General features: G+C 62.3%; 50 protein-coding genes and 2 pseudogenes (2 of these 52 only partly in view). 18 read left to right on the plus strand and 34 right to left on the minus strand.

Annotation, left to right across the window (positions count from 1 at the left end; genetic code table 11):
• The 14 genes from ACX1DW_RS10650 to ACX1DW_RS10715 form a co-directional block, all read right to left on the minus strand.
• Positions 1–434: the 5' portion of a hypothetical protein gene (locus ACX1DW_RS10650; protein ID WP_013721898.1), read on the minus strand. The gene continues 85 nt to the left of window position 1, outside the view; 434 of the gene's 519 nt are visible here — the first part of the coding sequence; the start codon lies at positions 432–434; the stop codon falls past the left edge of the window.
• A gap of 149 nt (positions 435–583) precedes the next feature.
• On the minus strand, positions 584–3,547 hold the full coding sequence (locus tag ACX1DW_RS10655) for an HsdM family class I SAM-dependent methyltransferase (RefSeq protein WP_003292121.1): 2,964 nt from the start codon (positions 3,545–3,547) through the stop codon (positions 584–586).
• Positions 3,544–4,020 carry a MerR family transcriptional regulator gene (locus ACX1DW_RS10660; protein WP_003292122.1) on the minus strand — a complete coding sequence of 159 codons (477 nt, stop codon included), beginning with the start codon at positions 4,018–4,020 and terminating at the stop codon, positions 3,544–3,546. Before ACX1DW_RS10660 ends, ACX1DW_RS10655 begins: the two co-directional genes overlap by 4 nt.
• A 225-nt stretch (positions 4,021–4,245) precedes the next feature.
• Complete coding sequence (gene radC, locus ACX1DW_RS10665) at positions 4,246–4,740, minus strand: RadC family protein (protein ID WP_003292123.1); 495 nt, start codon at positions 4,738–4,740, stop codon at positions 4,246–4,248.
• Between the two features lie 195 nt (positions 4,741–4,935).
• On the minus strand, positions 4,936–5,679 hold the full coding sequence (locus ACX1DW_RS10670; RefSeq protein ID WP_003292124.1) for a DsbA family protein: 744 nt from the start codon (positions 5,677–5,679) through the stop codon (positions 4,936–4,938).
• Positions 5,680–5,692: 13 nt separating this feature from the next.
• A complete protein-coding gene (locus ACX1DW_RS10675; protein WP_024162453.1) occupies positions 5,693–8,581 on the minus strand; it encodes a conjugative transfer ATPase in 2,889 nt (962 codons plus the stop codon).
• Complete coding sequence (locus tag ACX1DW_RS10680; protein ID WP_003294221.1) at positions 8,581–9,015, minus strand: TIGR03751 family conjugal transfer lipoprotein; 435 nt, start codon at positions 9,013–9,015, stop codon at positions 8,581–8,583. The genes ACX1DW_RS10675 and ACX1DW_RS10680 overlap by 1 nt, the downstream gene beginning before the upstream one ends.
• A complete protein-coding gene (locus ACX1DW_RS10685) occupies positions 8,996–10,429 on the minus strand; it encodes a TIGR03752 family integrating conjugative element protein (RefSeq protein ID WP_003294220.1) in 1,434 nt (477 codons plus the stop codon). Before ACX1DW_RS10685 ends, ACX1DW_RS10680 begins: the two co-directional genes overlap by 20 nt.
• Complete coding sequence (locus ACX1DW_RS10690; RefSeq protein ID WP_003294218.1) at positions 10,419–11,333, minus strand: TIGR03749 family integrating conjugative element protein; 915 nt, start codon at positions 11,331–11,333, stop codon at positions 10,419–10,421. Before ACX1DW_RS10690 ends, ACX1DW_RS10685 begins: the two co-directional genes overlap by 11 nt.
• Positions 11,330–12,022 (minus strand): PFL_4703 family integrating conjugative element protein, encoded by a 693-nt coding sequence (locus tag ACX1DW_RS10695; protein WP_003294217.1) that lies wholly within the window; start codon positions 12,020–12,022, stop codon positions 11,330–11,332. The genes ACX1DW_RS10690 and ACX1DW_RS10695 overlap by 4 nt, the downstream gene beginning before the upstream one ends.
• Positions 12,019–12,429: a TIGR03750 family conjugal transfer protein gene (locus tag ACX1DW_RS10700; protein WP_003294216.1), complete on the minus strand. Its 411-nt coding sequence runs from the start codon at positions 12,427–12,429 to the stop codon at positions 12,019–12,021. Before ACX1DW_RS10700 ends, ACX1DW_RS10695 begins: the two co-directional genes overlap by 4 nt.
• A gap of 12 nt (positions 12,430–12,441) precedes the next feature.
• Positions 12,442–12,810 carry a TIGR03745 family integrating conjugative element membrane protein gene (locus tag ACX1DW_RS10705; RefSeq protein WP_003294215.1) on the minus strand — a complete coding sequence of 123 codons (369 nt, stop codon included), beginning with the start codon at positions 12,808–12,810 and terminating at the stop codon, positions 12,442–12,444.
• A gap of 22 nt (positions 12,811–12,832) precedes the next feature.
• Complete coding sequence (locus ACX1DW_RS10710) at positions 12,833–13,072, minus strand: TIGR03758 family integrating conjugative element protein (protein ID WP_003294214.1); 240 nt, start codon at positions 13,070–13,072, stop codon at positions 12,833–12,835.
• Positions 13,069–13,440 (minus strand): integrative conjugative element protein, RAQPRD family, encoded by a 372-nt coding sequence (locus ACX1DW_RS10715; RefSeq protein ID WP_003294213.1) that lies wholly within the window; start codon positions 13,438–13,440, stop codon positions 13,069–13,071. The genes ACX1DW_RS10710 and ACX1DW_RS10715 overlap by 4 nt, the downstream gene beginning before the upstream one ends.
• Before the next feature lie 394 nt (positions 13,441–13,834).
• Between ACX1DW_RS10715 and ACX1DW_RS10720 the strand changes: the two genes are divergently transcribed.
• From ACX1DW_RS10720 to ACX1DW_RS10780, 13 genes are all read left to right on the plus strand, one after another.
• Positions 13,835–14,038: a helix-turn-helix domain-containing protein gene (locus ACX1DW_RS10720; protein WP_003294212.1), complete on the plus strand. Its 204-nt coding sequence runs from the start codon at positions 13,835–13,837 to the stop codon at positions 14,036–14,038.
• Positions 14,039–14,044: 6 nt separating this feature from the next.
• Positions 14,045–14,659, plus strand: coding sequence for a DUF1819 family protein (locus tag ACX1DW_RS10725; RefSeq protein WP_003294211.1), 615 nt, complete (start codon positions 14,045–14,047; stop codon positions 14,657–14,659).
• A complete protein-coding gene (locus ACX1DW_RS10730) occupies positions 14,656–15,267 on the plus strand; it encodes a DUF1788 domain-containing protein (protein ID WP_238537170.1) in 612 nt (203 codons plus the stop codon). The genes ACX1DW_RS10725 and ACX1DW_RS10730 overlap by 4 nt, the downstream gene beginning before the upstream one ends.
• 29 nt (positions 15,268–15,296) lie before the next feature.
• On the plus strand, positions 15,297–18,863 hold the full coding sequence (gene brxC, locus ACX1DW_RS10735; protein WP_176947249.1) for a BREX system P-loop protein BrxC: 3,567 nt from the start codon (positions 15,297–15,299) through the stop codon (positions 18,861–18,863).
• On the plus strand, positions 18,863–20,671 hold the full coding sequence (gene pglX, locus ACX1DW_RS10740) for a BREX-1 system adenine-specific DNA-methyltransferase PglX (RefSeq protein WP_014819600.1): 1,809 nt from the start codon (positions 18,863–18,865) through the stop codon (positions 20,669–20,671). Before brxC ends, pglX (ACX1DW_RS10740) begins: the two co-directional genes overlap by 1 nt.
• Entirely contained in the window at positions 20,668–21,810 is a 1,143-nt protein-coding gene (locus ACX1DW_RS10745) for an AAA family ATPase (protein ID WP_014819599.1), read from the plus strand. The genes pglX (ACX1DW_RS10740) and ACX1DW_RS10745 overlap by 4 nt, the downstream gene beginning before the upstream one ends.
• On the plus strand, positions 21,807–22,331 hold the full coding sequence (locus tag ACX1DW_RS10750) for a hypothetical protein (RefSeq protein ID WP_020308057.1): 525 nt from the start codon (positions 21,807–21,809) through the stop codon (positions 22,329–22,331). The genes ACX1DW_RS10745 and ACX1DW_RS10750 overlap by 4 nt, the downstream gene beginning before the upstream one ends.
• 17 nt (positions 22,332–22,348) lie before the next feature.
• Complete coding sequence (locus ACX1DW_RS10755) at positions 22,349–23,713, plus strand: SIR2 family protein (RefSeq protein WP_020308056.1); 1,365 nt, start codon at positions 22,349–22,351, stop codon at positions 23,711–23,713.
• The gene (locus ACX1DW_RS10760) at positions 23,710–25,812 is read left to right on the plus strand and encodes an ATP-binding protein (RefSeq protein WP_020308055.1); all 2,103 of its coding nucleotides are present in this window, start codon (positions 23,710–23,712) and stop codon (positions 25,810–25,812) included. Before ACX1DW_RS10755 ends, ACX1DW_RS10760 begins: the two co-directional genes overlap by 4 nt.
• Complete coding sequence (pglX, locus tag ACX1DW_RS10765) at positions 25,805–27,562, plus strand: BREX-1 system adenine-specific DNA-methyltransferase PglX (RefSeq protein WP_202960947.1); 1,758 nt, start codon at positions 25,805–25,807, stop codon at positions 27,560–27,562. Before ACX1DW_RS10760 ends, pglX (ACX1DW_RS10765) begins: the two co-directional genes overlap by 8 nt.
• Positions 27,563–27,574: 12 nt before the next feature.
• Entirely contained in the window at positions 27,575–30,073 is a 2,499-nt protein-coding gene (pglZ, locus tag ACX1DW_RS10770; protein ID WP_020308052.1) for a BREX-1 system phosphatase PglZ type A, read from the plus strand.
• A gap of 14 nt (positions 30,074–30,087) precedes the next feature.
• Positions 30,088–32,157 (plus strand): BREX system Lon protease-like protein BrxL, encoded by a 2,070-nt coding sequence (gene brxL / locus ACX1DW_RS10775; protein ID WP_458993343.1) that lies wholly within the window; start codon positions 30,088–30,090, stop codon positions 32,155–32,157.
• Between the two features lie 284 nt (positions 32,158–32,441).
• Positions 32,442–33,827, plus strand: a complete 1,386-nt coding sequence (locus tag ACX1DW_RS10780) for a hypothetical protein (RefSeq protein WP_024162451.1) — start codon at positions 32,442–32,444, stop codon at positions 33,825–33,827.
• A gap of 1 nt (position 33,828) precedes the next feature.
• Here ACX1DW_RS10780 and ACX1DW_RS10785 read toward each other — a convergent pair whose 3' ends face one another.
• The 7 genes from ACX1DW_RS10785 to pilL2 all read right to left on the minus strand — a co-directional run bounded on the left by ACX1DW_RS10785 (position 33,829) and on the right by pilL2 (position 39,936).
• Positions 33,829–34,578, minus strand: a complete 750-nt coding sequence (locus tag ACX1DW_RS10785; RefSeq protein ID WP_458993344.1) for a TIGR03747 family integrating conjugative element membrane protein — start codon at positions 34,576–34,578, stop codon at positions 33,829–33,831.
• On the minus strand, positions 34,575–36,731 hold the full coding sequence (traD, locus tag ACX1DW_RS10790; RefSeq protein WP_458993345.1) for a type IV conjugative transfer system coupling protein TraD: 2,157 nt from the start codon (positions 36,729–36,731) through the stop codon (positions 34,575–34,577). Before traD ends, ACX1DW_RS10785 begins: the two co-directional genes overlap by 4 nt.
• 8 nt (positions 36,732–36,739) lie before the next feature.
• A complete protein-coding gene (locus ACX1DW_RS10795) occupies positions 36,740–37,273 on the minus strand; it encodes an integrating conjugative element protein (RefSeq protein WP_014819591.1) in 534 nt (177 codons plus the stop codon).
• Positions 37,270–37,890, minus strand: coding sequence for a lysozyme family protein (locus tag ACX1DW_RS10800; protein ID WP_011805428.1), 621 nt, complete (start codon positions 37,888–37,890; stop codon positions 37,270–37,272). Before ACX1DW_RS10800 ends, ACX1DW_RS10795 begins: the two co-directional genes overlap by 4 nt.
• Positions 37,875–38,594 (minus strand): TIGR03759 family integrating conjugative element protein, encoded by a 720-nt coding sequence (locus ACX1DW_RS10805; protein ID WP_014819590.1) that lies wholly within the window; start codon positions 38,592–38,594, stop codon positions 37,875–37,877. The genes ACX1DW_RS10800 and ACX1DW_RS10805 overlap by 16 nt, the downstream gene beginning before the upstream one ends.
• 86 nt (positions 38,595–38,680) lie before the next feature.
• Entirely contained in the window at positions 38,681–39,328 is a 648-nt protein-coding gene (locus ACX1DW_RS10810) for a hypothetical protein (protein ID WP_003294122.1), read from the minus strand.
• Complete coding sequence (gene pilL2, locus ACX1DW_RS10815) at positions 39,325–39,936, minus strand: PFGI-1 class ICE element type IV pilus protein PilL2 (RefSeq protein ID WP_024162450.1); 612 nt, start codon at positions 39,934–39,936, stop codon at positions 39,325–39,327. Before pilL2 ends, ACX1DW_RS10810 begins: the two co-directional genes overlap by 4 nt.
• Before the next feature lie 303 nt (positions 39,937–40,239).
• On the opposite strand from pilL2, the gene ACX1DW_RS10820 reads away from it, so the two are divergent.
• Genes ACX1DW_RS10820 through ACX1DW_RS10840 form a run of 5 tightly spaced genes read left to right on the plus strand, consistent with a single transcriptional unit; the run spans position 40,240 to position 46,076 of the window.
• Entirely contained in the window at positions 40,240–40,605 is a 366-nt protein-coding gene (locus ACX1DW_RS10820) for an XRE family transcriptional regulator (RefSeq protein ID WP_023124346.1), read from the plus strand.
• The gene (locus ACX1DW_RS10825; protein ID WP_011805431.1) at positions 40,598–41,509 is read left to right on the plus strand and encodes an ABC-three component system protein; all 912 of its coding nucleotides are present in this window, start codon (positions 40,598–40,600) and stop codon (positions 41,507–41,509) included. The genes ACX1DW_RS10820 and ACX1DW_RS10825 overlap by 8 nt, the downstream gene beginning before the upstream one ends.
• A complete protein-coding gene (locus tag ACX1DW_RS10830) occupies positions 41,506–41,751 on the plus strand; it encodes an ABC-three component system middle component 6 (RefSeq protein ID WP_003294127.1) in 246 nt (81 codons plus the stop codon). Before ACX1DW_RS10825 ends, ACX1DW_RS10830 begins: the two co-directional genes overlap by 4 nt.
• Entirely contained in the window at positions 41,748–43,511 is a 1,764-nt protein-coding gene (locus ACX1DW_RS10835) for an ABC-three component system protein (protein WP_003294130.1), read from the plus strand. The genes ACX1DW_RS10830 and ACX1DW_RS10835 overlap by 4 nt, the downstream gene beginning before the upstream one ends.
• A gap of 36 nt (positions 43,512–43,547) precedes the next feature.
• Complete coding sequence (locus ACX1DW_RS10840; protein WP_011805432.1) at positions 43,548–46,076, plus strand: toll/interleukin-1 receptor domain-containing protein; 2,529 nt, start codon at positions 43,548–43,550, stop codon at positions 46,074–46,076.
• Between the two features lie 166 nt (positions 46,077–46,242).
• Here ACX1DW_RS10840 and ACX1DW_RS10845 read toward each other — a convergent pair whose 3' ends face one another.
• The 13 genes and pseudogenes from ACX1DW_RS10845 to ACX1DW_RS10905 form a co-directional block, all read right to left on the minus strand.
• Positions 46,243–48,513, minus strand: a complete 2,271-nt coding sequence (locus ACX1DW_RS10845) for a helicase-related protein (RefSeq protein ID WP_019751267.1) — start codon at positions 48,511–48,513, stop codon at positions 46,243–46,245.
• Between the two features lie 111 nt (positions 48,514–48,624).
• Positions 48,625–48,930, minus strand: a complete 306-nt coding sequence (locus ACX1DW_RS10850) for a hypothetical protein (RefSeq protein ID WP_011805435.1) — start codon at positions 48,928–48,930, stop codon at positions 48,625–48,627.
• A 101-nt stretch (positions 48,931–49,031) separates the two neighbouring features.
• Entirely contained in the window at positions 49,032–50,141 is a 1,110-nt protein-coding gene (locus ACX1DW_RS10855; RefSeq protein ID WP_011805436.1) for a DUF6094 domain-containing protein, read from the minus strand.
• Positions 50,142–50,206: 65 nt separating this feature from the next.
• Complete coding sequence (locus ACX1DW_RS10860) at positions 50,207–50,857, minus strand: hypothetical protein (RefSeq protein WP_011805437.1); 651 nt, start codon at positions 50,855–50,857, stop codon at positions 50,207–50,209.
• 85 nt (positions 50,858–50,942) lie between these two features.
• The gene (locus ACX1DW_RS10865; protein ID WP_011805438.1) at positions 50,943–51,308 is read right to left on the minus strand and encodes a hypothetical protein; all 366 of its coding nucleotides are present in this window, start codon (positions 51,306–51,308) and stop codon (positions 50,943–50,945) included.
• 89 nt (positions 51,309–51,397) lie between these two features.
• Positions 51,398–52,009 (minus strand): DUF3275 family protein, encoded by a 612-nt coding sequence (locus tag ACX1DW_RS10870; RefSeq protein WP_011805439.1) that lies wholly within the window; start codon positions 52,007–52,009, stop codon positions 51,398–51,400.
• A gap of 55 nt (positions 52,010–52,064) precedes the next feature.
• Positions 52,065–52,616 carry an STY4534 family ICE replication protein gene (locus ACX1DW_RS10875; RefSeq protein WP_458993346.1) on the minus strand — a complete coding sequence of 184 codons (552 nt, stop codon included), beginning with the start codon at positions 52,614–52,616 and terminating at the stop codon, positions 52,065–52,067.
• A 344-nt stretch (positions 52,617–52,960) separates the two neighbouring features.
• Positions 52,961–53,326 (minus strand): DUF3085 domain-containing protein, encoded by a 366-nt coding sequence (locus tag ACX1DW_RS10880; protein ID WP_019751269.1) that lies wholly within the window; start codon positions 53,324–53,326, stop codon positions 52,961–52,963.
• Between the two features lie 65 nt (positions 53,327–53,391).
• The gene (locus tag ACX1DW_RS10885; protein ID WP_011805442.1) at positions 53,392–54,189 is read right to left on the minus strand and encodes a hypothetical protein; all 798 of its coding nucleotides are present in this window, start codon (positions 54,187–54,189) and stop codon (positions 53,392–53,394) included.
• 290 nt (positions 54,190–54,479) lie between these two features.
• Entirely contained in the window at positions 54,480–55,196 is a 717-nt protein-coding gene (locus ACX1DW_RS10890; RefSeq protein ID WP_458993347.1) for a DUF5983 family protein, read from the minus strand.
• A gap of 250 nt (positions 55,197–55,446) precedes the next feature.
• Positions 55,447–55,647, minus strand: a pseudogene (locus tag ACX1DW_RS10895) (hypothetical protein); the annotation flags it as partial.
• A protein-coding gene (locus ACX1DW_RS10900; RefSeq protein ID WP_197674156.1) for an IS3 family transposase occupies positions 55,644–56,824 on the minus strand; the annotation gives its coding sequence in 2 pieces (ribosomal slippage) (positions 55,644–56,569 and positions 56,569–56,824; 1,182 coding nt in all). The pseudogene ACX1DW_RS10895 and the gene ACX1DW_RS10900, both read right to left, overlap by 4 nt.
• Positions 56,825–56,870: 46 nt before the next feature.
• Positions 56,871–57,067, minus strand: a pseudogene (locus ACX1DW_RS10905) (hypothetical protein); its annotated part runs 28 nt beyond the window's last position; the annotation flags it as partial.

Here is a 57,067-nt window from a genome sequence, read left to right on the forward strand (position 1 = left end):
AGGCTCTGCCAAGTCCCGTCACTGATGTCGCTCGGGGCGAGGCGATCTACCGAGCGCGAAACTCTTCTCAAGTAAGCGTTGACGCCATCCGCGGATTCCGAAGGAACGCCGGCAAGAACGTACCCCACCATGAAGCCGATAGCATGGTTCTCGCCGTACTTCTCCTGGATGAATCGATCCATGCCCTCGACGACGTACTCTCGACACAAGTGAGTGTCCGACCCGGCGATTCGTTTGCATTCGATGATCGCGTGCGGATCATGCTCCTGCGTGCGCAAGAAAATTTCGACGAACGCCAGCGGGATGTCGGTACGTCCGTCTGGTAGCATCACGTTGCTTTTAGATCGCGATTCCGTGCCAGGTAGCACCATGATCTGCTTCCACGGGGAGTTCTTCAGCGCAATGCGCATCCCGTCCCGCAGGCGCTCGGTCATGATTACCTCTCCAGCGTTGGCATTCACGTCCTCGGCTGCGCATGCTCGCTGCCAACCTGCGGCCAGTGTCAGCAGAATGACCGCCACAACCTCGGGCTCAAGTTCAATGAACTCTCTGCCCAGTGCAGGAGGTGTCTCATAGGGGATCCTCAAACTTTGCCCCCTGAAAAGCTCTCCGCGACCACTGCATCGGCATCTTCCAGTGCCGCTATGCCCATCCAGTAGCGCCGCGCTGCTGGCTTGATGATCACGACTTCGTTGCGTCCGTGCACTCGCAATTCCCGCTCTGCACTGAGCGCGGTCGCAATCTTGACTTTCAGGCGCCTGCCGATACGTGCCAGTACTTCACCCAATTCGCCTTGTGGTGCCACGACGCTCACGCTCGCATTACCCGGCCCCTCTTCCAAGACAAAGCGCACGACGCGCAAGGCCGAACTGCTTGGCAAGTCGAGCACTTCGGCGCGCATGTGCCGCTTATTGCGAACGGAAAGCCAATCCTCGATAACGGACAGGAACGTCTTGGCATACGCCGTGACCTCAGTACGACTGTCCGATGGCTCCACGGATGATTCGCGGCCGGTTTCCCATTGCCACCCGGCGCGAAGGAGGCCGTCTCGAATGACAGTTCGGTCGGCATCGTTCAGTTCGTACAGATCGAAGACAGCTTCGTCCAGTTCAGCCCATCCCCTCTCGTCGGTGCCGTTGGCGCGCAGATTCTTCTCAATCTGCAGCAGGCGCTGGCCAGCCTCAGATTTCACTGCGCTCGTGAAATTAGGCACCGGTAGGAAGCTGAGGTCGCGAGCCAGCAGCTTCCTCTTGTAGATTCCAAACTCTGCAGCGGTCAGATAGAAGAACCATGTCGCAAAAGCAGAACTCAACACGGTGGCAAGCAAATGTGCCGTCCGCGTGTGCCCTCTCGGAAGAGACACTGCGAAGTATGAGTTCGTGAAGACGAGATCCCGCTCGGAGACGGCCGCCAAGACGCGTGGACTCCCCAGAAGCATTTCCTTCACGATGAGAAGCGGGGCTTGATATATCTCCCGCGATCGTGGCCATTGTGCCTTCGATTGGCTGAAAGTCGGCAAATCATCGGGAATGTTGAAGTGCTGCATGTCTTTGACTTGCAGTACATCCAATCCCTTTAGCGGGCGAGCATCGCGCGTCTGATTCTCTGGGGCCCCGCGAATCAATCCAACCTGGAAGGTAGTGTCGAGTAATGAGAGTTGCTCGCCCAGATTTCTGTGGGCCGAAGTCAAGTCATCCAGCAATAGGAGGTCACGGCGCCGGCCAACGGCTGCTGCCTTGAGCTTCAACGGCTGTTCTTGGATCTCGTCGAGTGTCAAAGTGATGACGTCACTCGGCGCCACCTCGAACGAATGAGTCCTTGCACCGCTGGGCGTCCACGGGATCTGAACGACCGTGACCTGATCCGTTCGCTGCTTCGGTCGATGACGGGCAAAGAGAACCACTGCGGGCATAGCCGCTGTCGCGAAGAGCCAACTGCACAAATTGGACAGATTTACCAAGGTGATCGGAGCCACGGCTCGCATCACATGCTGAGCTGCTGCCATGCCGGTGCCGCTGCGGCTGAAGAACGGCATCGCGCTAAGAATGATGCCGAAACGGGTCTTCTCATGTGAGAACTCCGCCGCTCGCAACACGAAATCCAAGCCTTCACCGCGCGGTTGCGCAGGTACGCCCGCAACCCTGGTCTTGCGCCGCGCTTCGGTTCCTGTCTGCCCCCTAAAGCTCCAAGGGGGATTGCCCACGATAAGGTCGAACTGCTTCAGCCCTGTCGGCGTCGCCAGCACGGCCTTGCCATCTCCATCACGTTCGACAGTACGAGCGTCACCGACGAGCAATGTCCTGCCGATCAATGGCTGGAACTTCAGGGACTGCGGTGGTTGCGGGTCAGGGTCCAGCTCAAGCGCAGCCAGGTACAGGCTGAACGCAGCGACGCGAATCGCGGCTTCGCTAATGTCTACGCCATACACCTGCCCGTAGAGCGTCGAGCGGATCAGCTCCCTCGTGGGCGGCTGACCTTGCGAGCGAAGATGAACCAAGCGCCGCAGCGCTTCGACCAGGAAGACACCGGAGCCGCACGTCAAATCCAGCACCGACTCCCGTCCAGATAGACCATCCATGACCTCATCGAGGACCAGCGAGACGACGGACAGTCGCGTGTAGTGCACGCCGTTTCGCAACGCTTCTGTGCGCTTTCCTCCAGTCTGCGGCTCAGCATGTGCAAACTGCTCGTAGATCGAGCTGATGAGCTCGACCGGAATCACGTCGAACTGGTAGGGGAAGAAGCTGAGTTGCCCGCTTTCAGGATCGACAGCCTCCAGGAACTCCGCAACCCGCGTCAAATGGTGAGCGGCTGGTGTCGTTTTCACCGACGAGGGCGGAAACATATCGCCGTTGAAGGTCTGGGCCAGCCATGCGAACAGCTTGCTGGTCGCTGGCCGGTCGCGCAGGATCGCCGGCAACGCCGTGCGGCCGCATACCCGCTTCAACCGCGCCGCACTGACGATCTCGCGGTCAATCAGGTACTGGGTGAAGATCACGCGCCCAATCAAGGCCTGCGCCGCATCGCGCGCGAGATTGCCTGCGACCAAATCGCGTTCGAGACATCCAAGGTCAGACAGGAGCTTCTGATCGACGCTGGTCTTGCGATCGATGGCCGGCACCTGGGCCCAGAATTGGCCCGTCTCGATCGCCAGTCGGCCGGCCAACTCGTCCAGTTCATGAAGCGAAGCTTCGATGTTCTCGAAACGCCGAATCAAATGTCTCTGGGCATCGCCTTCTTTCGCGGGTGTGCCGAAACCGTTGTACAGGTCGATACGCTGCGGCGAGATCACCCACAGCAACGGCGCGAACCCCTCGTTCCAGACCTCTCGTCGCCACTGGCTGACCAGATCGTCTGCAGGCGCGCTTTGCTCAAACTTGAAGTAGACGGTCAACGACGACGCGCTGCGCCACAATGCGTCCGGAACAAAAACGCGGCCGTGGCGCGAGGACTGCGCCTCAGCCCCCAACCGAAGGCCGGGCGCGGGTCGCCCGTCCGGCAGGTAGCCGGTTGCGGCGAGCACCTGTTCCAGCGTGGCAGTGTTCACGCCCTACTCCGGATAGCTTCGGGTGGAAACGGCAACGCTGCCTGGCTCGGCGTCGGGACGATCGGCAGCATGTGCTGCTGAAGCCGCATGATCAACGGATCGAGCGGGATCACGAGAGTCGGTTGGGCCGGCGCCGGCCCAACCCCCTCGGGGCCGATATCGCACAGGTTCGCCAAAGTGGGCGTCACGAACGCCACAGACCCGTTCAGCGCCAACGCGCCACTGGTGCTCAGCAACCGAAAAAGCGCGTCCACGCCGACGCTGACGGTGGCGATGTGCACGCCCAATGAGCTGACCAGCTCATTGGTAACGGCCAAGCCAAGGAGATCGGCGAAGGTGAATCGGGCAGCCTTCCCGGTCTTGGACGCCAAGTAGGGCACGGTCTTGCGCCAATGCCGCACCGTTTCGGCGGACACGCCAGTTAGCGTGCGCATCTGATCCTGAGTGTACTGGATGGCGGTGACGGCAGACATTCGCGTTGCTGGCAACTAGAAAATACGCACATTCTGCCATGTAAAGGTGTGCCTCTCAACAAATAAAGGCCGGTTCAGCCGCGTATCCCGCAAGCTTGCAAGCTTGCAAGCTTCCGAAATCGTGACCATCAGAACGCATCGCCAAGGTGGCAACCGGAACCGTTCATGGCAGTTCTTGTGGAGAGGGGCAAGAGGAACAGGCGCCCCCGGAGGGACGCCTGCGGACTACAGTAAGCCGGCTTCGGCGAACGAGTACGGGCTGCCCTTGCCGACGATGAAGTGGTCCAGCACCCGGACATCGACGGTGGCCAGGGCACTCTTCAGCCGCTCGGTGATCGCACGATCAGCGGCCGAGGGCTCGGTGTTCCCCGAGGGGTGCTGATGCGCCAGGATCAGCGCCGAAGCGTTGAGCGCCAGCGCACGCTGGACCACCACCCTCGGATACACCGAAGTCTGGTCGACCGTGCCCTTGAACAGCGGCTCGAAGGCGAGCACCTGGTGCTGGTTGTCGAGAAACACGACGGCGAAGATTTCGTTCGGCTCCGCGACCAGTTTCAGGCGCAGGTAGTCGCGCACGGCGGCGGGACTGCCCAGCGCCGGACCGGCCTTGAACACGCGGTTCTCCAGCAGGGTGATGGCCTGCCGGATGATCCAGTCTTCGTGCTGGGCGGCGATCAGGGTGAGCGACTCCGGGCGGGAGTCGGCGATGACGAGAGACATGGCGAACCTCCAATGGATGAGATCGGAGGGCGCCTGCCCCTGGAGGGCAAACCCTCCTGGGGACGATGGGGATGGAACAGGTGACGAGCGGGCATCCACCACCGCGGGTGCGGTGGCTGTTCGCGTCAAGGGATGCGATGCGAACGGGTTTCGATCAACGCGGACGAGCCGCGCCGCAGCCTTGAAGATCGATGGCTACCTGGGCATGTCACCGGCAACGCCGGCGGGCATGTCTGGGGAATGGGTGGGTTCGGCTGCGGTCGTGCTGCCGGCGGCGAGCAGATCGATGGCCGACAGCAAGGCATCGTCTTCGACGGGACCATGCAGCAGGAGGGTCTTGCCGGACTCGCGGTCGCGCAGTTGCAAGGCCGGCGTCGCCGCGATGCCCTGCTGTGCCGCTTCCGCCGCCTGGGCACGGATGACCGCATCGGGGCGATCGCTGTCGAGACAACCCTGCATGGTTGGTGTGAGGTCGGGATAGCGCAGGCCCTCCGGCAGGCCCTGGCCGTCGCCACGGGTATTCGAGTAGAGCCACGCCACGGCCTGCCAGAACGTGGCATGTCCGCCCGTCTCGCCCGCGCACTCGGCCAGGCGTGCCCCGGCGGTCGCGGCCGGCTCGTGCATGGACAGCGGCAGGTGGTGCCACTGCCAGTTCACCTCGGGATGGGCGTCGATCCAGCGCTTGAGCGCGGGGAAGTAGGTCCGGCAGTACGGACACTCCAGGTCGGCGTACCCGACCACCGTGAAGCGCGCATCGGCACGGCCATACAGCCAGGGCGGGCCGGCCGGTTTCGACGCTTCGGACCCGGCGGCGGCCAGGGACATGGGCTCGGTTGCCGGATGCGGCGCGCGCAGCAGCATCCACGAGGCAACCCCAGTCGTCGCCACGATCAGCAGACCGATCCAGGGATGACGGCGGGCGAATGAGGGCATGCGCATCGTGTTGCTCCCGTCAGGCCAACGTGTCCAGCGTCAGAGGTTCGATGCCCCGCGCACGGTCGATCTTCTCGGCCACGCGGAAGGCGGCATCCAGCTCGCTGATGCCGTGCTGCTGCATCAACTGGAAGCGTTCGGCCTTCTCCTCGGGCTCGGTCATCGCCATCGCCAGGTAGAGGCTGGGCGGCACAGCGCGGAACAGCACTTCCATCGACTTGGACAGGATGACGCCCTCGCTGAACTTGCCGGCCTCCTTGCGTGCCGAGAGCATCAGCGCCTTCTGCGAAGCGTTGAGTTCGCGGAAGCGCGCGATCTTCTCGACTTCATCGGGTGGCATCGACAGGCAGATCCACCACTCGATCATGTTGAGCATGGGCTCGGCCGCTTTCGGCAGGTCGTCCAGGTTCTGCGTGGCGAGCCAGAACCAGGCGCCGAGCTTGCGCCACATCTTGGTGATCTTGACCACGTAGGGCGCGAGCAGCGGGTTCTTCGTGATGATGTGGCCTTCGTCCGTCACGTTGATGATCGGGCGGCCCAGGAACTGGTCGCGCTCGGCGATGTTGTTGACGGTGTTGATGAGCGAGATGTAGGCAATCGAGAGTTGGGCGTTGTAGCCCTCGCGCGCGAAGGTGGCCAGGTCCACGATGGTGATGTCCGCCTCGGGCCACGGCGTGCCGGACCGGTCGAACATCTCGCCGTCCACGCCCTGGCAGAACATGTCCATGGCGTCGGCCATCTCCAGCAACCGGGCGCGCCGCATCTCAGGCAGCGTGGCGTCGCGGGCGCGCTCGCGCAGCGCGTCGCGCACATCGCGGGTCAGCACCGTGCGCTTCTCCGCTACGCATTGCTGTGCCGCATCGAGAATGCACTGGCGGATCAGGCTGCGGTCGGCGCGGGTCATGCGCGCTTCTTCCTTGTCCTCGCCACCGGTGATCATCAGTCGCGCAGTGATCTCCAGCTCCCCGAGCACGTCGCGCTGCTCGTCACCTTCCACGGCCATGCCGGCATCGGTCTGGTCTTCGTCGAGCGCATCGGCGTCCAGCGTCTGTACCTGGCTCGGCGTATCGACCAGGCGCCAGGCGTCGGCGAACGGAGCCAGACTGACGCCCGCGCCGGGTGCAAGTTTCACCCGATGCACGGTGAGACCCAGCCGTGCCGCGAAGTCGCCAAACAGGCCGAAGCTGTTGCCCGCCTCGACGATGAACAGGCGCGGCCGATAGATCGCCGTCACCTGATTCAGGATGTTGTTGAGCGTCGCGCTCTTGCCCGAGCCCGTGGGGCCGAACAGGAACAGATGCGCGTTCATCTGCCGGTCGAGGCGGTTCAACGGATCGAAGGTGATCGGACCGCCGCCGCGGTTGAAGAACGTGATGCCCGGATGCCCCGTGCCCTGGCTGCGGCCCCAGACCGGCGCCAGGTTCGCCGCGTGTTGCGCGAACATGAGCTGGGTGTACCACTGGCGCTTGTCGGCAGCCGGATCGAACACGCACGGCAGCCAGCGCAGATAGCTGTTCAGCGGCGCCACCTCGTCCTCTTCGCGTACCGGTTGCAGGCCGGCGTTGAGCATCACGTTGACGAGCTGCAGGCCGCGCGCATCGAGCTGGGCCAGGTCGCGGCCGCGCAGGTAGAAAGCCAGCGCGCCGCGGTAGAGCTTGTGCGCGCTGCCGATCAGGCCGCGCGCCTGCTGGACGTCCTGCCGGGTCTGCTCCGAGGCCAGGGTCTCGCCGACGGCCTTCCTGGCGAGGTGGTTGAGGTGCGCCTCCAGTACGTCCTGGGGCGTGGCGACCAGCGTCAGGCACATCACCGTGTCCTCGGGCATCTGGTCGAACAGCGCGTTCATGGCATCGCCGCCTTTGCGCGTCTCGCCCGTCAGATGGCCCGTCACGGGTGGCGTGCGCAGGCGATCCATCACGATCACCCGATGCGGCATGCCGTCGAAGAACCACAGGCCGTTGGGCACGTCCGAGCGGGGCTGGCCGAAGAACAGGCGCTGCGCGAAGTCGGTGCCGCCGGCGAGTTCGATCTCGCCCTCCTCCCGCTCTTCCGGGTAGCGGGTCAGCGCGTAGAAGCGTTCCCGATCTTCGGCAGTGGCGCCGAGTAGGGTCGGATTCGGGTTGAACCAGCGCATCAGCCAGGCGTGGATGTCCGCCGCGCCGAGACGTCGGGCTTTCACGCCGGCATTCGCCAGCCCGCCGACGAGGCGGTCGCAGATCGTGGTCAGCGCCTGCTCGGGCGACTGGCCGCGCCGCGAGGCCGGGGCCGCGGACGTGCGGCGGTAGACCACCATGCGCACGCGCCGGACCTGGCCGCGCCACGGCAGGCGCGTCACCGTGGTGTCCTCGAACAGGCCACCCGGCTTGGCGATGGCCCGCAGGTGATGGGCGAAGAAGCGTAGGTAGAAGTCGCTGAACGCGCTGCCCTGCGCACGCGGCTGCAGATAGTTCGCCAGGGAGCGCAGATAGTTGTCCCAGTCGGCCTCGTCCTGAGCGTAGAGCTGCACCACCCAGGGGTTGTCGTCCAACTCGTCGAAGGAGTCCTGCAGGGCGTTCTCCAGCGCATCGCGCGCCTGCCACAGCCAGGCCATCTCGCGGCCCTCGGTGCCGACCGGCGCCAGCTCGAAGAAGGCCGCCACCGACTGGCCATCTTCCAGCAGCATGCACTTGGTGTCGGGCAGATACTCGACCCAGGGCAGCAAGTCCGCGAACGACGGCGCGACCCCATAGAGCGCATCGTGGTCGGCCTGGGTGGCCGGCCTGCGCCGGCCCCGGCCGAGCGCGCTGCCCGGCTCGGCGACACCCTGTGCCGCCAAGGCCGTTACGTGCCGTGCCCAGGCATCATCGGCCGCATCTACGGCGTCAGCAGGCGATGCGTCGGGCTTGCGTGACCACGGCAGCGACCAGGCCATCAGTAGTCCTCCACGCGCTCGCCCGGCATCGCGTACTGCACGCGCTGGTAGAGCGGGAACACCGTGCTGTAGCCGGGCACCGGCACCGGGTCGGTGCCCGCCAGGTGCGGGAACACGTACATCACCAGGTCGGGATTCGGCAGGCGGTGGAACTGGCGGTGAATCTCGTTCTGCGCGGTACGGGTGTAGCGCGCCTGCATGCCTGGCGCCGCCTGCACATCGGCCTCGGTCAGCGGCCGGCGCAGGCCCTGGCGCGCATCGAGCAGTTGCCGGGCGGCCTGGCCGCCGCCCGCGCTTCCGCCGGTCTCCTGATGCCAGATGTCGAGCATGGTGCTGTCGCCGTGCGGCAGCAGCTTCTCCTTGCTGGTAGCGCAGCCGCCGAGCAGGGTGGCCGCCAGCAGCACGGCGGCCGCGTCAATCCAGATCCGATGCATGGGCTTCTCCGGTGCGGTGGTGGACCCGACGCCCCTTGGCGTCGTAGTCGATGTCGAGCGGCTGCTCCAGATGCACGGCCACTTTGGCGCCCGGCTGCACGTAGACCGCCGCGAAGGCCTGGCCGTAGAGCTTGTTGACCCAATCGGCCATGTCGCGCACGCCGCCCGCGAGGATGCGGCCCATCGCTTCGTTGCCGCTGATGCCGACGGTGCCCAGCGAACCGTTGCTGTTGGCGACCACGGCCACGCTACCGTTGTCGGACTTGATGAGCGAGGCCGCGCCGGCGCCGGCCGCGGTGATGAGCGCCTGGCTGCCCAGGTACTGCTGGGCGTTGCTGCGCCGCTCGCCGCTGACGCAGGGAATGCCGTAGGGGTCGCTGATCCAGCCCAGGCCGCCTTGGATGCTGGCGCCGTTGTGACCCGCGTTGCCGCCGCTGCTGCCGCCCTTGCTGCTGTCCTCCGGCACCGTGCGGATGGTGCCGTCCTGGAACACGAACGTGACCGAGCGGATTTGCCCGCGCACGCACGAGAGCGTCCAGTCGCCCGAGGCCGTGCCGCTGACCACGGCGCCGGCCACGTCGGGGATGTCGATGCCGTTGGCCGTGAGGTTGTCCGGGCCGATCAGAACCTTGAACGGATAGGGATCGTTGACGGTTCCGTCGATCGGCACGCGCCCGATCAGCGCCGTCATGGCAATCGACCCCATGAGCGTCGAGTTCGACGGCACGGTGTAGACCGCCTTCGTGGATGCGCCCACCGCGCGGCTGCCGACGTCGGCGACCGATTCCACTGCGGCCGACAGGCTTTTCTGGCCCGGCCCGAAGCTCAGGGGAAAGCTCGGCTCCTTGCTGCCGTTCCTGGCGTCGACCTTGGCATCGTCGGGCTCGACCCACTGCGTGCCACCGGCGCCGCGGTTGAAGCGCTGGCCATCACCCTCTTCCAGCCCCAGCCCGACGGGCAGGTCGGACGGGCCACCCTTGCCGGCAAGGCCGTCCAGTTGCCGCTGCAGATCCTGCAGCAGCAACTGGGTCTGCTGCCTGTCGCTGGCCACCTGGGTGCGCTCCTGCTCCAGGCGATTGCGTTCGCCTTCCAGCGCGCTCTGGATGCGTTGGTCGATCGCGCCTTCCCGCGCACGCAGGCGCTCGTTCTCGGCCTTGTGCTGCTTGTTGTCGCCGAGCGCGCTCTGCAGCTCGGTGCGCAACTGCTTCACCTGGGCCACCAGCGTGGCGACGGTATCGCGCGGCGTGTCGCCAGCGATGCCCAGGGCTTTCATCTCCTCGGGCGTGAGCGTACCGGCCGCGCCCTTGGGGGCGGGCTGGCCGCCGGGGGCGCCGGAGAACAGCTTGATGCCGACGAACACCAGCAGCAGCGCCATCGGGATCAGCAGCCACTTGAGCAGCGGATTACTCTTCATCGCGCGCTCCTCCGGTCGAGCCGGCCGCGGCGGCCGGCGGCAGGTTCACGCTGGCGTCGATCGGGCTCAGCGCCGGCAGCAGCGACTCGGCCAGGCCGTGGCCGCGCGTGACCAGATAGAGCACCGTGGTGTCGGACGGGGTACCGGCCGGCCCCAGGTTCGGATGCTGGAAGGTCGCCGCCACGAAGTTCCCCTGCAGGGCGCGCGGGTCGAGGTCGAGCCAGCGCGCCGAGGTGTTGGTGAGTCGCACGGCCGTCACCCACTGGTCTTCCAGGCGCCACGCGACCAGTGCCCGCGCGTGCACCGGCAGCGTCGGCAGCAAGGTGTCCAGCGCGAGGCCGCGGCGCAGGTTCACGCGCCCGATGCCGGCGACCGGCTCGACGGTGCGCAGCGGCGCGTACAGGCTCTGCGCGGCATGGCGCGTCAGCACGACCGGTACCGGCGTTTCGCGCCGGAGAAGGGGTTTGTCCGCGGGCGCATCGGCCTGCTCGTCCGCGCCGCTTGCTGCACCGCCGCCGTAGCGCTTCGCGGGGGCTTCCGCTTCCACGATGCGCACCGGCTCCAGCGGCGCCTGGCCGTCCTTCGCCGGCTCGGCGGCGATGTCGAGCAGGATCAGCGCGCCGGATTCCACGTCCTGCAGTTGCAGCCGCGTGGGCGGAATCGGCTCGCTCGCCCGCAGGTAGATCGCGCCGCCCGCACTCTGCACGCGCAGGTGGTCGCCGACGCTGGCCGGCACGCCGACGCGCACATTGCGGTCGATGAAGACCACGCGCTCCTGGCCGACCACCAGCGGCACCGGCAGGGGCAGGCGCTCCCAACGCAGGATTTCCACGGCCTGGCTGGCCGGCACGAAACCGAGGATCAGCAGGACGCCGGCCAGGGCCGACCAGTTAACGGGCTTCATGGGGAGTCTCCCTGCAGATGGCCGGAGGCATTGGCGGGCACGCCGGCCTGGGTCGGCGTCGGCGACGGTTCGATGCGCTGGGGTGCGCTGGCGTAGCAGTCCAGCGCCAGGCCGAAGGGGTTGTGCTCGGGGTCGATGTCCAGCCGGACGACCTTGATGGGGTAGCGCACCAGGGCGCGCTTGACCTGCTCGGAGCCGTAGTATTCGTCCGCGCTCACGTCGAGCGTGACGATCCAATCGCGGTCGGAAACCACCTTGACGCGCGTGGCCGGATCATCGCCGTAGCCGCGGCCGGGAATCTCGTAGATGCCGCGCACGCGCTGACGCAGCTCGCCACTGGCACGCCGGTACTCGTAGTCCTGCTGCAGGAAGGCCCGGCAGCTCGGCGTCAGGTAGGCCGACAGCGCGCGCAGGTTGCGCGGGTAGTCTTCTTCGCCGTTCGTGGGCCAGCGCTGTACCTGCTGCCAGATGTAGAAGGAGAAGGCATACACGCTCTCGGGCGGCACGTCCCACCACTTGCGCGTGCTGCCCGAGCGCAAGTCCGGCGGCACATGGATGGTCAGACTCTTCGGCGCACTCCACCAACCGAAGCCGAGCAGCAGCGCCACCACGAACAACGCGCCGGCCCCCAGACGCAACGTCTTCACGTGCGCCTGCAGGTGCGCAACCTCGTTCTTGAAACGGCTCATGGCGTACCTCGATCGGCATTGCGCCGGGTAGTCCAGTAGCCCGAGCGGGTGATGAGGCGCTGGCCGCCCAGGAGCGCTGCCAGCGCCGGGTGCCGCAATGCCAGCCGCCACTGGAGCTGCCGGTAGAGCCAGGTGTCGGGCCGGCCGCGCTTCTGCGCGCGCAGGAAGCCGCCACCGACGAAGACGCCCAGCGCGATACCGGCGACGATCAGCGTGGGCACCACGGCGATGCTGTGCGTGAGCCAGGCCAGCGGCAGGCCGAGCGCGAACCCGGCGGCGGCCGACAGGCCGGTGCAGATCCACAACTCGTCGGCGGTCAGCCCGCGCACGACCACCGGCTGGCGGTTCAGCCGATGCGGCAGGAAGGTCACCAGCGTGTCTTGCGGGGTCTCCGAAGGGACGGCCATCGCTTGCCGCCCTCACAGCACGCCGGTGGCCTTGGTGAGCAGCCAGATGCCGACCACCAGGAGGATCGCGCCCACGGCGACCGTCAGGCCGAACTGGCCCCAGGTGGCGCGGCCGGTGTGGATCTCCGAGTAGCGCGTGTAGGCGTGATAGCAGACACCGACGAACATCGATGCGACCACGAGCAGCGCGATCAGCAGCACGATGTCGTAGCCGTAGTTCTGCAAGGTCTGCAGGATGCCGCTGCCCTGGCCGCGCGAAGGGTCCTCCATGGTCGGCAGGCCCTGCGCGAAGGCCGACAGCGGCAGGCCCGCGAGCGCCAGCGGCAGCAGCGGAGCGGCGATGCGGGACGGAATGCGATGGGATGTCGTTGGAGTGTTCATGGCGTATGGCCCTTCGTGACGGTCAGGAGAGGAGGAAGAAGGTCAGCACCAGGTACATCGCCACGAAGCGCACGACGACGGCGAGGAACTGACGTTCAGTGATGCGGTGCTCGGCCCAGCCGACGTAGGCGGTGCGCATAGCCCACACGCCCCACAGCAGCAACACGGCGAACACGAAGCCCAGCACCACGGCAGCGACGGCCGAAGGCGCAAAGCCGCCGTTGGCCTGGAAGGCGGCGACCTGATCGGCAGAGGGCGTCATGGCGACGGCTCCTCGTCGTCGGCGCGGTCGCGGCGGACGTAGTCGCCGGCCAGCGGGACGGGATCGCGCGGCTGGGCGCGCTGGGGCACGAGGTAGTCCTGCAGGCCGGCGCGAACGCGGTTCAGGTCGGCACGCAGTCGGGCGTAGTCGAAGTGGTAGCGGGTGCGTTCCTGCGGCGCGGTATTGGCGGCGTGCTCGGCGAGGCGGTCGATCAGGTTGAGCTGGCGGACGAGGGCCGCCAGTTGCTCGTGTTCAGCGGTGGCATCGCCGGCCGATGCGGGCGATGCGCCGGCCAGCGCGATGATCAGCGCCAAGGCCAGGGCCGGCACACGGCGGCAAGGGGTCGTCGGGTTGCCAAGGGATGTCATCACGCCGTTCCGCAGTCGTCTGGATGGCGGGATGCTGCGGCGTGGGGCCGGGGTGTGCCGCAAAGAATCGGAACGGGCGGTGCACCCGATTTGCCTCGATGGTTGGCGTAGCGGCGTACCAGTGGTGATGGCGGCGGTGCTGTGCGGACGCACTTCATTCCTGCCTGAACCTACGGGATGCCGCGCATCGACGCTGGAAGCCGGCTCGGACCAGGCGCCTGGCATCGACCCTGTTAGCGGATAATCGGCTTTAATCGGCAAAGATCGTTTGCCATCGGTCTGCCGGCTGGTATATTTTCAGGCGGTTTAACTGGGAGAACTGCGCCTGCTCTCCCTTACTTCGCCTCTGGCGAGCGCATGGTTTAACCCCAATCGCCCACGAGGAGCTTGAGGAATGGCCGAGATGGAAGACCGCTGGTTATCGATAAGTGAAATTTGCAAGTACCTCGGGGTCAGCAATGACACCGTGTACAAGTGGATTGATAAACATGAAATGCCCGCGCATCGCATGGGCCGCCTCTGGAAGTTCAAGAAGGATGAGGTGGACGAATGGGTGAAGGCCGGTGGCGCTGCCGAACATCACAAAAAGGAATCCTGACCAAGAATGAGTAACGACAGATACAGCATGTCATTTACAACGGGCAGTCTCTTTCACCGCGAATCGGTGAAGCTGGCCGCGCTGTATCTTGATCTTGGCGACTGGAACTCTGTTCGAGACAAGGTCATCGCAGAAAATTTACTGCAGACAAGAACACTGAATACGCTCAAGCGAGTCTGCCGCGAAGTTGTCTCTCGGCTTAGGGCGCTGACTCAAGGCGAACTTGAATTCCTTGTTGAGGCCAGCCATCAAGAGCAGGCCTATCTCCTGTGGCTCGCCGTTTGCCGTCGGTACAGATTCATCGCTGATTTTGCCGTCGAAGTGCTTCGAGAGCGATACATCACACTGAAAAGTGATCTGACCCACGAGGATTTTGATTCCTTCTTCAACCGGAAATCCGAGTGGCATTTAGAACTGGATGAGATCACCCCGGCGACGCGAAGCAAATTGCGCCAGGTCTTGTTCAAGATACTTCGCGAGGCCGATCTCCTAACGGCCAACAACATGATACATGCGGCCATGCCCAGTCCGAGACTGTTGGATCTGATCCATCAAGGCAGCCGCAGGGATGTTTTGTACTTCCCTGCATTTGAATCCGATGTGAAGGGGATGAAGCGGTGACAGCAGATATAGCCAGAATGCCGATGCAGGACAGATTTCAGCATCTCTTTGCTGTGATCTCGGGCCAACGTTTTCTCAATAAGCAAGGTCTCGGTAACGAGGTCCCGTTCTTCATCTGTCCCTTCAAACCGGAAGAGTCCGTCGAAATGGAGCGGCTCCAGCGTCAGCTGATCAATCGCCTTGAGCAGGCCGGTGTTCGGATTCTGGAGATCAATCTGTATGACCTTTCAATAGCAATCCTTAAAGAGCGTGACATCTGGGACCAGATTGTCGAGATGGAGGATTCTGTCTCAAAAGAGCAGCTAAAGGAACTGTTGCAAGGTGTGCTGGACCCAGAAGCGCATCTTGTTCCGGCCATCGCAGCCAAGCTGGCAAGCACGGATTTCGAGGTTCTTTTTCTATCCGGCGTTGGCGAGGTGTTCCCCTACATCCGCTCGCACAACGTTTTGAACAATTTGCAGAGCACCGCGAAAGAAAAGCCGACGGTCATGTTTTTCCCGGGAGCCTATACCCACTCTCTGGAGTCCGGAGCATCGCTCGATCTCTTCGGAAGGCTGCATGACGACAAGTACTACCGGGCATTCAACATCTTTCACTGCGAAGCCTGATTTTGATGAAAAGAGCTGAGGGAAGCGTGATGACTCTTAAGACCATTTTTCACAAGCCGGTTGACCGCCCGATTGAAGGGGTCATCAAAGCTGACGATGAGGCCAGTCTTCGCCTCGAAATTGAAGAATATGTTCTGACCAACGAAGTCGAAAAGCGACTTGAGTCCTTTCTAGATGCCTACAACAACTATGAAGGCGCCAATGGCGTTTGGGTTTCCGGCTTCTTCGGGTCAGGTAAATCCCACCTGTTGAAGATGCTGGCGCTCTTGCTCGAAAACCGGCAGATCGACGGGGCCTCGGCTCTTGACCTGTTCCTGCCCAAGTGTGGCGACAATGAAATCCTGCGCGGCGATCTCAAGCGAGCGGTCGCCATCCCGTCGAAAAGCATTCTGTTCAACATTGACCAGAAAGCGGACGTCATCAGCAAGACTCAGCTCGATGCGCTCCTCGCTGTCTTCGTCAAGGTCTTTGACGAGATGTGCGGGTACTACGGCAAACAAGGGCACATCGCCCAGTTTGAGCGCGACCTCGACAGTCGTGGCCTCTATGAACAGTTCAAGTCGGCCTATGAATCCGCAGCGGGCAGAACATGGCAAAAGGGCCGCGAGCAGGCCCTGCTTGAAGCGAAAAACATTGCCAAAGCCTATGCCCAGGCAACCGGTGGTGACGAGGCATCGGCCATGGGGATACTCGATAAATACCGCAGCCAATACCGTGTCTCCATCGAAGATTTTGCCGAACAGGTGCATGCATATATCGAGCGGCAATCGCCCGATTTCCGCCTGAACTTCTTTGTCGATGAGGTCGGTCAGTACATCGCTGAAAACGTCAAGCTGATGACCAACCTCCAGACCATCGCCGAGAGCATGGCAACCAAATGCCGCGGCCGCGCATGGGTCATCGTGACCGCCCAGGAGGACATGGGGACGGTTGTCGGCGAGATGGGCAAACAGCAAGGCAACGACTTCTCGAAAATCCAGGCCCGGTTCGCCAATCGCATGAAGTTGACCAGCGCCGACGTGGCGGAGGTTATTCAGAAGCGTCTGCTCATGAAAACCGAAGAAGGCGTCCGCCTTCTGTCGGACACTTACCACGCGCAGTCCAACAACTTCAAGACCCTGTTCGACTTTGCCGACGGTTCGCAAACCTACCGGAATTATCAGGATCGGGATCACTTCATTCACAGCTATCCGTTCATTCCGTACCAGTTCGCGCTGTTCCAGTCGGCCATTCAGAATCTGTCGCAGCATAACGCCTTTGAGGGCAAACACAGCTCGGTGGGCGAACGCTCCATGCTGGGTGTGTTCCAGCAGGTGGCGATCCAGATCGGGGATCATGAAATCGGTCAGTTGGCGACCTTCGACCTGATGTTCGAAGGCATTCGCACCGCGCTGAAATCCAATATCCAGCGGGCCATCATCCAGGCAGAGAACCATCTTGATGGTCCCTTCGCGATCCGGCTGTTGAAAACGCTCTTCCTGGTCAAGTACGTCAAGGAATTCAAGCCGACCGTTCGCAACCTGTGCGTGCTGATGCTGGACGGCTTCAATCAGGACCTGCCCGCACTGAGAAAACGTGTCGAGGAGGCCCTGAGCCTACTGGAACAGCAGACCTATGTGCAGCGCAATGGCGAGCTTTACGAATACTTGACCGACGAGGAAAAAGACGTCGAGCAGGAAATCAAGAACACCGAGGTGGAGTCGGCAGACGTGGCCGCCGAGCTTGAGAAGATCGTTTTCGACCACGTCATCAAGCATCGGAAGATTCGTTACGACGCCTCTTCATCAAAAGATCAGGGCCAGGATTATCCGTTCTCCAGAAAGCTCGATGATCGGCTGCACGGGCGCGAGCACGAGCTGGCCATCCATGTCATCAGCCCGTTCCATGAGCACGCAGAAAATGAGCCAATGCTGCGCACAAGCTCAACTTATAAGTCTGATGAACTGTTTTTGATCCTGCCAGCGGACGAACGCTTGATCCGCGACATTCTGATGTACAAGCGGACGGAGAAATACATCCGCCAGAACATCTCAATCACGCAACAAGAGGCGGTCAAACGCATCCTGACGGACAAGGGTTTCCAGAACCGGGAACGGTATGCCGAGCTGCAGCAGCGCGTCCAGAGCCTGATGAGCAAGGCCAAGCTGTTCGTGGCAGGTGCCGACATCGAAATCGGTTCCGAGGATGCGCAGACCCGGGTGCTGCGCGGATTCCACGAGCTCATCTCCCGCGCCTATCCGAACCTTCGCATGCTGCGCGGCATCAGCTACAAGGAAGAGATGATCAAAACCATCCTCAGTAACAAGGATGGAACTCTGTTTGGAAGTGGCGCCACCTCCCTGGCCGAATCCGAGCAGGAGCTGTTGGCGTTCATCCAGAGTAACAACCGGGGTGGCGTGCGTACCACGCTGAAAAACCTGCTGGAGAAATTCGAGCGCAAACCCTACGGCTGGTACTACGCCGCCGTGCTTTGCACGCTGGCCAACCTGTGCGCTCGCGGCAAGGTCGAGGTCCGCACCGACGGCAACTTGCTGGAAGAGGACGAGCTGGAACGGGCGTTGCGCAACTCCCATGGCCACGGCAATGTGGTGCTGGAGCCCCAGGTCGAATTTAGCGCTTCACAGGTCCGCACCCTCAAGGAGTTCTTTGAGGACTTCTTCGATGCTCCGCCCGGAGCCGGTGAGGCTAAAGCACTCGGCAAGGAAACCGGCACCGCGCTCCAGGAACTCACGCATCAGCTCACCCCGCTGGCGGCCCAGGCATCCCAATATCCGTTCCTGAACGCGCTGACACCGGTGCTTGAGAAGCTCAAGGAGCTGACCGGCAAGCCCTACACCTGGTATCTGACCGAACTCACCCGCCAGGAAGATGCGCTGCTCGATATGAAAGAAAGCGTCATCGACCCTGTCCGCAAGTTCATGAGCGGGCCGCAGAAAGGCATCTTCGATAACGCCCGCAAGTTCGTTCAAACCCAAGAGCCCAACTTCGCCTACATCGAAGGCGATGAATCCGCTCAGGTAGTCGCCAGCTTGACCGATCCGGAGTGCTTCAAGGGCAACCGCATGCAGCAGGTGAAGATGCAAGTTGAAACCCTGCAGGAGAAGGTCACGGCCCAGATCGAGGCCGAGATTGCCAAGGCCAAGGAGACGGTCGCCGCCCTTAAAGACCGCCTCTGCGGCATGACTGAATTCGGCGCACTGAACGGCGAGCAGCAGGAGCAGATCACCCGTCCGTTCAACGAATTCAACGCGGCCATTGAGCGCCAGAAACTGATTGCCGTCATCCGCGACACCCTGCGCCGGTTTGAGGAAAGCGACTACCAGCGGTTGCTTTCGCAGATGACATCCTGGGCGCAACCGGCACCAACACCCGAGCCTGCGCCGAAACCTGGTCAGACCGCCACGCCGGACGAAGGTACGAAGCCCACGTCACCGGCCAAACCGGAACCGCGCATTGAGTACGTGCCCAGCCGCTCGGTGAAGGTCTCTTTCGACAAAGCTTGGCTGGCCGACGAGACCGACGTGGAACGCTACCTGGAATCCATGCGCGAGGCGCTGCTGGATGAAATCCGCAAGGGAAAAAGGATTCAAATCTAATGGAAACAGGAAAACTGAAGAAGTTCGCCCAGTTCGCCCGGCGCCAGCTGATTGAACAGGTATCCGCCAAGCTGAAGCTGGTGCTGGCCGAGAACAGTGCCGCCCGGCGTGAAAGCCTTGACGCCATCAAAAAACTCGAAAAGGCGATCACGAGAACCGGCACGGAACATGTCATTGAGCGGGTGGCCTACATCTGGTTCAACCGCTTCTGCGCCCTGCGCTTCATGGACGTGAACCGCTACACCCGCATCGGCGTGGTGTCACCCGCCGAAGGACAGTTTCAGCCCGAGCTTCTGGCCGAAGCCAAGATGGGGCACATCGACGAAGAGATGGTGCCAGAAAAGTCACGGCAGCAGATCTTCGCCCTGCTCGACGGTAAAGCGCCCAGCCGAGACCCGCAAGGCGAGGCTTACCGCCTGCTGCTGGTGGCCGCCTGCAACTTCTGGCACCAGTCCATGCCATTTTTGTTCGAGCGCATCGACGACTACACCGAACTGCTGATGCCCGACGACCTGCTCTCGGGCAACGCCATCCTCGCCTATACCCGCGAGGCGATGACACCGGATGCCTGCGAGGATGTCGAGGTGATCGGCTGGCTCTACCAGTTCTACATCTCGGAAAAAAAAGACGCGGTGTTCGAGGGGTTGAAGAAGAACCAGAAGATCACTCCGGAAAACATCCCGGCCGCCACCCAGCTGTTCACTCCGCACTGGATAGTCCGCTATCTGGTGGACAACTCTTTGGGCCGCCTATGGCTGCTCAACCGTCCTGGTTCGAAGCTGGTCAAGCAGATGGAGTACTACATCCCGCCGGAAAAACCGGAAACCGATTTCCTCAGGATCAGCGGCCCGGAAGACATCAAGGTCTGCGACCCGGCGTGCGGTTCCGGCCACATGCTCACCTACGCCTTTGACCTGCTCTACGCCATTTACGAGGAAGAAGGCCACGATCCGACCGAGATACCGGAAAAGATCCTCACCCACAACTTGTACGGCATCGAGCTCGACGAACGCGCCGGGGAACTGGCCGCCTTCGCGCTGACCATGAAAGCCCGCGCCCGCCAGCGGCGCTTCTTCAACAAGCGCGTCAAGCCCAACATCACGGTGCTGGAGAAGGTGAGTTTCAGCCGCGAAGAGCTGGACGAATACATGGGCCACGTTGGCCGCGACCTGTTCACCCACGGCCTGCGTGGGACGCTGCCGCAGTTCAGCGAGGCCGACAACTTCGGCTCGCTGATCGTGCCCAAGGTGGGCAACGTGGCCGATGTGCTGGCGACGTTGGAAGCCAAGGACATGGCCGGCAACCTGTTCCTGGCGGAGACTCATCAGCGCGTGCTGAGCGTGCTGCGCATGGTCGAAGCCTTGAGCCCACGCTACGCCGTGGTCGTGGCCAACCCGCCTTACATGGGCGGCAAGGGCATGAACGGGCGCTTGAGCGCCTGGGCCAAAGAGACCTACCCCAACAGCAAGTCCGACCTGTTTGCGATGTTCATCGAGCGCAACCTGGACCTTGCGGTGAAAGGCGGCGCGGTCGCCATGATCACCATGCAGAGCTGGATGTTCCTGTCCTCATTCGAGGCGCTGCGCAGCCGTATCCTGAACCAGCACACCATTCTGTCCATGGCGCATCTGGGCGCGCGAGCTTTCGACAGCATCGGCGGCGAGGTTGTCTCGACCACGGCCTTCGTACTCGAAAACGCCCACAAGCCAGATTACCGAGGAGCCTACATGCGACTGGTGGATGGCAACTCGGAGGCGGAGAAGATGGAAATGCTGGCCGAGGCTATCGCACAAGGCAGTGCGGCATGATCGGCAGCCTCCATCTCAAGAACTTCGTCGCGTTCACCGACCTGACCATCGACTTCTCGCCGGGCATCAACATCATCATCGGTGAGAACGGTACGGGCAAAACCCAGCTGCTCAAGGCCATTCTCGCCCTGTGCGGGCCGGAGGCTCGCGCGGATCAGGCCGGCGGACAACTCGCCCGCAAGCTCTGCCGCCTCTATCACCCGCTGAGCGGGCAAATTGGGGAGCTGCGCCGTGCCGGCACACGCGGGGATGCCCTGCTCAGCGCCACCTTTTCGCTCGGACAAGAGGTAACGGCCCGATTCAGCGGCACCGCCGTCGAGGCGAAAGTCAGCACCGGCGCCGGAGGTGACGTTGCTGCAGCCATCTTCATTCCGACCAAGGAAGTGCTGTCGCTGGTGCGCGGCCTCACCGCCGAGGAGCCGGATCAGCCCACCATCGAGCGCATCTTCGACGATGGCTATCTGGACCTGGCCCGCCAGCTCATCAAAGAAGGCGCCGATGATCTGGATGCCAAGGTCCGGCTCGACCCGCGCTTTGCCAGCATCGTGCCCCGGCTCGCCAACCTGATCGGCGGGCGCTACGAACTGCACGAAGGGCGATTCTGCTTCCAGGCCGGCGAGTACGTTGAAAAGCTGGGCAAAACCAGCTCGGCAGAAAAAGCCGCGCAGAGCTTTCAGGACTCCGCGTTGCAGTTTGTGCCGACCAAGGCACGGCTGCTTTCCAGCACCATGACCGCTGAGGGCTTCCGCAAGATCGGTGTACTGCAACGCCTGCTCAGCAACGGCAGCCTCAACCCCGGCACGGCTGGCCCGCTGCTGTGGGACGAGCCCGAATCCAACCTCAACCCCAAGCTGATGAGGGATCTCGTGCTGGCCCTGCTGGAACTCGCCCGCAACGGCCAGCAGGTCATCCTCGCCACCCACGACTACGTGCTGCTGAAGTGGTTCGATCTGCTGATGGACAAGGGCAAGGGGGATCAGGTGCGCTTCCACGTGCTTTCACGTGATGCCGACTCCGGTCAGGTGCGCAGAGACAGCATGGACGACTACCGAGCCATTGAACCGAACGCCATCGCCGACACCTTCAACGAACTGACCAAGGAGCAGGTCGCCCGCAAGATGGGAGGCTTGGGCAAATGAAGCTGCGCGAGCGCGATCTGGAGATCGACTTCACCGATGCGATTGACGCCATCGTCTTCGATCAGATGAAGTCAAACCAACCGAACTACCACGGTATCGCAGAGATGCACCGCGTCGATTTCGTGGTCGAGCTGGAGGCGGCGATTCTCTTCGTCGAAGTCAAGGACCCAGGCAACCCCAGGGCGCAAGCCGAAGGTCTGGAAAAGTTCTTTGCAGAGCTGAAGAGCGGCACGCTGGGCGACACCTTTGCCGCCAAGTTCATCGACACTTTCCTATACCGCTGGGCTGAAGCGCGCCTGCACAAACCCGTGCACTACATCAGCCTGGTTACATTCGAAGACAGCGAGCTGCTGCCCAATTTCTCCGACGAGATTGCCAAAAAGCTTCCTCCGATGGGGAAGGTCATGCCGCGTTGGAAACGTCGATTGGCGGAAAACTGCCAGGTTTTCAACATCGAGCTGTGGAATCAAAGTTTCCCGAAATGGCCTGCGACCCGCATCGCGCCAGCGGAAAACGCCTAGCGCCAAGGGAGGACGCCATGACCATCAACACACTCAAAATTCGGGACGACCACATGCCGCTGCAGTTCGCGGCTGACGGCGACAAGTTCAAGCTGCAGGCAGGTTCGGAAGCCTCCTGGTTGAGCAGCGAAGCCTTCGGCCATAAGGAGCTGCGCAGCCGCATCGAACCCTGGCTGACGTCGCTGTTCCAGTCGGAGCACCTGTCACTGCTGGCTGGCTCGGGCTTGACCCACGCGGTGCATTCCCTGGCCGCCGGAAAAGGCGCGGCAGGCATGGGCGCGCTGACGCTGAGCAATCATCAGGACGAAATCCATCAAGCAGCAGCGAAAACAGCAGAAGAGGCTGGGCGCGAGAAGGGCAATCTGGAAGATCAGCTGCGCGTTGCCAACGAATTACTGCGTGGCCTGGAGATTCTGCAGAAGAACAGCGAGGCAGAAGCCCTGCGCAAGGAACTGCAAACCGGCATGCAGGACTTCGCCAAGTCGATTCTGGGCAGCGAAGCGGGCATCGCCACGGCCGAAGCGGACAAACGCGAGCAGGCCTTCAACACCCTGGTCACCTTCCTGATGAGCTTTGCCAGCCGCACCGGGGTGCGCGACCGGCTGAACATCTTCACCACCAACTACGACCGGCTGATCGAAGCCGGCGCGGAGCTGGCCGGGCTGCACCTGCTGGATCGGTTCCTGGGCAAGCTGATGCCGATCTTCCGCTCCTCCCGGCTGGATCTGGACATGCACTACAACCCGCCTGGCATTCGCGGCGAGCCGCGCTATCTGGAGGGCGTGGCGCGCTACACCAAGTTGCACGGTTCGGTGGACTGGGTGCAAACGGGCAAGGACATCCGCCGCATCGGCCTGTCGTTCGGCGCAGAGAGCGTCGAGCCCTATCTGAAGGCGCCGGGCTTGGGCGCGGTTACAGCCCATCAACTGATGATCTACCCCAACGCTGCCAAGGACAGGGAAACCGCCGACTACCCCTATGTGGAACTGTTTCGCGATCTGGCGGCCGCCGTCTGCCGCCCGAACAGCACATTGGTGACCTACGGCTACAGCTTTGGCGACGAGCATATCAACCGCGTGATCCGCGACATGCTCACCATCCCCTCGACGCATCTGGTGGTGATCTCGTACAACGACGAGCCGCTCGGTCGCATCATGCAGACCTATCAGGAATTGGGCCGGCCTTCCCAGATCAGCCTGCTGATCGGCCCCGCGTTGGCAGACCTGACCACCCTGACCGAGCATTACCTGCCCAAGCCAGCTATCGACAAGACCACCTTCCGCATGAGCGAACTGCTCAAGCAGCGCATGGGGGCCGAACAGCCATCCGCCAAGCGCACGGTTGCCGAAGCAGGCGCGTTCGATGGGAGTGATCTGGTATGAGCCTGTCACCCCTGGCCTATGCCGACTCCCTGCGCATCGGCACCATCGACTTCGTCTCCCCCGACGAAATCAAAGTGCTGATCGACATCGAGGCGCCCGACGGCGTGGCGCTCAATACTGGCACGCCGCGTCCCTTCCCGCGTATCAACGGCTATGTGCTGATCCCCAGCGACGAGGGGCATCTGGTCGCCCAGGTCGAGTGGATCACCATTGAGCGTTCACAATATCCCAAGCGCAAGGGCATGCAGGACTTCGGCCTGGTGGACTTGCCCTATCCCCTGCGCAAGATGAGTCTCAACCCGCTGGGGGTGCTGGCCTATGAGGGTAAGGACACGAAGGGCAATGACGCCTATCGTTTCCGGCGCGGCGTCGAGAGCTATCCCACCGTCGGCGATGCGGTGCTGCTGCCTACGCAAAACCAGCTGCGCGCCATTGTTGAATCTGGCGACAACCGCCATGTGTTGATCGGCAGCAGCCCCTTGGCCGCCAACGCCAAGGTAATGGTCGATCCCGACCGGCTGTTCGGGCGCCATCTGGCGGTGCTGGGCAACACCGGCAGCGGCAAATCCTGCTCGGTCGCAGGCTTGATCCGTTGGTCGATGGACGAGGCACGCAAAGCCCGTGGCGGTGCAGACCCCAACGCCCGCTTCATCGTGCTCGATCCTAACGGCGAGTACGCCAACACCTTCCGCGACATGAGCAAGGTGCGGGTGTTTGCCGTCGAGCCCAGCGCAGGCGTGGAGCAACTACAAATCCCGCTGTGGTTCTGGAACAGCGCCGAGTGGGGGGCATTTACCCAGGCCAGCGCCAAGACGCAGCGCCCGACACTGGTGCAGGCGCTGAGGTCCGTCCGTGACGGCGTGTTCACCGCAACAGTCACGCCCAGCCATGAGATGCGCCGCTATCTGCGCACGCTCGTATCGGCGATTCAAGTTGAAAGAAACTCGGGAAACCCTTGGAAGGGTGCCGGGCCTGCAAAGGGCTTCCGAGATCGATTGATCAAGTGGAAAGAAGGCCTGGCGGATAGCGCCAGCTTCAGCCAGACGGAAAGCACGGCACTTAGTGAGTTGATTCAGCACATCACTCAGCTTTTAGGGGCACATCAAGGTGATTGGCCAGCAATTTTCACCCCTCAAGAGATCGGCTCACTGATCGGCGAGCTGAGCAGTACGCATTCTGTTTTTGGCGGCAGCGACACCGACATCCTGCCCATTGACGCCGATGTGCCGCGCCCCTTTACCGGCGACCAGCTACTCCGCAGCGTGGAAGCCACGGCCGAACTGCTCGGCGTCTCCGAGTACGTCGAGACCATGCAGATGCGCATCCGCACCCTGCTGTCGGACAGTCGCATGAAGATCGTCTCGGGCACCGCCCAAGACCTCACGCTGGACGACTGGCTGCGCAACTACATCGGCGACAACCAGGCATCCAACGGTTCGGTCACCGTCATCGACCTTTCGTTGGTGCCTGCCGAGGTGGTGCACATCATCACCGCCGTGATTGCCCGCATGACGCTGGAAGCCCTTCAGCGTTATCGCAAGCTGCACCACGGGAAGACCTTGCCCACCGTGCTGGTGATGGAAGAGGCGCACACCTTCATCAAGCGCTACCACGACGACGCGGAAAACCAGAACTCGGCCGCTATCTGCTGCCAGGTGTTCGAGAAGATCGCCCGTGAGGGGCGCAAGTTCGGGCTGGGCTTGGTGCTGTCCTCGCAGCGGCCGAGCGAGCTGTCGCCCACCGTGCTGTCCCAGTGCAACAGCTACCTGCTGCACCGCATCAGCAATGACCGCGACCAGGAGCTGGTGCACAAGCTGGTGCCCGATAACCTGCGCGGCCTCCTGCGCGACTTGCCCTCGCTGCCTTCCCGCCACGCCATTCTGCTCGGCTGGGCGTCGGAACTGCCGGTGCTGGTGCAGATGAACGCGCTGCCAGAGCAACACCGGCCGAAATCGGACGACCCGGATTTCTGGGCGGTGTGGTCAGGGAAGGACAGCAAAGACCAGATGGTCGAGCGCAGTGTGGATTGGAAAACGATTACGGACGACTGGCAGCAGATCAATGCGCTGGCGCAAGATTTGGAGAGTGATGATGAGTAACAGCCAAGCCAGCAAGTCCGTGAAAGGCATGGAGAAGTATTTCTTCCGGGCCTCACCGGCAGACTTTGCGAAAATCCCGGGAAATCCAATCGCCTATTGGCTGCCCCAACAAGGAATAGACGCCTTCTCTTCTGAGCGACTAGAGGAGATTGGAAAAACGCGGCGCGGCTTGCAAACAGGCGCCAAAGATCGATTCATACGCTGTTGGCATGAATGCAGCAGAGATTCGTCAGAAATGCGCTACTTGCCAAGAAATGAGGCTGTTGAGAGCAATGCCAAATGGTTCATGTTTAATAATGGCGGCGATTTCAAGAAGTGGTATGGCAATCTCGATTTAGTCGTTAACTGGGCTGACAATGGAAAAGAGATCAAAGAGTTTGAGGGATCAATTATTCCTAGTGAAGATTTATACTTCCAGGGCGCTGTCAGCTGGCCGCGTCTGACATCTGGCGAAATCGCTTTTAAGTTGCACCCAGAAGGTGTGATTCCAGGTGATCTTTCGCCATGCTATTACTCTGAACGAACACTAACGGAGCTGGGGTACCTCAATAGCAAGTGCCTTAACTACTTCTTGAAAGCGATCAACCCAACTGTTACCTCTCCGGTTGGTGATGTTGCCAAGGTTCCCACTCCAAAATTGGATGAAGAACTTGAAACAAGCATTAGAGCTAGAGTTGATAGGCTGATTGAGGTACATAAGGCTGACTGGAATTCCTATGAGGCATCGTGGGACTTCACTGCTCTCCCGCTGCTGCTCCACGACCATCGCCAGCCCACTCTCAAAGCCAGCTACCAAAAGCTCCACGCCAATTGGCGCGAGATGACGCTGGAAATGCAGCGTCTGGAAGAAGAAAACAACCGCATCTTCATCGAAGCCTACGGCCTACAGGACGAGCTGACGCCTGAGGTGCCACTCAACGAAATCACCCTGACCTGCAACCCGCACTACCGCTACGGCAACGCCAAGAGCGAGGACGAGTTGGAGGCGCTGCTGCTGGCCGACACCATGCGCGAGCTGGTGTCCTATGCCGTGGGCTGCGTGTTCGGCCGCTACAGTCTCGACAAGCCGGGGCTGATCCTGGCCAACCAGGGCGAGACACTGGCCGACTACCTTGCACAGGTGCCGCAACCGAGCTTCCCGGCCGATGACGACAACGTCATCCCCATGCTCGATGGCGACTGGTTCACCGACGACATCGCGGAGCGATTCCGCAGGTTCCTGCGCGTGGCCTTTGGCGAGGAACACTACGAGGAAAACCTCCGGTTCGTCGAGCAGGCGCTGAACATCAAGGGCAAGCGCAACTACAGCATCCGCGACTACTTCCTTGGCGAGTTCTACACCGATCATGTGAAGCGCTACAAAAAGCGGCCCATCTACTGGTTGTTCTCCAGTCCCAAGGGCAGCTTCAACGCGCTGATCTATATGCACCGCTACCGCCCGGATACGGTGAGCGTGGTGCTTAACGACTACCTGCGCGAGTTCCGCACCAAGCTCACCTCCCACAAGAACCATCTGGAGGCGGTCAGCATCAGCGCCAGCGCCTCCCAGGGCGAGAAGACCAAGGCCCTGAAGGAGATCGAGAACATCACCAAGATGATTGCCGAGCTGGAGGAGTACGAGCGCGAGGTGCTGTACCCGCTGGCCACCGAGCAGGTGGAGATCGACCTCGACGACGGCGTCAAGCTCAACTACCCCAAACTCGGCGCGGCCTTGAAGAAGATCGTCGGCCTGGATGCGAAAGAGGATTAAGGAGCGCCATTGATGGAAAACCGCATTGCCCAGGCCCTGACCAAACTCTTCGACCGGCACCGGATCGTCTTCTGGTACGACGCCAAGCAGGAGTTGCGCGACGACTTCGATGCGCTTCAGCTTCCCGGCGTCGAGAAGCTGGAGCTGATCAACAACGAGTACGGCATCAAGTACAGGCTGCTGCGCGAGCAACCGGAACAGAAATTCCTGCTCTACCGCGAAGGCCCTCAGCCCGCCGATCTGGATAACTGGCTGCTGGACGTCCAGCTGGCCCATGGCGAGTTCCGCACCGATCAGGTGGCCATCTGGCTGTCCGAGCTGGAGCTTGGCCTGGAGTTCACGGATGTGGTGCAGGCCCATGCGGAGTTCTTCCAGGCGATCAAGCGCAAGGACGCCCTCAAGAAGCTGCTGAAAGCCGACGACACAGCCGGACAGATTCGCCTAAAGATGCTGGCGGTATGCACCGGCAGCGAGCCGCGCATGGATGCGGTGGTGGAAAACCTGCTGCAAGAGCTGGCCGATGGCCGGGACGAGAAGATCAAATTGATCGGCCGGTGCAGCCTGGACGGTTTCCTCTGGGAACAGATGACCCGCTGCTATGGCTACAAGTCCGACGCGCCGGGCATCCGCGACTTCGCCATCGAGCTGTTCAAGTCATGCTACGCCATGGGCACCGCTGGCCAGGTGAAACTGACCGGCGACGCCCTGGTGTTTCTCAAGCGCTGGAAGGACAGCCGTCAGTTCGAAGGCGGTTTCGAGACCCTCTCGGGAGAATGCGCCGAGGTGCTCGGGATTGAGCAGGATCTGGCCAAGCGGGATTTCCGCGAGTTGATCGAGTTGGATTATTTCCGCCTGATTGACCAGAAGATCATCAGCGACCTCGTGCGGGCGGTGGCAGCCCGCACGGCCTCAAGCGGTGACGTGGCGATCTGGGTTCGACAGCGGCGACAAGGCCACTGGTACCGCGAATACCGGCATCTGTACCAGGCAGTCGATTACGCCGCCCAGTTTACCCACGCCCTGGGCGAGGCCAAACTTGCCATGGACAGCCTAGCCGAAGGCGTGCAGCGCTACAGCCGCTTTTGGTATCAGCTCGATCAGCTCTACCGCAAGTTCACCTACCACGTGCGCATGTCAGGACAGGCGTCGCTGATGGGCAGCCTGACCGAGCAGATTGAAAACCTCTATACCAACAACTACCTGCTGAAGCTGGGCGACCGCTTCCAGACCTTCGTGGATGCGGCATCGAAGTGGGAAGCCTTCCCGGTGCGTAAGCAGAAGGAGTTTTTCGAGTGCTGGGTACGGCCGTTCCTGCGCAAGGACAACAAGGTCTGCGTGATCATCTCCGATGCCATGCGCTACGAAATCGGCGATGAGCTGCTGAGCCTGATCCGGCAGGAGGACCGTTACAGCGCCGAACTGGAACCGGCGCTATCGATGTTGCCCAGCTACACCCAGCTCGGCATGGCGGCGCTTCTGCCCAACAAGACACTGGCGATTGTCGACAACGAAACCGGCACCGTGCTGGTGGATGGGCAAAGCTCCCAGGGTACGGTTAATCGCACCAAGATCCTGCAGGCTGCACTGAATGGCCGTGGTGAAGCCATTACCGCCGAAGACCTTATGCAGCTGGATCGGGATGGCAGCCGCGAACTGCTGAAAAGCAACGATGTGCTCTACATCTACCACAATCGCATAGACCATACTGGCGACAAGATGCATTCGGAGGGGCAAGCGTTTGAAGCGGCTGAGCAAACGCTAGGCGATATCGTCAGGCTGGTGAAGAAACTGACCGCGGCGAATGCCAACAATATTCTGGTCACCGCCGATCATGGTTTCATCTACCAACATCGACCGCTGGACGAGAGCGACTTTGCCAGTGTCGAGGCTAAGGGTGAGGTGATTCTGTACCGTGACAGGCGTTTTGTGCTCGGCAAGGGGCTTGCCGAGTCAGCCAGCCTGCACAGCTTCTCGTCTGAACAGCTGGGTCTTTCCGGGGAGGTCGAAGTCCAGATTCCCAAGTCGATCAACCGCCTGCGTCTGAAGGGCTCCGGGAGCCGTTTTGTACATGGCGGCGCATCGCTGCAGGAAGTGGTGATCCCGGTGCTCAAGATCAACAAGAAGCGCCAGAGCGATGTCACCGCCGTTGAAGTGGACATCCTGCGTGGAGCCAGCTCGGTGATTACCTCCGGGCAACTGGCGGTGACCATGTACCAGGCCGGGCCGGTGACGGACAAGATCCAGCCGCGTGTGCTGCGGGCTGGCATCTACACCGAGGCAGGCGACCTGATCTCCGACAGCCATGATCTGACCTTCGACCTGAGCTCGGACAACCCCCGGGAGCGGGAGCTACAGGTGCGCTTCGTGCTGACCCGCAAGGCCGATGAGGCCAACGGCCAGGAGGTCATTCTACGGCTGGAGGAAAAACACGCCGGGACTTCACATTACAAGGAATACAAGTCGCTCCGGTACTTGATGCGGCGCTCATTTACCAGCGACTTCGACTTTTAAAGGACGGGTGACCGATGAACGAACTTGACCAGAAAATCAACACACACTTCCCGGGACTCGTTGTCCGCAAGGATCTCGTCAAGACGGTCAAGGGCAACGCCATCGTTCCCTCCTACGTGCTGGAGTACCTGCTGGGACAGTACTGCGCCACCAGCGATGAGCCGACCATCCAGACCGGTATCGAGACGGTCAAAGAGGTTCTTGCTAAGCATTATGTTCACCGGAATGAAGCCGGGTTAGTCCGCTCGAACATCAAGGAAAAGGGGCGCTACAAGGTCATCGACAAAATCAGTGTCGATCTGAACGACAAGAAGGATGTCTATGAGGCGCAGTTCTCCAACCTGGGTATCAAAGAGGTCCTTGTTGATTCCGGAACGGTGAAAAAGCACCCCAAGGTCTTGGTCGGCGGAGTGTGGTGCATTGCTGATCTGGAATATGAGTTTACCGAAGACAAGGCCGTCAGCCCCTGGGTCTTGTCCACTCTCAAGCCGATCCAGCTCTCCCATTTCGATTTCGACGGCTATGTCGAGGCCCGCAAGCAATTCACCACCGACGAGTGGATCGACCTGCTGGTGCAAAGTATCGGCTTCAACCCGGATATGTTCGGCAAGCGCAGCAAGCTGACCCAACTGGTCCGCCTGATCCCGTTTTGCGAACGCAACTACAACCTGATCGAACTTGGCCCCAAGGGGACCGGGAAATCTCACATCTACTCGGAGTTCTCGCCGCACGGCATTCTGATCTCCGGCGGCGAGGTTACGGTTCCCAAGCTTTTCGTGAACAACTCTTCCGGAAAGATCGGACTGGTCGGCTACTGGGATTGTGTCGCCTTCGACGAGTTTGCCGGAAAGCAAAAGCGCGTGGACAAGGCCCTGGTCGACGTCATGAAGAACTACATGGCCAACAAGTCCTTCTCGCGGGGCGTCGAGACGCTGGGCGCAGAGGCCTCCATGGTGTTCGTGGGCAACACCCAGCACACCGTGCCCTACATGCTCAAGCACTCGGACCTGTTTTGCGAGTTGCCCGACAAGTTCTACGACTCCGCGTTTCTGGACCGCATCCATTTCTATATCCCGGGCTGGGAGGTCGACATCATCCGGGGCGAGATGTTCTCCAGCGGCTACGGTTTCGTGGTGGACTACCTGGCAGAGATTCTTCGCTCGCTCCGCAATCACGATTACTCGGACCGCTACAAGGAGCACTTCTCCCTCTCCTCCGATATCTCGACGCGTGACCGAGATGGCATCAACAAGACATTCTCTGGCTTGATGAAGATCCTGTTTCCGCATGGGGGGGCGACCAACGAAGAAGTCGAGGAGCTGCTGCGGTTCGCAATTGAGGGCCGCAAGCGCGTTAAAGACCAACTGATGCGAATCGATTCCACCTACGGGAACGTCCGCTTTACCTATCTGGGCACTGATGGCCAGGCCAAGCCTGTCACCACGCTCGAAGAGGAGGAGTACCCCAGCTACTACCACAAGACCATCGCCGAGGGTGAAGACGGGAATATCTTAGAAGCTGCGCAACCGAGCTTACCGCCAGTTCCAACCGAACCACTGGCACCGGCCGAGCCTGTCCTCAAGGAAATGCACCTTACATTCCAGGAGAACCAGAAAGGCCTCTCCTTCGATACGCTGCTCGGTCCTTATCTCAAGGACGCGACTGCAATCACAGTCACCGATCCGTACATCCGCCTGTTCTACCAGATGCGCAACTTCATGGAATTTTTGGAGACCGTGGTCAAGCACAAGGCTCCGGATGAGGAAGTGTCCGTGCATCTGGTGACGACGGAAGACGAGTTCAAAGGCGAACAGCAGAAAGAAAACTTCGAGAAGATGAAGGAGTCCGCCAGCTCGGTGGGCGTGAACTTCACCTGGGAGTTAGACAGCACCGGAACTATCCATGCCCGCCACATTGTGACCGACCACGGCTGGAAAATCTCCCTAGATCGAGGCCTCGATATTTTCCAGCGATACGAGTTGAACGATGCCTTTACCTTTGCAAATCGGTTGCAGCAATACCGGCCATGCAAGGCGTTCGAGGTGACGTTCATTAAACAAAAGCCGAATCGAGCTGAGGGGTAATAACATGAGCGGGATATCGGCATCACTGACGAAATGGTTTTCAGAGCGCCCCCAGTGGCTCCAGATTGCGGCTACTCGCCTACTTCAGCTTTGGAAACCCTCGCAGGCCTGCAGCAGGACGGCAAGCTGATAGGCGTTCATTTCACACGTACCCGCCTTGAAGGAGCGGATCAGCACGCAGATCCAGGTGACGTCTCAAACCGGTGGCGGAAGCCAGATATCCGGCCCTGGATGCGGCAGGTTGAGCGCTACAGAACGGGCCGTAGAAACAGGTTGACTTGAGAATGAATCGACAGGCGATGCTTTCACCAAGAGAACATCATTTCTACGTTGCGATTGCCAAGTTCCTTTTTCGCCATCCGGAGCACGGCATTGTGTCTGTGCGGGACCCGATCAAGGTCAAGGACGCAGAGCGGTACGGGCTCAGCCCCCTCATACTCTATGGATTGACCGTTACCGGGTTGCCCATTCGGTGGATGACCTTTGCCCCGGTCGATCAGCCCAGGGCCTTCCGGGATGTTCTTTTGGATGCGTGGCGTAGCGCCGAGGGCTTGCGTGGCCGACCGGACATTCTGCGGATCAACCGCCACCTCGCGACGGCCAGCCCTGGACTGGTAGAGGAAATGGCAAGAATTGGAGTCCAGGTCGAGGTCGCCGATGCCAAGGAGAAATCCCTTCCAGCTTCCCTGCGCTCAGCCCAGGACTCCAGCCGGTGGCTGCTGAGGAAGCACGACGGAAAAGACCGGTCTCTTACCGGGTCCATCCAGGCCCTTTGCCGGGACGCTCAAAATAACCACGATTTTCGTTTCAGGGATGGTCACAGAGGCGTGAACAGCCGCGAGGTCGAGGACAGAATCCAGCAGTGGCTGGCCTTACCGGCGCAAGTACCGGTGCCAACAATTACAGTTGGGCTCGACTGGGAACCCGGTCCATGGATGTCGTCCTGGGAGACCTCTCTGCCGCCCGATCAGCCCCGTTATTTCAACCTCGACGGGTTCGATGGCAGAACTTGGCTGGTGACAGGTGAGAAGGCACCGGAGGACATCGTTGAGGACGATGATTTCTGGGCCGACAGTGACTATGACTACGCAGCCGAGATCGCCAAGAACCTCGTGGCGTGCTGGCCCAATTCGCCTGCAGACGTTGCCAAGTGTGCCGGGATCACCCTGCGGGAACTTCAATGGTTTACCTCGGGAAAGGCTCCCCTGGACCGGCATGCGCGCTTTGATCTCGAAGCCTTGCTCGGCATCGAATACGACGAACGCATGGGTAGTTATGTAGGGGCCGGGCCTTATGTCCTGGTGGCCCACAAACCCCAGGCCATCAAGGAGGTCTACGAAGCCATTTCCAAAGGCGGAGACGCACGTCCCTGTGAGATTGTCCCTCGCCAGGGAGCTGCAGACCCAAGCTGGCGATACGTGTTGATCAATACGTATGGAGAGCCCCCGAGCATTGTGATGGCACCTCGCGGAGCAAATATCACGGAGCGTCTTCCGGACTTGCTTATGAATTATGACGGCATCAGGGCTGTCGCTCCGGAGTTCTACCGGGATGTCGTTTCTACCTGCGCCCGGGCCTGCCGCGAACCTGCCGTCAACATCCGGGAGATGAAAGACTTTATGAAACGCTACGAAGCGCACTGGGCAGATTGCGCCTGGCAGCCAGAGTGATCTACAGGTACTTCTTAAACGTCGCCGCCGCGATGCACACCGCCACGCCGAGCAATGCAGCGCTGGGCAGCAGGATCAGCAGCGGGTTCACGCTGACCGGCAGTGCCAGGTAAGTCACCCACGGCAGCACGGCCAGCGGGATCAGGCTGGCCCTGGCGCGGTGATAGATGAACCCCGACTCGCGGCCCGCGCCGAAGCGGCGGATGTCCCGGCGCACCAGGCCGTCCACCAGCCCGACGAAGGCGGCTATCAGGAACAGCGGCAGGGTCAGGCACAGCACCAACACCCGCACGAGGAAAACCAACGTCGTGTAGGCCGAGGCGATCAGGTAGCTCTCCACGTTCACGTAGACCAAGCCGATGTAGTAGCGGAAATCCTTGGTCGGGCGGTGGCTGCTGGCGCTGGCCTGCGCCGAGGCGTCGCGTATCCAGTCCAGCAGGCCGCTTTTCACGAACAGCCAGTCGTAGCCCAGCTCGACCAGCCGGTGCGCGGTGCGCCCCGGCTCCTGCACCAGCGCGCTGCGCGTGAAATGCCTGGGGAGCTGATCCAGCTCGTAGTGCAGCATGCCCTGCGCGTGGCGCCAGCCCTGATCGGGCCAGAAGAAGTGCATGCCGACACATTCGATCAAAATGCACAGCAGCAGCGCGCCGCACAGCACGCCGAAGAAGCGGAACGGCAGCGTGACCAGGCCGGCGATCAGTCCCTGCTGTCGTTGCTGCTGGCGCTGGGTCGCGACGGCCGGATCGCTCATGCTTCGGCCTCTTCGGCCGCGGCCATCTGCTTGAAGTCGTCCAGCAGGTCGTCGGGCAGCGCCTTGTCCTGCAGGCCGGGAATACCTTGGTTCTCCCACCAGTCTCCTGCCTCGACGTAGTGCTGCCGCATATAGCTGGCCAGCTCCTGCAGATCCTTCGGCATGGCTTCGTCGAGATCGGGTGCCGGCAGCGGCATGCGAACTTTCCAGAGATTGCCGCCCTCGATCAGCGCGAAGCATTGCCCCTTGGGCAGCGCCACCACATGCGCGGGCTCGATCAATGGCACGCTAGTCGTGCTGATACGGTCCTGGGTGTTGGACGTGAACGCGGTATTACCGTGCGGGTCGGAGCTGTCGGTGGCGCCGCTCATCAGTGCCGTGGCGTACACCTCGACCTTGGGCAGCTGTCGCGTCAGCAACTCGGCGGTGGCGGTCTCGCGCACGCGCAGCATGAACAGGTTGTTGAAGTTACCGACCACCTGGCCGGCCTTGGCACGGTTGCCGATGCGGGCCTCGATGTCGCTCAAGGTCTGCGTGTAGGCTGTCACCTGCACGCCAGCACCGCCGCCCTTGTTGACCATCGGAATGAACTCGTCGCCCATGAGTTCATTGAATTCGTCGGCGTGGACGTTGATCGGAATCTTGGTGCCCGCCGCGGCGCCGGGTAGCCCGTCGTCGATGCCGAACTTGTAGATGTGGCCGGCGACCGAGACCAGATCGCTGAACATCGAGTTGCCCACCGCCGCCGCGACTTCGGCGTCGGACAGCGCATCCAGTCCCACGTAGACCACCGCACGTTTGCGGATGACCTGCATCCAGTCGAAGATCGGCCGCGGGTCGAACAGGTCGGAATAGTTCGGTGCGAGCAGTTGCGCGATCTTGCCGGTAGTGAGCTTCTCCAGCAGCGGCAGCAGCGAAGCGACGATCTTGTCGAAGTACGTCCGGTCGTAGCGCACGGCGCTGCGCAGGCCGTCGAGCACCGGGTCATAGATGCGCACCTGGGACAGGTACTGTTCGAGGGCCACCACGCGCTTCTCGCGCCCGATCATGTTGCGCGGGATGTTCTTGTCGTTCAGCTTCGCTTCGAGCTGGACGATGACCTCCCAGGCCTTCGGCTCGTTCTTGGCGAAGTAGTGCTGGGCGTACTCGATGAACAGCGCGTCGATGTTGATGACGTGGCGCTGGATCAGCAGGTAGTCCGGCCGCTGCCCCAGCTCGACCAGGGCGCGCGCGATGATGTTGACGAACCGCCAGGCGAATTCGCGGAAGGCGGCGCTGTTGCCTTCGCCCGAGAGCTGTCCGGCGATGCGCGTGGCCACCTCGGAGATCCGCCCGAACCGGCCGACGGCGTTGTAGCGCGCCGAGATGTCCGGCCAGCCCAGGTGGAACACGTAGAACTCGCCTTCGCGCCCGGCGCGCTTGGCCTCGACGTACATGCGCTTCAACAGGTCCGCATCGCCCTTGGGGTCGAAGACGATCACCACCTCGTGCTCGCCGCGGACCTTGCGGCGGATGTCCTGGGTGATGAACAGCTCGGCCAGCCGCGTCTTGCCCACGCGCGTGGTGCCCAGCACCAGGGTGTGGCCGACGCGCTCGCCCAGCGGCAGGGTGACGTCGACCTCGGCCGGCTCAATGCCATGCAGGCGCGGCAGTCCACCGACTGGCGGCAGTGGCCGCGCCGGGTTGAGCGGGCTGTCCCAGGCCAACGCGCGCGCCAGTGTCGAGACGGGAAACGGCGCGAACTCAAGCCGCTCCTCCAGCCGCCGGGCGGCCCGGTAGATCGCCGTCGGCTCGACATAGCGGCGGAACCCCGGCCGGTAGGTCTGCATCAGCCGGTGCGTGTGCCGCTGCTCCCAGCGAAAGCCTCGGCCGACGAACAGCCGCTGTTGGCTCACCGGCACGTCGCGGCTGGTCATCACGTAGCGCGGCAGGCGGCGGATGTTGCGGCGATAGCGCAGGATCGCCCAGGCATCGCGCAGGCGAATCGCGCCGAAGATCAGGAAGGCCAGTGCCGAGCCCAGGCCGAGCAGCGGGTTCAGCGCGAGCGACCACGGTGCCACCAGGCACAGAATCGCGGCGCCGGTGCAGACCGCCACGGTATGAAGCTCCACCGCTGGCCGCAGCAGAACCTCGACCGCATGCGGTTGGGCCATTTGCGCACCTACTGCTCGACGCCGGTGGACGTGATGAGCACCGGGTAGTGGCGCAGGCCCAGGCGCTGGGCCAGGTCGTCGCCGGAGGCCGGCGAGAGGCTCAGGCCGGGAGCCAGGCTGCGCAGCGCCGTCAGCGCGGCCATCGACTCCACGTTGACCACCAGGCCCACGGCCTGCAGCTCGCGCAGCGCGGTCTGCCGCTGCCGCAGCCAGGCGCGCGAACGCTCGTCGTCGCCGATCAGGAACAGCGCCGTCAGGCCCGGCGCCCGGTTGACGCGGCGCTGCACCTCGCCCGGCGACAGTTGCATCGAGCGCACCGGCAGCATGGCGGCTTCGGCGTCGGCCGCATTGCCCACGCGAGGGGCCGGCATCGGGGCCGGCGGTGTGGCCTGATCCGGCTGAGGATTCAGCGACTGGTAGTACGGCAGCGCGGAGTCGCCGCCGCGGTCTTCGTCGACGATCAACGGCGCAGAGGCGGTCTGCGCGAAGACGGTGGTCGTGGGCAGCAGCCCGATGGTGGCGATGAGGACGATGTGGTTCATGGCGTGGTGGCCTGGAGGGTTGGAACGGGAACGTCGGGGTCGAGCACGCGGGTCAGGTGCCGATGCACACTGCGCCGGTAGCGCGCCGCGGGTGCCCCGCCGGCGGGCCGGTGGTAGCGGCCGATGGCAAGCAGCCAGTCCTCGCCCGGCGTGTGCTGTTCGCGCAGGATTTCCGCAGCGATGGCGAGGTTGCGGTACGGGTCCAGCAGCTCGCAGGGCTGCGTGTAGCGATGCGCGTGGTAGCCGAGATTGACCTGGCCGAGGCCGGCGTCGATGCGATTGGCCGGCGTGTGAGCGAGGGCACGGTGCAGCCCCGCGCAGGCCTCGGCGCGGGTGGCATAGCGCTGTGGCGAGCCGGCGACGTTGAGCGTCCACGGCCAGGGGATCAGGCGCCCGCGCAGCATGGCGCCGCTCTCCTGCAAGGCCACCGCGTACAGCACCGCCGCCGGCACGTCTGCACGGTGCGCCGCCAGTTGATAGGCCGGCGGCGGCACTTCCCGCGCCAGGGCGGCCAATGCCCAGCCGCCGGTGGTGAGCAGCAGCATGGCGCTGGCGCAGCGGATGGCGATGCGGGACGGCCGACGCTCCCGGCCCGGAGCACCTATTGCCGCTGCCATTGGCCGTTCACCTCGCGCACCACGGCTGGCAGCTCGCCGGGCAGGCCCAGCGACAGCCAGCGCCCGGCATCGTGGTTGAGCGTGATGGTGCGGGCGCGCACCCTGGCCGGATCGATGCCCGCCTGGGTGGCCCACTGCCGGATGCGCGCGTCGTCCTGACGGCTGCCGACCATGTAGAGGTCGAAGGCCGTGCCAGCCGCCTGCAACTGCTGCACGCGCTGCGCGCACGGTGCGCAGTCGGCCTTGACGAAGACGGCCAGGCGCCCGGAGCCGGTGTTGCCGGCACCCTGCGCCTTGGCGCCGGGCAGGCTCACGCGCGGCTGGCCGGGAAACAGGCGCTGCCACGCCGCGTCGTAGGCCCGCTGGTAGGCCAGCGTCTTGCCGACGCGCCGAGCCTCGGCCTGCACCTGCAACTCCGCGTAGCGCCTGCGCTCCTCCTCGCTGCGGGCCTCGATGCCCAGCGCCGTGAGCGGATCGAGCTGGGGCGAATAGACCCCGAGCGGCCCCTGCATCAGTTGCCGGTAACGTGCCCACTCCTCGGAGCGAAGCCCCCACTCCCGCGCCTGTCTCTCGTCGAGCGCGGCATCGGCGCCCGGCTGCACCTGGGCGGGCACCATGCGCGAGTTCGTCACCGGGGCCGGCTGGGCGGATGCGCCGAAGGCGGCGAACAGGACGACGGCAGCGAGCAACGACCGCAGGATCATGGTCAGCCTCCGCCGAGCCGCCTCAAGGAGGCTGAAGCCCCCTCGGGGGGCAGCGAACGAAGTGAGCGTGGGGGTCATGACACCTCCTACGGCACCGCGATGCGCTGCGTCTGGCCGTTCACCTGGAACACGCCCGCCTGCGCCTCGATGGACTGCAGTTGCCAGCCGCCCTCGGCATCGCCCTCACGCAGCAGCCGGGCGCCCGCGAGCGAGGCCGCGGCGGTGGAGGTGATCGACAGAAAGCGCTCGCCTCCCCGCAGCTCCACGCCGAGCACCCGGAACGGCGGCTCCGGCACCTTGGGCTTCGTCGCAACCGGAGCGCGCGCGCGAGCGGCGGATGCCACCTGCCGGGTCTTCTCCAGGCGGGTTTCGATTCCGCTCACGCGCGCCTGCAGCGTCTGCAGGTCGACGGCCAAGGCCCTCGTCTCGTCGGCCTCTTCGAGGCGCGTCATCCGCTCGTCCAGCGCCTGCCGCGCGGTGGCGAATTCGGCCTGGCTGATCGGCGCCGGCCGGCGCTTGTCCGCATCGGCCTGTTGTTCGAGATCGGCCACGCGCAGGACCAGCGCATTGACCTGCGCATCCTGTGCGGTGCTCTGGGTCTGTTCGGCGAGCCGCGACAAGCCGACGCTGTTGATGAGTGCCACGGCACTGATGAGCAGCAGCCAGAAGGCCGCGGAGATCTTGAGCCAGCGCGTGCGGGAATCGCGCTCGGATGACGCTTGGGGAAAGGTCATGGCTGCAGCTCCTCGGGCCGGTCGGCGTCCGGCACGGGCGTGGCGGTGTCGGGCCGGTCGGCGTCCGGCACGGGCGTGGCGGTGTCGGGCGGGTTGGCGGAAAGGAAGGCGGGAGCACCGCGCCGGCTGAAGCAGACCTGGCGAGTCAAGTCATCGACCGACAGCTCCCAGGCGGGGCCGGCAAGGGTCAGCAAGGCATCGCGCAGCATCAGCGGGCCCAGGCGCAGGTGTGCGGCAGGCAGCGGCAGCGCGTAGAGCGTGGCGGCCTCGGCCGCATCGCAGAGCCGGTAGCCGGAGCGCAGCAACACGTGGCGCATGGCATCGCCCAAGGTTGCGTCCGCCGTGGTGGGGATGGAGATGTCGATGACCTGCTGCAGCAGGTCACGCTGCGCGGCGTCGGGTACCAGCTCGATCAGCGTGTAGCGGCCGTAGCGGGCGATCAGGATCAGGCCCGGAGCAGGCTCGTCCGCAGCGCTTTCGATGATCCCTGCCTGTCCTTGCGGCTGTTCCGTGGTGGCGCAGCCGGCCGCCAACATAGCCCCAGCCGAAAGTAGACCGACAGTAGCCAGTCGGTGAACAATGGGGTGGAAAGGTGAAGATCGATGCATGATTCGGCTCCTGTAGCGGAGCCGACACCTTCGATGCGTGAGAAGTCGAAGGCAGCAAAGAAAGGGAACCGGCGCTCAACCATCTTCTTTCTAACCAACCAGATGATGCGCGCTATTTAATGATTAGCAATAGATGACGATTTGAGGCAGCCAGAGTGGATTGCCAACTTGAATCAGCCTCTTTCTTTGACTGCAATATAGCTTTCGGGCTATATTTCTCCGGCCGAGCTGGAGTCGATTGCATGGCTGGGTCGTGGCGGTTCTGTATCGCTGGTACCTCGATTCTGAATATGGGGAAATTTGATGGCTTTTACTCGTAACCGCGGATCAGGCGATCCGAACGAGCCGCCCAAGCCTATGGTTTCGCACGAGGTCGAAGGTTTGCGAGAGTTGCGGCAACTCGCCGGCAAGGGGCAAGCCGACATCGCATCTGCTCTGAACATCAAACAACCATCGGTATCCAAGATCGAGAAGCAAACCGACATGTATCTCTCGACGTTACGCAGCTATGTCGAAGCCATCGGGGGGGAGCTGGAATTGACTGTCAAGCTGCCAGAACGGCCGGTGCTGCGCATCCATCATCTCGGTACAGTTTCGGCTGTCATGGCGGCAAAGCTGTCGACCCGGAGAAAAAATGACGAATCGTCGCCAAGGCGGCGCCATGGATGAACTGCAGCGATCCATCTACGTCGATCGGTTCCGTTTGGCGTTCCATACCCAGAAGGGTACCGCTTTTCAGGACTGGTTCGTGCGTCTGGCGGGCTACGCCTTCGGCCCCGATTTCGAGGAGGTTCGCCCCTATGGTCTTTATGGGGATCTGAAATGCGATGGACTTCGGATTAGCACGGGCTCGGTGTTCCAGTGCTATGCGCCTGAGGCGATGAAGGAAACCGAGCTTATCGCGAAGATCAATGAGGATTTCCATGGCGCCCGCGTGCATTGGGCCGACAACATGCAGGAATGGGTGCTCGTCCACAATGATGGCCGTGGCCTGCCGCCTAACGCCGTTCAGCATCTCGATGGCCTTCGCAATGCCTACGCGCCGCTCAAGATCGCGACTTGGTCCGAGCCAGAACTGCTCACGCTCGCCATGGGCCTTGATCTGTCTGCCCTTCAGGCCCTCTTTGGCCCCGCCGCCTCAATCGCCATTGTGGACCGGCTTGTCATGTCTGATCTGGTGCCAATTATCGAGGCGCTTCAACGGCAGGAACCTAATCCGGGTGATCCACCCCTGACACCGCCCTCGTCAGAGAAGCTGGAGAAGAATGCGCTCTCGGATGAGTCCGGTCTCTTTCTGCGAATTGGTCGTCGCAAATCTGCTCTCGCCGATGCCTTCTTCCGCAAGAGCCCGCGCCCCGATCTCGGTGAGCGCATCGCCGAAGCCTTCCGTCTGCGTTATGCGGAGTTGAAGGCGCTCGACCTGCCGGCCGACACGATCTTCAGGCATCTTCAGGACTATGCCGGATTCAATGGCGAGCCCAAGCGTCAGGGCGCAGCTCTAGCGGTTCTCGCCTATTTCTTCGATAGCTGCGACATCTTCGAAGACCCGATTGCTTCCGTGGAGGCGTCATGATTCTGCCGACGAAGCATGTTCGTTCCGACCGCGCACTCATTGGCGTCGGTGCAGAAGTCCTCGACATCCTTAAGCGGCCGCTGACTATGTCGCGGCTATGGGACGAGGTGCGTGGCCGTCGCTCCCTGCACGCGCCCAATGCCCCAATTGATTACCAGTGGTTCGTCCTGTCGCTGGACCTGCTCTACATGATCGGCGCGCTTGAGTTCGATCGCGGCTTGGTGCGGAGGACTCGGCCATGATCCGACGCTTTGGAAGCGATCTCGCTTCCTTCAAGGCGCTGAACTTAAAGCCCGGCTTGAACGTCCTGCTCGCCGACAAGAGCGAAGGTGCGAACGACCGACAGTCGAGAAACGGTGCAGGTAAGACCAGCTTTATCGAACTGGTGCATTTCCTGTTCGGAGCCGATGTGCGCAAGGAGAACATTTTCCGCTCGGAGGCGCTGGCACCTTGGACCTTCGACGTCACCGTCGACATCGCCGGCGAGACCGTATCGGCCGCCCGCAGTGGCACCAAGCCTAGCCGCATCCTCGTCAACGGGGCTGTGGAATCGTGGCCGATCGCGCCGCAATTTGATCAGCGCGCCGGATTGTTCGAGCTATCCAACGAAAATTGGAAGGCCAATCTCGGGCATCTCTGGTTTGGCTTGCCCATCTCGGCCGGCGATGAGGTCGAGCGCTTCCAGCCGTCGTTCCGTTCGCTCTTCTCCTACTTTGTCAGGCGGCAAAATGGCGGCGGTTTCCAGCAGCCGATGCAGCATTCGACGATGCAGCAAAGCTGGGACCAGCAGGTCTCGATCTGCTATTTGCTCGGTCTCGATTGGAGCATTCCTGGCCGGTTCCAGGAACTGAGGGCGCAGGAAAAGGTCGCGCAGGAATTACGGAAGGCTGCCCGCAGCGGCGACCTCGGCCGCTTCTTCGGTAAGGCCGCCGATCTTCGGACACGGCTAACTATCGCCGAGGCCCACGCCAAACGACTCCGCAGCCAGCTCGAAACGTTTGAGGTTGTGCCTGAATACAAGGCACTTGAGCAGGAAGCCAATGAGATCACGCGCGAGATCGACAGCCTGAACGTAGAGAACGTGATCGATGGCAATCTCCTGCAACAGCTTCGAGCATCGTTGGCCGACGAAGACGCGCCGGATCTGGGTGATGTAACGAAGCTCTATGCCGAAGCCGGTGTCGTCCTGCCCGATATGGTACGGCGGCGTTTTGATGAGGTCGAACTCTTCCATCGGGCCATCATCGAAAACCGGCGCGCGCATTTGAATGCCGAGATCGCCTCGGCAGAGGCACGGGTTGTCGAGCGGGATCAGAGGATCTCCGAGCGCGACCGTCGGCGCCGGCAGATCATGGGAGTCCTGCGCTCCGGCGGGGCACTTGAGCATTATGTGTCCTTGCGTGAGGAAGCCGGAAGGGCCGAGGCCGAGGTCGAAGGATTGCGCCAACGGCTTGAAACCGCCGAGCGGATAGAAAGCACAAAGGCCGAACTCGATATCAAGCGAGCCAATCTGACCAAGGCGCTCCGCGACGACATCCATGAACGTAGCGACATCACCCGCGAAGCGATCCTTGCGTTTGAGTCGCTATCGGAATCCCTGTACGAAAAGGCCGGTAGCCTGACGATTTCCGAAACTGGAGGTGGTCCGCAATTCGAGGTCCATATCGATGGACAGCGAAGCAAGGGCATCACCAACATGCAGATTTTCTGCTTCGATCTCATGTTGACTGAGATCAGTTTGAAGAATGGGCGCGGCCCCGGCTTCCTGATTCACGACAGTCATCTGTTCGACGGCGTCGATGAGCGTCAGATCGCAAAGGCATTGCAACTTGGTGCTGAACGGGCGGAGGCGGCTGGTTTTCAATACATCGTCACGATGAACTCGGACGTGCTGCCACGTGAGGGGTTCAAGCCGGGCTTCGATATTCGCGCTCATGTCATGGACACGAAGCTGACTGATGCGACCGATACTGGAGGGTTGTTTGGTTTGCGCTTCGAATAGCGTCCGCCATGCAGCCAAATATACTAAGATTAAAAAATGACAAAGTTCCCAAGAGCCTTTCTATCTCACGGACATGTTGACAAACATATAGTGAGAGAAGTTGCGCGCAATCTCGGGCGCGCAGCCGTCATTTACGACGAGTTCGAGTTTTCGGTTGGCGATGAATTCCGTGATGCCATCATCAAAGGCATCGATCGATCAGATGTATTTATTCTGTTTGCAAGCCGGGCCTCGCTCCAACGAGATTGGGTTAAATTAGAAATAGAACTCGCTTCCGAAGCGCTCATCAAGAATGCACTCAGTAAGGTGACAACCTATATCGTTGATCAGGAGCTAACCCACGACGACCTTCCTGAATGGATGCGGGCAACGCTCATCAGGAAAGAGGCATCGCCGGGTCTGATCGCCACCGACATCCGGCGTATCATCAGTCAACGTCTTGGAGAGCGCATTCCGAGATACTTTGTCGGACGTAGGGCTGAGATCGAGCAATCGCTCGAAACCATATCAGGCTTCACAGATCCCAATTTCCGCCCGCCTCTAATCGTTTACGGCCTAAAGGGTATCGGCAGACGCTCGCTTGTCCAAGCGATTGCACGCGACAACCTATCCTTTGCCTCAATATTGCCAATTAACCTCCACGCGGGCGATCTCTTGCCTGAGACATCGATCCGCGTCGCCGAAGCGATTTCACCAGGGGGTATCTCCGACTTGGTGGCTTTTCTGAAGCAGCAAGAGCAAAAAGCGAAGGAGAACTTGGTCGACGAGATAACCTCTCTGTTGCGTCAGGCCTGCCAAGCGGGGACGTTGCCGATATTTGTCGACGAAGGCGCCCTAGCCGCCGAGAATGGCGTGATGAGACCCGAGTTCGATGCGCTGTACAACGCGATTTCGTCTGATCGGGATACTGACGCCATGATCGTTTCAAGCAGGAGGCTGTATCGACCTGCCGAAAACCCGTGCCCGTCCGTGCGCGTCCCCGAACTTGATCAAACATCAACGCAGAATCTGTTGCGTATCGCCGGACGCGACGTCGGCTTGGTATTCGATCGAACCGCGCTTACGGCAATCGCAACCTACGCTCGTGGCTATCCTCCCGCTGTACGATTTATTCTTGATGAGGCTCGGCTTCGCGGAATCTCGCAAGTCGTAACTGATCAACGTGCATTGGTGAATTTTAATGCCGAACAGTTTCTCCGGCACTTAAGGGAGAACAGATCGCTAACACCGAGCATGCAGACGATCCTGCAGATCCTATCAAGCTTCAGCCCTCTCCCACTTCAGGTCATTGTGGCGTACTGCGCGCAAACGTCACACGATACAAGCGATGATCTGAACTTCTTACTTGACCTCGCGTTTGTTATGCCTGCCGGAATGCACTATCGCATCTCAGAGCCCATCCGTGATGCAGCATACAGAGCATTTGGCGGACTTCGCGTCGATACCAGGAAAGTGGCCGAGCTTCTTGAAGCGTACCTGGCAGATGAGCCTGACGATGACGCACGACTTGATCTCGGGCAAACGATTTTCCGAGCCAACCTCCTTGCAGGAAGCCAGGCTGACTCTCGATTCGCGATTGGATTTGCCGCAGATCTGATCAACGTAGCAACTAGGAGCTATCACGATCAAGACTACGACCTCGCTATCAAGTACGGTTCGTCTGCCTTGGACGTGCGGCCCGATAGCGTTGATGTACGACGCTATGTCGCGCAAGCTCTCATTCGGAAAGAGCGATATGATGAAGCAGAGCAGCATATCAGCGAGCTGCTTCGCCTCGGTGAACTTAAGGAGGCGTACTACGTGCGGGGCTTCGCCGCGCGACGGAAGCGAGAGTATCCTGAAGCGATCGAGGCTTACAAGAAGAGTCTCGCCAATGGCCGCCGAGGCGTCGCCATCCACCGGGAACTGGCAAGCTGCTTTTTTGAAACGGGGGATCTTCCAGCCGCCGAAGAGTATATTCGTCAGGCCGAGCAGCAGTCTCCGCATAACCCATATGTAGTTGATTTGAAATGCACGATTGCGCTTAGGCTTGGCGATCTCCCTACTGCTGAGCGCGCCCTTGAGATCCTTGACCGCATTGATTCAAGTGGATTCGCTGAGCATCGCCGCTCCACCTTCGAACAAGCAAACGGGAGCCCTGAGGATGCACTACGCTTCGCCCGTATCGCTGACCAAAAGATAGCCCACCCTCCCTTTGAGGTTCTCGCCAATTTAGCGAACTGCGAGATCGAGGCAGGAGAGTGCGAAGGCGCTTTGACCACGCTCGGGCGACTTCAGAAACGATTTGGTGCCATCAACCACGACGCTCAGGTTGGGCTACGGTGCAAATACGAAATCCGATTTGGTGAGGTCGAAGCCGCTGAAGGACTCTGGAGTCGGCTTCGCGACACAAGTACGCCCGTTCACCGAGGCCTTCGTCTGGCGATACTGAACCGCAAGCAAGCGCAGAGTGGACTGACGGTCGAAGAAGACGCCGAACGAACTCAGCTGATCGAGTATCAATCGACGGCAGAGCTTGAGCGTAACATGCGGTTAATCGGCTCAATGATGTCTCAATCTGAATAATGGGTTGGCGCTCACGGTCACTCGCGGCGGGTTCATATTGCTTAGAAATCTGCGCCGTGTGCACCTACTATTATTGCCCTGCGGCAAAGACGGTACGCCGTGAGAACACCAAAGGAACCCTGACAAGAAAAGCGGCCCCCGAAGGGGCCGCCAAGTCCAGCACCGCTCAATGCACCAACTGCCGGGCCAGTGCCACCTCCACCGAGTCGCCGTCCTGGTTCAGGACATCGAGTCCGGATTCGGGCACGTCGCCCGATGTGCTCTGCGACACCATGATCTTCTTGGCCATCAACCCCAGGCAGGTCATCTGCGAGGAATTGGCGTAGCCGAGGTAGACCACGCGCACCGGCTGCTTCTGGCCGATGCGCCATGAGCGCCGGGCGGCCTGCTGCAGCGAATACACGTTGTAGCCGGACTGGAGGAACACGATGGTCGGGAACTCCAGCAGGTCCAGGCCGGTTTTCACCAGCTCGGGATTGGTGATGAGCACGTCGATGCCACGGTCCAACTGCTCGGCGATCCAGTCTTCGCGGCGGGAGGCATCCACGCTCGCGCGCAGTACCGCCACCTTGAAGCCTTCCTGCTCCAGCAGCACCTTCAAACGCGACGTGGTGTCGCGGGTGCCGGTGTAGACCGAATAGACCAGGGTCTTGCGACCTTCTGCTTTCTCCTGCTTGCAGATCTCGATCAGCTCGCGTTCCTTGGGCATCACCTCCAGCTCGTTGAACTGAGCCGGGACGAAGGCCAAGGTGTTGCGCGTGCGCGGATGCACCACCGTTTCCGACCGGAAGCAGCAGTCCGGCCAAGCCAGCAGCACGTTGAGGACCACACCGAGCAGCGTCGTGTCGCGCTTCGCCAGGGCCTGCTTCAGCTCCTGGGTCAGGCGACCCGCCAGATCGCGATAGGCCGCAGCTTGCGCCGTGTCCATCGCGACTTCGCGGAACTCCTCGTCGTAGGGCGGCAGCACATTTCCGCCGATGTCCTTCAACTTGAGGAAGACCGTGAACGGCAGGACGCAACGCAGCACGCCCTTGGGACCGAAACCCGGCGCCTTGACCGTGCGCACCGATACCTTGGTGCCCTTGGCTGTCTTGTGCGCCGTGCCGGTGCTCTCGGAATAGATGTCCTTGAGCACCCCGTGATCGCGCATGAACGCCATCGCGGCCGACGTCATGCTGCCGTTCTTCGTCGGCCGGTAGCCATCTTCGATCATCCGCCCCGGCAGGGCTCGGAACAGCAGGTGGAACAGGTCGTCGCCGTAGCCGCCCATCAGTGTGCCGGTGAGCAGCAGCGTCTTGCGCGCCTTGGCCGCCAACACCCCCATGGCCTGGCCCTGAGCGGAGCCGCCGTTCTTGTACTCGTGCGCCTCGTCGGCGATGAGCAGGTCGAACGTGCCTTGGGGAAGCTGCCTCTTGATGAACTCGGACGGCTGGTAGCCGCCCTCGCCGAAGCCGAACTCCATGTTGGCCATCGCACGTTCCATGCGATGGGCTTGCCGGTCCGAGAAGACCAGCTCGCCGTTGCCATCCATCAGGTTGATGAACTCGTGGATGTTGTCCCCGAGCATCGACGCGAGGAAGGCGTCGCCGAACTTCTGCATCAGCTTCTGCGCGGTGACTTCCCCGATGGTTGGAATACGCTTCAGTGCCTTGAGCACGGTCGAGGACTGGTCGCTGGCGGACAGGCCTCTGGGACGGATCAACGACCACAGCGGTGCACGGCAGTGGCTGCATTTGCGGCGGGACTCCTCGGCTTCGAGTTCGACCGGGTTGATCGGCTCGCCGTCGAGGTCGGTGATGACATGCCCGCAATCCGGGCAGGCCCCCACGTCGCCGTGAGGCGCGCGCCGCCGAACGAAGACAGGTTTCCAGTGGAACCCCATCCGCATCCGCACGCGGCCCAGGACGAAGAACTCCTGCCCCTGCGCCGGCACGCCCAACTGCTCGCGCAGTTTCAGCAGCTTGACCAGCGTGTCCGGGCCATTGAGCACCCAGACCTTGGCACCGGCCACCGTCTCCTGGATTTCGCGCCGCCACTTGTAGACCAGGTGGGGTGGCGAGAGCACCAGGGTGCGGCGGTAGCCTTCGGCGTTGAGCATGGCGGCCGTGGCGATGCCGACGGTCGTCTTGCCGCAGCCCATCTCGCCATTGACGATCGCGGCGCGTTCGCCGCGATCGACCAACAGCTCGGTGACGGCGTGGACCACATCGGCTTGCGCGGGGAACAGCTTGCGCTTGAGCGCGGCGAGGATCAGTTGCCGATGCCCCCGCACCTGGCCGGTGTAGACAGGAGGATTGGCGCGGTTGAGCGAGTCGAGCAGCTCGTCGCCGAACTCGGACACGAAGTCCTGCAGGCTGAGCGTGAGGGGTGAAGCGGCCGCTTCGAGCAGGTCGCCCTGCACAGCGGTTTCGGGAACGGTTTCGAGATCGAGGGACATGGTGATGCTCCAGAGCAATGGGGCATGTCACCTCCCCCACGGGGCGGTGACATGCCCCTGGGTGGGAAGAAAGACGCGGCAAAGAAATGTGTATGTGCCGCTGGATGCGGATCAGTATTCGCTGGGCAGCAGCAGCGTGGTGAGGCTGCGATCCCATTCGGTGATGATCCAAAGCTTCAGGTCGCGCGTGACCTGGTAGGACGAGAACAGACGATCCTCACCGGATTGCAGCGCGGCGTCGTTCTGCCGTCGATCGCTGTCGTCCAGGTCGCCCCAATCGCCATGAAGATGGCGGCGCAGGTACGGCGAGGGGTTGAGCCGGCCCTGTCGGACCAGCTCGTCAACGCCGGCGGTCATGACCACCTGCCCGGGCGAAAAGCGTGCTTGTGACGCGAGGTTGAGGACTGCGAGTGCCATGGTGGTTTCTCCTTCTGGAAGAAGGGGCCACGGCACCCCATCGGGGCGACATGACCCCGGTGGGTGGATGAAAGCGACGGCGAACCGTCAGGGAACAGCGATCAGCGGATGGTCAGCACTTCGCCCCACGTAGGCGAGCCCAGCGTCAAGTCCCATGCACGAATGACCGGCACGAACTTGTCGGTGAGGATGCGCGTCTCGGCCACGGAGCCGTCGTCGCGTTCGGTGTATTCCGTCTGGAGGGTCTTCTCCTTGTGGGTATCACCTTTGACGACGAGCACGCGCCCGCTCTTGGACTTCACTACGCCGGAGATCGCGCCTGCGGCCAAAGCCAGGGCGAGATGCCAGTGCGACAAGGCCCGCGCGGGTGGACGCAGCGATTGCTGCGCGGCGCCCAGGTGCATATCGAGCGCCGGCCAGAGTCCTTGTAGCCGGCCGACTTCATCGGCGAACTGCTCGGGCTCCATCGTCACGCGATAGAAGTGCTCCGGCTCGGCCGGGCTGGCAGGGACGGTGTACGGCAGGAACGGCCATTCGAGCGGCAGTTCCTCGGCTTCGGCGTCACCCTGTCCGATCTGCAGCAGCAGACCGCGCACGGCGTTGGCCGACTCCGACGCCTGGTCGCGCTGGCGAACCCGGCGACCGAAGATCACCACCTGCTTGAACTGCGTCTCCACTGCACGGTAGATGCGCAGGTCGGCGAAGTGGCGCGTCAGCCATCCGACCAGTTCGGCGTCGAGCACGTAGGACGGCACGATGAAGATCAGCACGCCGCCGTACTGCAGCAGCGGCAGCGCCCGCTGATAGAACAGCTTCTCCAGCCGCGCACGGCCCTGGCCCTGATAGCCGATGTTGCCGTTCACGTCCTTGCTCAGGTCGCCATACGGCGGGTTCAGCCACAGCAGCCCGAAGGACTGGCGCGAGATCAGCGTGTCCATCAGGTCACCTTGGATGCAGCGATCGACCAGTTGCCGTGCGTGGCGGGCGCGCTCGGCGTCGTACTCGACGGCGAAGGCCTGGACCTGCTCGCGCCCGAGGGCGTGAGCGGCTTCGGCGATCGCCACGCCTTCGCCGGCGCAGGGATCGAGGATGGACATGGCGCCGGGAGACGGCGCCAGTGCGGACAAGGCCCGCTCCAGCGTCGGTTCGTCGGTGGGGAAGTAGCCGTTACGGATGAAATTGCGCGCCAGGCGCGGAAACATGAGTGTCATGGATTTCTCCTGGTGATGGATGAGGGAAGGCGGGCACGCGCGGCGCGCATGCCCGTGGGGATGGCTCACGCCACACGCCGAAGCGGTGCGTTCGCGGCCAGTTCGTACTGCGTGGCGCCGAGGGTGCCGTTGCGGATCAGCTCGCCCAACGCCTTCGTCAGCGCCGGGACATCGAGGGCCAGCCGATGGCCTTCCAGCGGCCCGAGGGCCAAGGGAAGACCGGTCAGCATCCGCCGTGTCTGCAACACCTCCAGCACGGTGTCGCGCCAGTGGTCGAGCAGTGGCAGCGGGCAGGTGTCCTGCACCAGCGTCCACAGCCGGTCGAGCCGGTGAGCGGAATCCCTGGGCAGAAGCGCCAGCGCGCTGGCGTTGGCCTTGTCTGGCTTCACGCAGCGACGATCGAACAGCCACACATTCGTCAGCGAACCGAACAGCGTTCGCCGATAGGCACGGGTGATGCGCTTTTCCAGGTCCTCGACGTTGCCGACGAAGACCGGGATGGATGCGCCCTGCTCGGTGATGACGTGGAACTGATCCAGTCCCTGTTCATCCCGGCCGAGGGTCAGGCGGGCGAGGAACTCCTGAACGGCGGTGTCGCGCGCCCAGATCGAGAGAAAGACGAGATTGCCCTGCTCGTCACCGACGCAACCGTCGGCCATGAGGTCGGGGCATTCGTCGATGCGGTACAGCGGTTTCGCGGAAGAAGGTGCAGGCATGGTGATGTCCTCTTGAAAATGAAGGAGCAACCACAGCCCGCGGGGCCATGCTCGCCCCGGTTGGGTGGAAGGAAGATGCGTGCCGCTAGACAGCGCGCCCCGCGTGGAAGCGGTGAACCCGCTCGCGCCACTCAGGGCTTTGCACCGGCGCCATGTCGAGATAGCGCAGCGGGCACGAGTAGTAGTACGGATGCACGGACTCGTCGAGGGACTTGTAGCCCCAATCGCCGCCCGAGCTTTCCAGCAGATGGCAGCCGATGTAGCAGACGGACTCACCGGCCACGAGGCCCATGACGCCCGCCTGCCTGGCGGTGACGCGAACCACGGTCCACAGAACGTCGCCGTCCAGCGTGTGGTCGATGACTTCGCAGCAAGCGTGTTCGGACGCCTGCGGAGCGATCAGCTCGCGGATCAACCGATCGCGCGTCTGACGTACGAAGGTCCAGCCCATGAAGGTCTCCTTGAAGAAATGGCCGGAGCCCTCCCCGTCGGGGGAGAACCCCGGCGGGTGGCGGAATGCCGCGCAAGGCGGCGGATGGATCAGGCAGCTTGGAGGTGCCAGTCCTGGGACAGCGGAGCGAACTCGTAGCCCAGCTTGTCGAGACGGTCGCGCTGCTGACGCAGCACACGACGATCCACGGTCGCATCGAGCTTCACGGTCTCGCCCAGGGGCCACAAGGCACCGAACAGCGCCGCGTCGTCTGCCTCGGCCGAGGCCGCAGCGGACACGGGACCCGGTTCGCTGCCGAACGGCGTGGTATCGACCAGGGGATCGCGCGGACTGCGCGGCTTCGCCTTCGGCTTGGCCGGGGGCGATGCCGGCTGGGGCGTCTGCGCTTCCTCGTCGATCGGATCGACTTCCTGCGGACTCAGCCGGCGGGCTTCGTCGCGGCTCAGGGCGTCGATGTTGGACAGCGTCATCCCGCCCAGATGGGCGCGGATCTCGATGACCATGCGGCCGTTGGCGTTGTACGTGGATGGGCGAATCTCGACGATGACGAAATCACCGTCGTACTTGCCCTCGCGGTATTGATCGAGTTCGGCGTTCTTCACGACGAACTCGCCGATCGAGGTCGCCAGGCGGCCGACGTTGAAGTCGCCGTTCCTGCCGTGGATGGTCTTGATGGCCAGTTGGCCGGGGATGGTGATCATGAAGGCCTCCTGCGGGCGAAGAGAGGACAAGGCCCCGAGGATGGGGCCTTGCGGATCAGAACGACTCGGCAACGGCCAATGCGGGGGCATCGGCAGCGTCGTCGGCAGCATCGGCGACGGGCTCGGAAGGCTCCGGTGCCGAGGCTTGCTGCGCGGCGGGCGCGTCGGACGTCACAGGGACTTCCGGGTCCCGCTCGTCGGTCTCGGTCGGCTTGGGTTCGGCCTTGTAGACGAGCTTGCCGTCGACCTTGATCCAACTGACGAACAGCAGGCGGGCCTTGAGGCTCACACCCTGCTCGCCGGCACGCTTGCCCTTGGAGTAGGTGAAGGTGTCGGTCCACAGGTCGCCCAGGCGGAAGCCGATCATCACCTTCTTCTCGGCGTCGACCGCCTGAATGCAGCGGCGCGCCAGGTGCTGAGCTTCCGATCCCGATACGCGCGTGTCGAAACGCACATACGAGACGTCATCGCTGGGACCGTTCAGGGCTGCGATGTCGCAGGCCAGGAACGCATCGCCTTTCTTGGGCTTCACTTCGCGGATGCGATTGAGATACCCGAGGCCGGTGATGTGCAGATCGAAGTAGGACTTTTCGGTGGAAGTGGTCATGGTGAATCTCCTGGGAACAATGAGGCGGAGACACACCCGACCCAAGGCGGGGAAGGTGTGGAACCCCCGCGTGGGTTGATGGAACAGCTTGGTGGCATCGCCATCGAGAACCGATGGCCGTTCGCGCATGGATGCCGGTGCGAACTGGAGTGATCAACGCGGTCGGAACCGCATCGCAGCCTTGAAGATCGTGGCTGCCTGGGCATGTCGCTGACGGACGTCAGCGGAACATGGCCGGAAGCGTGGCGCCGGGACGGCGCGCAGGCGAGCGGCAATCGGCACTCGCGGCTGTCCGCATTGCCGGGAAGAAAGAGGCCCCCGGAGCGGGGGCCAGGGATGGGCGGTCAGTTGCCGCTGGGCGTGGAAGGAACCGCCTGCAGCGACAGGTGTGTCGCGGTGGCGGACACGTCGAGGTCGTCCTCGCTGTGCAGGATGCGCGCAAACACGCCCTCCTGCGGATCGAAGAACTCGCCGAAGTCGTCGCCACCGAACTCGGCGCGCGCCAGCTCCCACCAGTCATCGAAGGCATCGACATCCGGGTTGCAGCCAGCGGCATAGGCGATGGTCTTCTGGCGACCATCGGGTCGGCGCTCGCCGCACTCGGCCAGGAAGTACACGCCCTGATCCTTGACCAGGATGACGCGGCATTGATTCGCCACCGCTTCGGCGAGCACGGGCCGCAGCTCCGTGCCTTTGAATCGAACAGTCATGGGTGTGATCTCCAGGGGGCAGGAAAAGAGGCTTCCCGCCGCGAGGGCGGGAAGCTGCTGTGAGATCAGTGCCGGATAGCCTTACGACACGACAGGCACTGCACGCGGATGCGCCGCCAACTCCCGTCGTCGATCAGCCGTTCCAGCGTCTCGCCGAGGGTGTCGAAGAACACCTCATCGACCCGTTCGACCAGCTCGCCGTCGCGGTGCAGCTCCACCGCGTAGAGGTCGAGGCCACGCTCATACAGCACGGTGACGCGACCCTGGAACTTCGTCGTGGCGACGGTGAAGCCGATGGCCGGCGGCGTGCGGATGATGTCGGCGGGCAGCGGATCGACCCAGGTGATGTCCCGCGCGCCGGCATCCACCAGCATGTGGGTGACGCGCCGGAAACCGTCGGGAGCGGGCAACTGCTCCAGTTGGTCGACCAGTTCCTGCAGCTCGGGGCAGCGGGGCTTGGGAATCGGCAGCTTCGCCGGTGCGGACCCGAGCACCAACCGCTTCACCGTGTAGGGCTGGCCGTCGGCGGTGAACTCGGTCTGCTCCTCGGGCGTGTCCGCCCGCTGACCGTCGAAGCGGCGTCTGACATAGGGTTCGACCTGCACCTTGGCGCCCTCGTCGGGCACTTCGGTCACGAGCGTGCGATCGAGCACCGCGAACTCGGCTCGTCCCGTCTTGACGACGATGGCCTCGTCGGTGGTGGCGATGACCTTGCCCTCGAAAGGCTTCGGGTCGATGTGAAAGCCCAGCGTCGAAACCTTGGGCTGGCCGTCGAAGATGTTGAATTTGAACGAACGGACGTTGGAAGGCACATGACCGACAACGAGCGTCGGCATCTGTGCGCGGATGGCTTGGGTATCCATGGGGAGACTCCTTGTGGCAACCAAGGGACTCCCGCCCGCAAGGGAGGTCTGTCCCTTGAGGGTGAGGTGGATGGACGCGGGTGCGCCCGGAGAACGAAGCAACCAGCACGGCGAACCGCGCCGCAGTCTTGAAGGTCTCGACTGCCTGGGCATGCTGCCGGCAACGCCAGCGAACATGCGGCCAGCGTGCGGCACATGGCGGCGACCGTCCGTTGGGAATCGGCAATGCGCCGGCACCGCGTTCCGCGAAAAAGAAGAGCCCCGACGTGGGGGCTCGAATGGGTTGCGGGTTACTCGTCGTCGTAGAGCGTCAGCCCGTCCAGCACTGGCGCGTCGGCATCGAACACCAACATGCGAACGTCGGCGAGCGCAGCCAGGTGCAACACTTCCACGAGGGACTCCGGCACGCCCTTGGCCCGGTGCTCCTGCCGCAGCTCTTCGGCGGTGATGCCCTCGACATGCTGCAGGTTCGCATCCGTCCAGGGCGTGGCGACCAGCTTCACGCCGACCGCCGGGCTGTAGGGAATGCGGAAGGCCACGAACAGAAAACCGCTCGGCGTGGCGATGTCCGCCAGTTCGGCGAGGAAGCGACCGGCCTCCTCGGTGATGTGCGCCGAACTGATTTCCCAGGCACGGCTGTAGAACCCGGTCTCGAAGCGCAGGCGGCGTACCACCTCGCGCGCGGCTTCCTCGGAGTAGGTATCGCCGACGTGCAGCGGCTGGCCGGCTTCTTCGGCCATGACGGCGTAGACGAGGTTTCGGGCGATACCGTGGCTGGGGCACTGCGCGTCCAGCTCGGGCGGCACGTTCTGGCCCTCGGTGATCAGCGCGAAGTCGTCGCAGAAGATGCAGGCATGGCGCTCGACCTGGCTGTCCGGCAGGTGCGACTGCGAGACGTGCAGCGGCAGATAGCTCAGCGGGCAGTCGTCGTCGTAGGAAATGGCGAGCAGCCGCTGCACGGACAGGCCATCGTAGCCGCGGACGAAGGGGTTGTTGGAATGGGACATGGGATTTTTCCAGCAGAGGATGCCCGAGGCAATCCCCTGCCGGGGATTGAACCCCAGCGGGTGGATGAAGTGGCAGCCGGTCAGCCGGCCGCGGCGTCGGGCCACCTTGGTGGCGGGCGGCGCAGGTCAGTGGAAGATGCTGATTCGGGACATGGCCGCTCCTGCGAACGGAAGGAGGGACATGGCCCCGAACGGGGACGCATGTCCCTCGTGGGGTGGGATGAAATGACGGTGGGTTGCCAGGCGCGGTTCACCAGCCGTTGTAGTGCAACGTGAGGTCAGCGATGACCTGACGCCGTTCCAGATCGAGGCCGCCAAAGTCGGACAGCCCCTCGAAGCCGCAACTCTTGAGCATCGCGCCGCCCTCGCGGGAGTTGTAGAAGCTCACCATCGCGGACAGGAACATGCGTTGACCGCTGCTCAGCACGCCCAGGGCGTCTGTAGTGGTCAACTAATTCCGGACACCTCGATAGGTGGTTTCGACGCCATCGCCCGCTCGTAAACGGTCGGTGGCAGATATCCCAGTTTCGAGTGCAGCCGCTCGTTGTTGTAAAACCCAACGATGTATTCCACGATGTCACGTATCGCTTCTGCGTGATTGGCGTAGTCGCGGCGCCATACCCGCTCCATTTTCAAACTCAGAAAAAAGCGTTCCATCACTGAGTTGTCCCAGCAGTTACCTTTACGGCTCATGCTTTGCTGCATGTCATTTCGCGCCAGCAACGCTCTGTAGCTTGCGCTGGCGTACTGGCTACCGCGATCCGAGTGGGCGATCAGGCCAGGTGGCGGTTGACGCTGAGCAATTGCCAGCTGCATTGCACTACACACCAGCTCGGCAGGCATGTTCGGGGCCATGGACCAACCCACGATCTTGCGTGAGAACAAATCCAATACCACAGCCAGGTACAGCCAGCCGCTGCGGGTCCGGATGTAGGTAATGTCCGCTACCCAGGCCTTGTTTACCGCCTCAGGCTCGAATTGACGATTCAGTACATTGTCGGCAACTGGCAGGTCGTGCTTGCTATCGGTCGTGTGCACAAACTTACGCTTCCAAGCCGAACGCAGGCCGTTGGCACGCATCAAGCGACGAATTTTATAAACGCCGATTTCCATACCCTTGGCGCGCAACGCTTTACGTAACGGACGGCTCCCATAGCAGCCGCCACTCGCATCAAACGACGCTTTGAGCTGCACGGTCACGGGGCAAACCGATGCTGGCGTGTCGGCACGCCTGTTTGCCTCGTAGAACCCCGATCGGCTGACCCCCAGCAGCCGACAGACATACGCCACCGAATAAGCCTTCTGTTGCAGCTGCCGAACCAGGCGATACGTTACTTCAGCTCGCGGGCAAAGAAGGCGGTGGCTTTTTTTAATACATCGTTATCCATCTTGAGCTGGCGGTTTTCCTGCTCCAGCTGCCGGATTCGCTGCTGTTCGGATGTTAGTGGTTTACCGATCCCGGGCTGACCCAATTGCTCAGCCTCGTACTGCTGAACCCAGCGCCGGACGGCTGTCTCACCAATATTCAGATCGCGACAGACCTGCGGAGCGGTCAGCCCCTGGTCCTTGATCATCTTCACGACTTGCAGCTTGAAGCTGTCGTCGAATGTCCTGCGTTTGGTGGTCATGAAAAACTCCTCGATAGATGCATTTTCCACCTATCGAGGTGTCCGGGGAAATTAGACCACTACAGTCGTTGAGCATCAGCATGTTGGGCCGCAGGTCCCACTTGGTGGTGGCATGCTGCAGACCTTCGCGTGTGCCGTCGCCGAACCACTCGTGGCCGGCGATCTGCGCGCCGCGCTTCCAGGCCTCGAAGAAGGCCTGCGGTGCAGCGTCGAAGTGCGCCTGTTCCAGCGCCATCTGATCGA

The sequence above is a fragment of the Stutzerimonas sp. KH-1 genome (genome assembly GCF_054483855.1).

Excerpts from the sequence above, each read along its gene's own strand:
- ACX1DW_RS10760 (WP_020308055.1), top strand. The coding sequence starts at position 23,710 with ATGAGCCTGTCACCCCTGGCCTATGCCGACTCCCTGCGCATCGGCACC.
- radC (WP_003292123.1), bottom strand. The coding sequence starts at position 4,740 with ATGTCTCTCGTCATCGCCGACTCCCGCCCGGAGTCGCTCACCCTGATC.
- ACX1DW_RS10750 (WP_020308057.1), top strand. The coding sequence starts at position 21,807 with ATGAAGCTGCGCGAGCGCGATCTGGAGATCGACTTCACCGATGCGATT.
- ACX1DW_RS10660 (WP_003292122.1), bottom strand. The coding sequence starts at position 4,020 with ATGTCTGCCGTCACCGCCATCCAGTACACTCAGGATCAGATGCGCACG.
- ACX1DW_RS10800 (WP_011805428.1), bottom strand. The coding sequence starts at position 37,890 with ATGGCAGCGGCAATAGGTGCTCCGGGCCGGGAGCGTCGGCCGTCCCGC.
- ACX1DW_RS10715 (WP_003294213.1), bottom strand. The coding sequence starts at position 13,440 with ATGACATCCCTTGGCAACCCGACGACCCCTTGCCGCCGTGTGCCGGCC.
- ACX1DW_RS10805 (WP_014819590.1), bottom strand. The coding sequence starts at position 38,594 with ATGATCCTGCGGTCGTTGCTCGCTGCCGTCGTCCTGTTCGCCGCCTTC.
- ACX1DW_RS10835 (WP_003294130.1), top strand. The coding sequence starts at position 41,748 with ATGATCCGACGCTTTGGAAGCGATCTCGCTTCCTTCAAGGCGCTGAAC.
- pilL2 (WP_024162450.1), bottom strand. The coding sequence starts at position 39,936 with ATGCATCGATCTTCACCTTTCCACCCCATTGTTCACCGACTGGCTACT.
- ACX1DW_RS10745 (WP_014819599.1), top strand. The coding sequence starts at position 20,668 with ATGATCGGCAGCCTCCATCTCAAGAACTTCGTCGCGTTCACCGACCTG.
- ACX1DW_RS10810 (WP_003294122.1), bottom strand. The coding sequence starts at position 39,328 with ATGACCTTTCCCCAAGCGTCATCCGAGCGCGATTCCCGCACGCGCTGG.
- ACX1DW_RS10830 (WP_003294127.1), top strand. The coding sequence starts at position 41,506 with ATGATTCTGCCGACGAAGCATGTTCGTTCCGACCGCGCACTCATTGGC.
- brxC (WP_176947249.1), top strand. The coding sequence starts at position 15,297 with ATGACTCTTAAGACCATTTTTCACAAGCCGGTTGACCGCCCGATTGAA.
- ACX1DW_RS10670 (WP_003292124.1), bottom strand. The coding sequence starts at position 5,679 with ATGCGCATGCCCTCATTCGCCCGCCGTCATCCCTGGATCGGTCTGCTG.
- ACX1DW_RS10720 (WP_003294212.1), top strand. The coding sequence starts at position 13,835 with ATGGCCGAGATGGAAGACCGCTGGTTATCGATAAGTGAAATTTGCAAG.
- ACX1DW_RS10860 (WP_011805437.1), bottom strand. The coding sequence starts at position 50,857 with ATGCCTGCACCTTCTTCCGCGAAACCGCTGTACCGCATCGACGAATGC.
- ACX1DW_RS10675 (WP_024162453.1), bottom strand. The coding sequence starts at position 8,581 with ATGGCCTGGTCGCTGCCGTGGTCACGCAAGCCCGACGCATCGCCTGCT.
- pglX (WP_202960947.1), top strand. The coding sequence starts at position 25,805 with ATGAGTAACAGCCAAGCCAGCAAGTCCGTGAAAGGCATGGAGAAGTAT.
- traD (WP_458993345.1), bottom strand. The coding sequence starts at position 36,731 with ATGGCCCAACCGCATGCGGTCGAGGTTCTGCTGCGGCCAGCGGTGGAG.
- pglX (WP_014819600.1), top strand. The coding sequence starts at position 18,863 with ATGGAAACAGGAAAACTGAAGAAGTTCGCCCAGTTCGCCCGGCGCCAG.
- ACX1DW_RS10705 (WP_003294215.1), bottom strand. The coding sequence starts at position 12,810 with ATGAACACTCCAACGACATCCCATCGCATTCCGTCCCGCATCGCCGCT.
- ACX1DW_RS10710 (WP_003294214.1), bottom strand. The coding sequence starts at position 13,072 with ATGACGCCCTCTGCCGATCAGGTCGCCGCCTTCCAGGCCAACGGCGGC.
- ACX1DW_RS10680 (WP_003294221.1), bottom strand. The coding sequence starts at position 9,015 with ATGCATCGGATCTGGATTGACGCGGCCGCCGTGCTGCTGGCGGCCACC.
- ACX1DW_RS10695 (WP_003294217.1), bottom strand. The coding sequence starts at position 12,022 with ATGAGCCGTTTCAAGAACGAGGTTGCGCACCTGCAGGCGCACGTGAAG.
- ACX1DW_RS10870 (WP_011805439.1), bottom strand. The coding sequence starts at position 52,009 with ATGATCACCATCCCCGGCCAACTGGCCATCAAGACCATCCACGGCAGG.
- ACX1DW_RS10755 (WP_020308056.1), top strand. The coding sequence starts at position 22,349 with ATGACCATCAACACACTCAAAATTCGGGACGACCACATGCCGCTGCAG.
- ACX1DW_RS10850 (WP_011805435.1), bottom strand. The coding sequence starts at position 48,930 with ATGGCACTCGCAGTCCTCAACCTCGCGTCACAAGCACGCTTTTCGCCC.
- ACX1DW_RS10875 (WP_458993346.1), bottom strand. The coding sequence starts at position 52,616 with ATGACCACTTCCACCGAAAAGTCCTACTTCGATCTGCACATCACCGGC.
- ACX1DW_RS10820 (WP_023124346.1), top strand. The coding sequence starts at position 40,240 with ATGGCTTTTACTCGTAACCGCGGATCAGGCGATCCGAACGAGCCGCCC.
- ACX1DW_RS10855 (WP_011805436.1), bottom strand. The coding sequence starts at position 50,141 with ATGACACTCATGTTTCCGCGCCTGGCGCGCAATTTCATCCGTAACGGC.
- ACX1DW_RS10880 (WP_019751269.1), bottom strand. The coding sequence starts at position 53,326 with ATGACTGTTCGATTCAAAGGCACGGAGCTGCGGCCCGTGCTCGCCGAA.
- ACX1DW_RS10785 (WP_458993344.1), bottom strand. The coding sequence starts at position 34,578 with ATGAGCGATCCGGCCGTCGCGACCCAGCGCCAGCAGCAACGACAGCAG.
- ACX1DW_RS10845 (WP_019751267.1), bottom strand. The coding sequence starts at position 48,513 with ATGTCCCTCGATCTCGAAACCGTTCCCGAAACCGCTGTGCAGGGCGAC.
- pglZ (WP_020308052.1), top strand. The coding sequence starts at position 27,575 with ATGGAAAACCGCATTGCCCAGGCCCTGACCAAACTCTTCGACCGGCAC.
- ACX1DW_RS10825 (WP_011805431.1), top strand. The coding sequence starts at position 40,598 with ATGGATGAACTGCAGCGATCCATCTACGTCGATCGGTTCCGTTTGGCG.
- brxL (WP_458993343.1), top strand. The coding sequence starts at position 30,088 with ATGAACGAACTTGACCAGAAAATCAACACACACTTCCCGGGACTCGTT.
- ACX1DW_RS10865 (WP_011805438.1), bottom strand. The coding sequence starts at position 51,308 with ATGGGCTGGACCTTCGTACGTCAGACGCGCGATCGGTTGATCCGCGAG.
- ACX1DW_RS10840 (WP_011805432.1), top strand. The coding sequence starts at position 43,548 with ATGACAAAGTTCCCAAGAGCCTTTCTATCTCACGGACATGTTGACAAA.
- ACX1DW_RS10690 (WP_003294218.1), bottom strand. The coding sequence starts at position 11,333 with ATGAAGCCCGTTAACTGGTCGGCCCTGGCCGGCGTCCTGCTGATCCTC.
- ACX1DW_RS10885 (WP_011805442.1), bottom strand. The coding sequence starts at position 54,189 with ATGGATACCCAAGCCATCCGCGCACAGATGCCGACGCTCGTTGTCGGT.
- ACX1DW_RS10780 (WP_024162451.1), top strand. The coding sequence starts at position 32,442 with ATGAATCGACAGGCGATGCTTTCACCAAGAGAACATCATTTCTACGTT.
- ACX1DW_RS10725 (WP_003294211.1), top strand. The coding sequence starts at position 14,045 with ATGAGTAACGACAGATACAGCATGTCATTTACAACGGGCAGTCTCTTT.
- ACX1DW_RS10700 (WP_003294216.1), bottom strand. The coding sequence starts at position 12,429 with ATGGCCGTCCCTTCGGAGACCCCGCAAGACACGCTGGTGACCTTCCTG.
- ACX1DW_RS10685 (WP_003294220.1), bottom strand. The coding sequence starts at position 10,429 with ATGAAGAGTAATCCGCTGCTCAAGTGGCTGCTGATCCCGATGGCGCTG.
- ACX1DW_RS10890 (WP_458993347.1), bottom strand. The coding sequence starts at position 55,196 with ATGTCCCATTCCAACAACCCCTTCGTCCGCGGCTACGATGGCCTGTCC.
- ACX1DW_RS10795 (WP_014819591.1), bottom strand. The coding sequence starts at position 37,273 with ATGAACCACATCGTCCTCATCGCCACCATCGGGCTGCTGCCCACGACC.